Raw genomic sequence first — 57,671 nt, 5'->3', positions numbered from 1 at the left:
CTGGTTGATCACCCTGTTCGCGATCGCCGGTATCCGGCAGCTCTGGCAGTTGCGCGCGGTGGTCTACGCCACGGGTTTCTTCATGCTGATCGGGCTCGCGGAGCCGCTCGACATGATTCCCCGGCTCGACAGCTCGGCCTTCATCCCGGTCGCCGTGATCGCGACCGCCCTCGCGGGCGTGACGTTCGTGCTCGTGGCCACCGAGTTGGCCGTGCGCAGGCCCGTGGTGGCCGGGGTGCGGCTGCAACCGCGGTCGTTAGCGAGCTGAGCCCGCTCTTCCCGCCCGGCTCTCGACCCGCGATCAGCGCCGGGTCGACACCATCACGGTGAACTTGGCGTTGCGGTCAACCTGATTCGTGGGCCCCCACCGCTCGGTGCAGGGCGGCGCGGTACGACAGGTGCGAGTTGAACACCGTCCAGAGCTCACCGCCCGGCGCGAGCACGCGACCGGCCGCCGCGAACAGCTTGAGGGCGATGCCGGCGTGCACGGTCGAGCCCACGTGGAAGGGCGGATTCAGCAGCACCAGATCGGCGCACCCGTCGTCGAAGCCGCTGAGGGCGTCATCCTGCACCACCTCCACCGGTGTGGGGCGCACAGCCGGATCCGAGCCGTCGAGGCGGTTGGCCGCCATGGTGGCCCTGGCGGACTCCACGGCCGCGGCCGACTGGTCGGAGGCGATCACCCGCAGCGCGGGTCGCTGGCGGGCGAGCATCGCGGCGAGCACACCGGTGCCGCAGCCGAGGTCGATGGCCGTGCGGGCATCCGGCTTCATCTCAGGCAGGTGCGGAAGCAGGAAGCGGGTGCCGATGTCGAGCTTCGTGCCGGCGAAGGCATTGCCCGAGGCGCAGACCCAGAGGTCGAGGTCGGGATGGTGCTCCCGGCGATGCAGTGCGGGCCCGACGCCGTCGCGACGGCCCGACACCACGAGCACGCGCGACTTCTGCCGGGCGAGCGTGGGAACGACCTGGGCGAAGGATGCCCCGAACACCTCGTTCATGGCGGGAGTCATGTGCTTCACCCGCCCGCCGGCGTAGACCACCACGTCCGGGTCGGCCCAGGCCGCGATCGCTCGGGAGATGTCGTCGAGGGCGGCGAGGGTGCGGGGCAGCTGGAGGAGCACCACGGTGGCACCCTCGAGCAGTTCGCGGTCGAGCGGCAGGATGCGGAAACGGCCGCTCAGGTCTTCGCCGGTCACGCGTTTCGCATTGGCGGCGAGGGCGAGTTCGCTGGCGCGGGCATCCTGGTGCACGCGGATGCCATGGATGCCGAGTACCGCGGCCGCTCCGAGCGTGAGGGCACCGTAGTTGTCACCGATCACCACGACACGGCCGGGGTCACCGACCGTCTCCTCGAGTGCCTCCGACGCCTCATCGAGGATGAGCCGGTCGCTGGCGTCGACCGCGAAGAGGTTGTCGGCCTCGACGTCGGGATGCCGTCGCAGCGCGTCGAAGGAGAACTCTGTCACTCCTCAACCGTACGGGTTCATCGCGGCCACGCCCTCACCCGCGACGGGCACGGCGGTCATCAGATGCGGATCGGGGGAATCTCGGCGCTCGGGGCTTCGAGTGCCGGGGCAGTGGGGGACGGAATGTCGGCGGATGACCCGGCTGAAGCGGCCGCGCTGTGCCACACCTGCTCGGCGGCACCCTCCGAGTGCACGATGCGCTCCGCCTGTCTCGCGTTCAGGACGCGCGCCAGTGCGGGAGTCACGAGGGCGCCCACGAGCACCGGGATGAGGATGGTGACGACCACCGCGACCACGATCGACGGCTGGTACAACAGGCCGCTCCAGGTCACGATCACACCGAAGAGCACGGCCGCCACGGCGGCGGCCGTCGCGATCGCTCCCGTGACGATCGCCGCGCCGGTCGTGATGGCGAGCGACGCCCAGGTCACCGCACCGGCACGGCCCACGCGGTACGTCCGCGCGAGGAAATACGGCACCACCCAGGCAGCGATAAGAGTGCCGAGCGCGATGATTCCGAGGGAGATCATCGTCGCATCGCTGTAGTTTCCGTCGGCGAGGTAGCTCACGCCGATCGCCAGAGGAAACACACCGAGAACGACGCCCTCACCCACTCCGGCGAGACGGGCGCCACGCCGTGCGCGCGGGAGGAGCCGGAACCGCGGAGCCGGCGAACCGGCCCTTTGTCCGGCCGCTTCCTGAGGATTCGTCATCGCCCTAGGATGGGGCGTCTCCCGAGGAATGTCAATCTCTTCCGGGGCCCTGCCAGATGACGAGCTCGGTGCGGCGCTGGGTGCGGGTGCCGTGCTTCAGCGAGATGACCTCACCCTCCACGCCCGCGGCGAAGACGCGGCGGCCGGGACGGTTGAGCAGCTCGTCGGCCAGCGCGCCTTCGAGCTCGCGAACGCGGGCGCTCAGCTCCGACACCTGGTTCTCGAGCTGCAGGATGCGCGCGATGCCCTCGAGGGAGACACCCTCCGACGAGAGACGGGCCACCTCGCGCAACTGCACGACGTCGCGCATCGAGTAGCGGCGCGACTTGCCCGCGGTGCGGGTGGGGCTGACCAGCCCCAGGCGGTCGTACTGCCGGAGAGTCTGCGGGTGCATGCCCGCCAGTTCGGCCGCAACGGCGATCGCGAAGAGCGGGGAGTTCTCGTCGACGTCAGCCATCCGGATGCTCTCCTCTCCTGGGTCGACTTGCCTGTTGATGTGGGGTGAGGATGCGACTTGCCACAACGAGTGGCAAGTCGCACCCGTGTTCGCTATTCGCGGGCTTTCGCCAGCAGTTCGGTGCGGGGGTTCTCGGGGGGTTCCACCGCGTGGAAGGCCTCGAGCGCTTCACGCTGCTCGGCCGTCAGGTGCGACGGAACCGCCACCTGAACGACGGCGAGCAGATCGCCCTTGCCCTTCGACGACTCGACCCCGCGGCCCTTGACGCGCAGCACACGGCCAGAAGGCGTGCCCGCAGCGACCTTGAGCTTCACCGGAGCGCCGCCGAGCGTCGGCACCTCGATCGTGGCGCCGAGAGTGGCCTCCACGAAGGTGACCGGCACGTTCACGCGCAGGTTCAGGCCATCGCGCTCGAACACTGGATGCTTGCGCACCGACACCGTGAGGACGATGTCTCCGGCCTCGCCACCATCGGGCGACGGCTCGCCCTTGCCGCGCAGCTTGATCTTCTGCTGGTCGGCCACGCCGGCGGGGATCTTCACGGTGATCGGCTTGCCATCCGCCGTCTGGAGCTTGATGGTGTCGCCCTTCACCGCAGTGATGAAGTCGATGGTGGTGCGCGCCGTGACGTCGCGGCCCCTCGTGGGGCCGTACGCGCCGCCGAAGCCGGCACGACCCCCACGGCTGCCGCCGAACATCCCTCCCAGGATGTCGTCGAAGCCGCCGGGCGCCTGCTGGTAGCTGTAGCTCTGGCCACGGGCTCCGCCGCCGCCTCCGCCGAACATGCCGCCGAAGACGTCTTCGAAACCGCCGTTGCCGCCCTGACCACCCGAGGTGAAGCGCGCACCCGAACCCATGGCCCGGATCTGGTCGTACTCCTTGCGCTGCTCCGCATCGGAGAGCACCGAGTAGGCCTCGCTGATTTCCTTGAAGGTGGCCTCGGCCTTCGCGTCGCCCTGGTTCGAATCAGGATGATACTTGCGCGCCAGCTTGCGGTACGCCTTCTTCAGCTCCGCCTCAGAGATGTCTTTCGACACGCCGAGCACCTTGTAGAAGTCTTTGTCGAACCAGTCCTGGCTAGCCATTGGGCACCGCCACGACCACCTTGGCGGCGCGCAGCAGCGTGGAACCCAGGTAGTAGCCCGACTCGACCACATCGGCGATCGTGGGCGCGGTGACCTCGTCGGTCGGCTGCTGGAAGATCGCCTCGTGGATCTGCGGGTCGAACTCCTCGCCCTTCTCGGCGAAGGGCTTGAGCCCCACACGCTCCACGCCGGAGCGCAGCTTCGTCGCGATGGCCGTGAACGGGCCACCCTCCTCGAGGTCGCCGTGCTTCGCGGCCCGGTCGAGGTCGTCGAGCACCGGCAGCAGCACCTTCACGACGTCGCCGACCGCACGCTCGCGGTCGATCTCGCGGTTCGCCTCGGTGCGCTTGCGGTAGTTCGCGTACTCCGCGGTCACCCGCTGCAGATCGGCGAGCCGCTCGGCCGCCAGTTCGTCGGCGGATGACTGACCCGAGAGGAACGACAGGTCTGCATCGCTCAGCGAGGTCTCGACATCCGGTCCCTCAGCCTGGATGAAGGCCGAGTCGGGCGTCTCTTCTTCAGAGGCGCCCGACTCGTCATCAGGCTGACGACCGTTGGTGTTGTCGTCAGTCATGGATTACTTGTCCTTCGGCTCGTCTTCGTCTTCGACGACCTCGGCGTCGACCACGTCGTCGTCGGGGTTCGACGGCGTCGACTCGGTCGCCTCTTCGGCCGGGGCCGCGGCGTCTGCCTGAGCAGAAGCATAGATGGCCTGGCCCAGCTTCTGCTGGCTCTCGTTGAGCTTGTCGAACGCCGTCTTCACCGCGGCGTCGTCTTCACCCGCGAGAGCGGACTTGAGAGCGTCGACGTCGGCCTGCACCTCGGTCTTCACGTCGTCGGGCAGCTTGTCGGCGTTGTCCTTGATGAGCTTGTCGGTCGAGTACGCGAGCGTCTCGGCCTGGTTGCGCACCTCGGCCGCCTCGCGGCGCGACTTGTCTTCGGCCGCGTGCTCCTCGGCCTCACGCACCATGCGCTCGATGTCCTCCTTCGCGAGGGACGAACCACCCGTGATGGTCATCGACTGCTCCTTGCCGGTGCCCTTGTCCTTCGCGGACACGTGCACGATGCCGTTGGCGTCGATGTCGAAGGTGACCTCGACCTGCGGGATGCCACGGGGCGCCGGGGCGATGCCCGTCAGCTCGAAGGTACCGAGGTTCTTGTTGTCGCGGGTGAACTCGCGCTCGCCCTGGAACACCTGGATGGCCACCGACGGCTGGTTGTCGTCGGCGGTGGTGAAGGTCTCGCTGCGCTTCGTGGGGATGGCCGTGTTGCGCTCGATGAGCTTGGTCATGATGCCGCCCTTGGTCTCGATTCCGAGAGACAGAGGGGTGACGTCGATGAGCAGCACGTCTTTGCGCTCGCCACGGAGAACGCCGGCCTGAAGGGCGGCGCCGACGGCGACGACCTCATCCGGGTTCACGCCCTTGTTGGGCTCCTTGCCGCCGGTGAGCTTCTTCACGAGCTCCACCACGGCGGGCATGCGGGTCGAGCCGCCGACGAGCACCACGTGGGCGATGTCGTTGACCGACACGCCGGCCTCGGCGATCACGTCTTTGAAGGGCTTCTCGGTGCGGGCGAGCAGGTCGCTCGTGAGCTCCTCGAACTTGGCGCGGCTGAGCGTGACGTCGAGGTTGGCGGGGCCGTTCTCGGTGAGCGAGAGGTACGGCAGCGTGATGCTGGCCGACATGCCCGACGAGAGCTCCTTCTTGGCCTGCTCCGCGGCTTCCTTCAGACGCTGCTTGGCGATCTTGTCGTTCGCCACGTCGACACCGGTGGTGTCTTTGAACTGCTTGATCAGGTACTCGACGACCCGCTGGTCCCAGTCGTCTCCACCGAGGCGGTTGTCTCCGGAGGTGGCGCGCACCTGGATGGTCGAGAAGTCGTCGTCTTTGCCCACCTCGAGGAGGGAGACGTCGAACGTGCCGCCGCCGAGGTCGAAGACCAGGATCAGCTCGTCCTCCTTGCCCTTGTCGAGGCCGTAGGCGAGCGCGGCCGCGGTGGGCTCGTTGATGATGCGCAGCACGTTGAGGCCCGCGATCTCGCCGGCCTCCTTGGTGGCCTGGCGCTCGGAGTCGTTGAAGTAGGCGGGAACGGTGATGACCGCATCCGTGACCGTGTCTCCGAGGTAGGACTCGGCGTCGCGCTTCAGCTTCGCGAGGATGCGGGCCGAGATCTCCTGCGGGGTGTACTTCTTGCCGTCGATGTCGGCGGTCCAGGTGGTGCCGATGTGGCGCTTGACGCTGGAGATGGTGCGGTCGACGTTGGTGACGGCCTGCCGCTTGGCGGTCTCGCCGACGAGAACCTCGCCGTCCTTCGTGAATGCGACCACGGACGGTGTGGTGCGGAATCCCTCCGCGTTCGCGATGACGGTGGGCTCTCCACCTTCGAGAACGGCGACCACCGAGTTGGTGGTTCCGAGGTCGATGCCTACTGCACGAGCCATGTGGCTGTCTCCTTCTGATTGGTTCTGCTGAGCTGTTCGAAGCTTGTCAAGACTTGAGCCTTGTGACTGCAAGTTTTCCACTCGGCCTCGGCCGCGTCAAGTTCGTTCGTGAAAACTTGAGTCTGTATGGCTCAACTCTCAGCAGCCGCTCAGCATTCCCGCTCAGGTGCGCGTCACCACATCGGTCTGTCCGCGGGCAGGAACATGCACGAGTCGAACGCGACACTCCGCGGATCGGATGCTCGCGTCGTCGGGGTCCAGGGAGGATCCCGCAGCTGCGCCGATCGAGCATCCATAGTTCCTCCGATGCTTCTGGCGGAATGATCGATCCCCATGACATGCCCTATCTCGTGACCGACGGACGCCGGTGTGAAGTACTCGAGGCCCAGAGCGCTCACCTCGATCTCGCCGGACACCCATCGATTCGCCACACCCAACACGTGTTGCTCCTGGTCGATGTCGGCGCGAGCGATCCAGTTGCTCTCCCCGTCGCTCGGCGTGAAGGTGAAGCGGATCGTGGCCGGCGCGGAATCGGATGGCTGTCGAGGAACGATGTCTGAGGGATACGTCAGCGCGGAATCCTGCGAGATGACGGCGTAGTGGTACTGGTCGATCGCGTTGAGGATTGCCGCCTGTGCCGCCGCAAGCATGTCGGCCGAGATCTCGTAGGTGATCTGCGACGTGCCGGGAGGGCCGTTCCCGACCGGCGGCAGCCAGTCCACGCCAGTCATCAGACCGGCATGCGACGAGAGAACGGAACGGGCGCGACAGCTCTCCTTCGCCGTGAGCGCCTCGCGATCGAGCTGCGCCTGCACTTTCGTGGTGGCAAGAGCGAGACGCTCCTTGACTCGGTCGTCGCCGGTCAACTCGATGCCCTTCGCGATCCGGGCCTTGAATTCGTCGACGATGGCATACGGGTCGTAGTTCTTCAGTTCGAAGAACGACCGTGCGTCGATGTTGAGATTGAGGCTCAACGGGTCTTCGACGGTCTCGAAATACGAGCTGCGCGCGGCGGAGGTGTCGTACTGCAGCACCATGTAGGTGGTCCACTCACCGCCCATGCAGTACTGCTTCTCCACCCGACCCGGCGTATCCGTCTCAAGCACGCGAGGCTGCAGGCCTCGCCCGGATTCGCACGCATCCGCGAACACCGGGGTAGTCCCCGTGAGCACGCACGACGCGCTGAGCAGCACAGCGAAGGTCGCCGCGCACGCACGCACGCCGGCGCCCCTGGCCATGCGCATCATTCCCTCGAATCCGTCGGTCAGGTGTGCGCTTCGTCTTCTTCTCTTCCGCATCGCGGCACTCACTGTGGGCGGATCGCCGGAGTGAACATACATGCATCAAACGCTTCGCCACGCACATCCAGTGGGCCCGATTCCGGAGACCAGACCGGCCTCGGGGTCGAACCACCGAACACGACAGTGTCCATGGTGCCGAAGTCACCTCCGGGAAGATGCTCGAGGCCCATGACGTGGCCGATCTCGTGACCGATAAGCCAGGGTGTGATCACGTTCATCCATTGACTGTTGATGTCGATTCGGCCCGTTCCCCATCGATGATCCGCATCAGCGTAGGTCACCGGGCGAGTCTCGGCGAGGGTCAACCTATCACCGACTCTCGGAATGGCGCGAGAGCTGAAGGTGATCGTCGCCGGTCGCGGGTCTGTTGGGTCGCGGGGCACGATGTCTTCGGGGTAGGCCAAGGCAGAGTCCTGGGACGTTACAGCGAAATGGTATTGATCGATGGCGTTCAGAATCGCGACCTTGGCGCGGTCGCTGAGCGTCGAGTCCATCTCATACGTGATGCGCGACACACCGTCAGTGGTAACGCCCCGCGGAGTCCGCCAGAACCCCCTCGCGAGAGCACCCTTGCTGTAGAGCAAGGGACGAGCCGTGCACGATCTCACCCTGTCGATGTCCTGACGCATGAGCAGCGCTTGGACCTTCGCGCTCGCCAGGTCCAACCGTGCGGCCGCCCGTTCGTCGGTGGTCAGTTCGATACCCTTCGCGAGCCTCTCTCTGAACGCCGTGACGATCGCGTAAGGGTCATAGTTCTTCAGTTCGAAGAACGACCGTGCGTCGATGTTGAGGTTCAGGCTCAACGGATCTTCGACGGTCTCGAAATACGAGCTGCTCGCGGCGGAGGTGTCGTACTGCAGCACCATGTAGGTGGTCCACTCACCGCCCATGCAGTACTGCTTCTCCACCCGACCCGGCGTATCCGTCTCAAGCACGCGAGGCTGCAGGCCTCGCCCCGAACTGCATGCCTCCGCGAGCGCAGGGCCGCTCGGCAGCAGAGTCGATACGAGCAGAGTGAGGGCGACGAATCCGACGAGAGCGCTCGCCTGCCTGCTTTTGCCGCCGACAGTCCGGCGGCGCCGCTCAGCCCACATGGATCGTCACCGTAGCCACGTTCGTGCGCGACCCGGCATCCGGGCCGGCGCCGCCCACGACATAGCGGAACGAAGTCGTGCCGTGGAATCCGAATTCAGGGACGAAGCGGAAAGCGCCCGTGGCGTCATCCATCGCGAGTGTTCCGTGGAGCGGAGGAGCACCCTCCTGGATGCGCCAAGTCGAGCGGTCGGTCGGGAAGACATCGTTCGCGAGCACTCCGCGCTCGGCGGGGACGTCGAGCGTCGCGCCGACCGCAGTCGTGTAGGAGTCATCCGTCGCGGTCGGCGGGGCCGCGACGACCACCGTGATCGAGCTCGGATCGCTGACCCGGAGATAGTGGTCCACGGTAGCGACGGCGATGCTGTCGTCGCCGCGGTAGGCGGCATCCGGGGTGTACGTGAGAGTTCCCCCCGCTCCAACAGTCACAGTTCCGTGAGCCGCGGTGGCCCGAAGGACGAGCCCGGGAGCGAGGCACTGCACGTCGCGCAAAGTCGTCTTCACTCCTGCGATGACCGGTGTCGCCGCGGCAGGCTGCGTGCATGCCGGTGGCGTCGGCCGCACAGCGACTGAAGCACTCGTGGTGGTGGCCAGCCCATTCACGGACGCCGTGATCGACGCGGAGTTCGCGTTCAGATGCGTGTTCGTGTTGTTCATCGACAGGGAGAAGGTCACAACATCTCCAGTGGCCACCGCGGGATTCGTGTAGGTCACGAGGCCCGCGGCTTCGTCTTTCGCCCGTGTCCAGCCGGATGGGACCACGGCTTCCGCTGCCAGTGCGAACTGCGTGAGATCGAGGACCAGCTCGGCCGAGCCTGCCGATTGCGCCGTCACGGAGATCGCGTAGGAGACGCCGGTCTGACCAGGCGTCACCGATGCCACACCGAAACCACTGGTCGCGGTGGTGCGCGCCGGTGCGCCGAGGGCGGGAAGTGCCGTGATACGTGTCTCGTAGTCGACGGTCTCGCGAGGCCTCGTCTCGAGCACACGTTGCAGTCCTGCCGGAACGTGGAGGTGCGCGTTGAACGCGTCCGCGTCGGCGGTGAATGCACGCACCGGCTCGGTGTGGCCGTCTGGCTCGCCTCCGTCGACGTACAGCGGGAGCCATGCAGTGGCCGTGCCATACGGATTGCCCGGTGCCGGCGGCGTGCGGTCGATGACGGTGATGCCGGTGATGCCCCGAAGATCTCCAGCCAGCGACGCGAAGGCCACCTGGCTGCCATCCGCGGTGGTCGGAGTGCGGCCATCGGCGATCGAGTCGCCACCTGGCGTGGTCGATTCGTGCAGGAAGGCTTCCACGCTGTGATTGCCCGGATCTTGATCAGTTCGTTTCGCCGAGATCGGCACGACGTCGCGTGGGCGGGAATCCGGAGTCAGGCGCACCTGGTAGACATCCAGCGCGCTGTTCGCGTCGATGAAGTTCTGGCAGCCGACGCAGTCGCCGTGGATCTCCACGAGCGGCGACATCGACGTCAGCACGGCGCTGAGACCGTCCGCGGCAAGACTGATGCGAGTGGTCGACACCCACGGCTCGAACCAGTGGCGGGTTCGCACGACCGATGGGGAAAATCCGTGCGAGTCGGGCTGTTCCGGCTGCGCTTCGTCGATCATGGCCAGGGAGACGCGGCGCGTCGCGCCGGCTCCGAAGTCGCGTACGTAGGCATCCGTCATCTGATTGGCGGTCTTGGGGAGTTCGTCGGGCCCGAGCAGATTCGTGGCACCGGAGATGAAGCCGACCTTCTGCCCATCGGCCGAGATGGTCGGGAGGTAGGAATTGCCATCGACGGCGGGCACGGTGCCATCGGCTACAGGGGCCGCAGGGCTCACCACCTCGACCGTGTCGGCTTCGGCATCCCAGCGATAGATTCCGCTCCAGGAGCCCGGCTCGTCATCCGGCGACGCCGTCGGGGTGGCGGTCGAGGCTGAATCAGGCAGAGGATCGGGTTCGGCCGGTGCTGCAGTGAAGGCGACGAAGCGGCCGTCGCCGGAGAGCACCGGCTCGCCCGCGACCATCGCGGTGGCCGTGGCACCGTCGACCATCGGAATGCCCGCGGATACATTGCGGATGTCGCCCGACTCCCGGTCGAACAGCTCGATCGTCGGTTCGTCGGTCGTGGCTGCGCCCACGTTGTTCACGCCCCGCTGGGTCGAGGTGAAGACCACCCGGCTTCCGTCGGCCGAGACCATCGCATCTTTGTTGACCGCGAAGGGCTCCTCGTCGGACGACGCAGGGGCGGGTGTCGGCGAGGGCGTCGGCGTCGGCGACGGCGACGCAGTCGGTGTGGGTGTCGGCATCACTGGGGCCGGAGAAACAGGTGTGGCAGACGGGGTCGGTATCGGTGATGGTGTAGGCGTCGGTGTCGGTGATGGCGTGGACGAAGGCGAGGGCGTCGGGGTGACGGGCGGTGGCACGGCCCCGCGCGGCGTCGAGACTCGAATGACCTCTCCCGTCGACATGTCCGCCAGTGCGATTTGCAACGAGCCGCGCTGCTCGGGATCGTCGGCGAAGACGCCGACGTCGGTGGTCTGAAAAGCGATCCAGTTGCCGTCATCGGAGATGGAGGCGTTGTACGACGCGCCTATGGGGGCGTCTGGTCGCTGCCGACGCGAAACGAGCACGACGCTGCCGTCAGCCGTATCGCGGCGGTACACGTGCCGCTGATCGCCTGTGGCGTCGTAGGTGAGCAACTCGTCGGACTCGAAGACCGTGTAGTGCCCGTCTCCCGAGAAGGATTGGCCCATTCCCACCGCGGTGAGAGCAGGGCCAGGGGCTTCGAACACAGGTCGGAGAACGGCGAAGGCAGGAGCCGCGGGTGACGGCGACTGAGGTGTCGGAACGGCGGACGCAGCCGACAGGCCGCTGCCGGCCACCGCTCCGACACAGAGGATCGCAGTGAGCGCGATGGAATACTTCATGGATAACGGGTCCTTCGAGACAGCAGGGTAGTTACTGAATAATTCTCAGTAATATACGTACTGCTGATTCAGGACTCAAGCGGCGAGCGCAAAACCCCCTGACTTCACAGAAAGCCGGGGGGGGAGGCGGCGCGGAATAACGCCGGCGCCCTCCCTGACGTTTCGCGCCCGTCATGACGGGCGCGAAACGTCAGGGAGGGCGCGTCGCGGGTGGGACGGAGTCAGGCGGCCGGGCCCGCGATCAGGGTGACCGTGGCCGAGGTGGTGGCGCCCGCAGCGGTGGTCCAGGCCAGGGTGACGGTCTCGCCCGGTTCCATGGTGGCGAGCAGAGCCGAGAGCGCCGCGCCGGATGCCACGGCCGTGCCGTTCACGGAGGTGATGGTGTCGCCCGCCGCGAGGCCCGCATCCGCTGCCGGGGTTCCGGCGATCACGCCGGCGATCAGGGCACCGGAGCTCGAGGTTCCCGCGGATGTGCCGGAGGAACGCGATCCGTACCCGTACCCGTACGCAGAACCCGAAGCGCCCGCCGAGCCCGCGGTACCCGTGATGCTCTGCGCCACCGACACCCCGAGGAAGCCCGGGTAGCCGATCTCGATGGTCTCGGTGTCGACGCCCTGCTCGATCTGCGCCACGATGTCGAGCGCCGTGTTGATGGGGATGGCGAACCCGGTGACCTGCGCCGAGCCCGACGAGGCAGCGGTGTCGATGCCGACGACATCGCCCGAGGCGTCCTTCAACGGCCCGCCCGAGTCGCCCGAGACGATGTCGGCGTTCACCTGGATGAGGCCCTCGAGCGTCTCGCCCGACACGCCGTACTCACTCTGGGTGGTGATGGTCTGGTCGAGCGCGGTCACGGTTCCGGATGCGGCCACGAGGTCGCCGGTGCCCTCCGCGTTGCCGACCGCGGTCACGGCCTGGCCGGTGGTGACCGAGTCGCTGTCGCCGAGGGAGGCGGTGGTGAGGCCGCTCGCATCCTGCAGCTGCAGCACCGCGATGTCGTGCGTGGCGTCGGTACCCACGACGGTGGCGGTGTAGGTGGCGCCCGTGAGCTCATCCGTGACCTCGATGGCGGTGGAGCCCTCCACCACGTGGTTGTTGGTGAGGATGAGGCCATCAGAGGTGAGGATGATGCCCGTGCCGGCCGACTGCGCACTCTGGTAGGTGAGGTCGGAGACGATCGTGACCACGCCCGCGGTCTGCTCCGCGGTCGCCGCGACGGCTTCTGACGCCGTTCCGGTTCCGCCGGTCGCAGTGGAGGAGCCGCCGCTCGACCCCCCGCGCCCGTAGAGGTTGCCGTAGCCGTAGCTCGAGCTGCCCGATCCGGAGCCATACGGCAGAACGCCACCGTCGACCACGGCCGTCGCCGAGCCCGAGGCATCGGCGGCGGCCGTCGCCGAACCCGTCTCCTGGTTCGCGTACGCCGCAGTACCGATGACGAGGGCCGTGGCGATGCCGAACGCACCGAGAGCGCCGACCAGTCCGAGTCGTCGTCGTCGGGCCGACCGGCGGCCGCCTGCGGGTGGAGTCGTGGGTGTCGCCCGGAACACGACCGGGCCCTCCGGTGTGTGGGCGATCACGAGGCCGCTGCGGGCTGCCTCGTCGACGGTGTTCTGGGGTTCGCGGCTCTCCGGGCTGTTCGTCATGACCACATCTCAGCCGCCGCGCCAGAGGGTGCGCTGTGCCCGGGCTATGACTCGGCTATGACCTGCAACCCGCTGTTCACCGTCGGCCACTACTGTGGCTGCATGACCGACGGCGTGATACCCCACGACACTGCTCTTCCGGCCGTCGGCCCCAAGGGCCGGCACGTTCTGGCCTGGGGCTTGTGGGACTGGGGTTCCGCCTCCTTCAACGCCGTGATCACCACTTTCGTGTTCACCGTCTACCTCACGAGCGACTCGTTCGGGGGCGAGACGACGGTGTCAGCGCAACTCGGAATCGCCATGACCATCGCCGGGGTGCTCGTGGCGCTGCTCGCGCCGATCACGGGCCAGCGCTCCGATCGCGGCGGCCGGCGCAAGCTCTGGCTGGCGGTCAACACCTACATCGTCGTGGCGCTGTCGGCGCTGATGTTCTTCGTCGCACCGGATGCCTCCTACCTCTGGCTCGGGTTGTTCCTCCTCGCGGCGGGCACCGTGTTCTTCGAGTTCGCGAGCGTGAACTACAACGCCATGATCTGGCAGGTGTCGACCCCGAAGACCATCGGCAAGGTCTCGGGATTCGGCTGGGGCATGGGATACGTGGGCGGTATCGTGCTTCTGCTCATCGTGTACTTCGGCTTCATCAATCCCATCGGCGGAACCGCCCTGTTCGGCGTGCCGTCGACCGATGGCCTGCCCGTGCGGGTGACCGTGCTCGCGTCGGCCATCTGGTTCGGCATCTTCGCGCTGCCCGTGCTGCTGTCGGTGCCGGAGTACCGCTCGGCGAAGGAGAGCGGGGTCCCGAAGGCGAAGCGGGTCGGGTTCCTCGAGTCGTACCGCATCCTCTTCCGCGACATCCGCAGCCTCTACCGCGAGAGCCGGCAGACCCTCTACTTCCTCATTGCGAGCGCCGTGTTCCGCGACGGGCTCACCGGCGTCTTCACGTTCGGCGGCGTGCTCGCCGCCGGATCGTTCGGCTTCTCGTCGGGTGAGGTGATCATCTTCGCCATCGCCGCCAACGTCGTGGCCGGGGCATCCACGATCCTGGTGGGCCTGCTCGACGACCGCTTCGGGGCGAAGCCCGTGATCGTCACCTCGCTCGTCGGGCTCGTGATCTGCGGCACCGTGATCTTCGTGCTGCACGACAGCGGCCAGACCGTGTTCTGGGTGTTCGCCCTCGCCCTGGCCGCCTTCGTCGGCCCGGCGCAGGCGGCCAGCCGTTCGTTCCTGGCGCGGCGCATCCCTGCGGGTCGGGACGGCGAGATCTTCGGCCTCTACGCCACGACCGGCAAGGCGGCCACCTTCCTCTCCCCGCTCATGTTCACCCTCTTCATCTCGATCGGGGTCGCCGTGCTCGGGCCGGGCGCGAACGCCCAGTACTGGGGAATCCTGGGCATCGTGCTGGTGCTGCTCGTGGGTCTGCTCCTGATGATCCCGGTGAAGTCGACGATCGACACCGCCGAGCGCGAGCCCCAGCCGGCCGGCCGCTGACGCGCGGCGATCAGGCTGCGAGGGTGCCCAGCCAGAGGCCGAGAGTGGCCAGGGCGACGGATGCGACGAGCATCCCGAACCCGTTGGTGAGTGCCGCGCGGTAGCGCCCGGTCTGGAGCAGTCGCACCGTCTCGAAGCTGGCCGTGCTGAAGGTGGTGTAGCCGCCGAGGAACCCGGTGCCCAGCACGAGCAACCACTCGGTCGACACGACGTGCGACAGCGCGAACCCGGTGAGGAGCCCGAGCAGGAACGACCCGCTCACGTTGATCAGCATCACGCCCACCGGGAACGACGAGCGGATGCGCGCACGCACCACGCCGTCGACGAAGAAGCGGGTCGCGGCACCGAGACCACCGGCCCCGGCCGCAGCCAGGAAGAGCAGTGGCGTCATCGTGCACTCCCGGGTGAGCCGTGTTCGGGGCGGGCACCGGGGCGGCGTGCGGAGTGGGCACCGAGCGCGATGCCGGCCCAGCTCGCGAGGGCACCGAGCAGAACGGTGGCGACGCCGTAGACGAGGGCGATGAGGAGTCCGCCGTCGGTCAGCAGCTCGGCGCTGTCGGCCGAGAGTGCACTGTAGGTCGTGAAGCCGCCGAGCACGCCCGTGCCGACGAGGAGCCGGGTGATGCGGCGAGCGCCGACATCCGGTCCGCGGAGGGCCAGGCGCTCGAGCAGGAGCCCCAGCACGAAGGCACCGACGATGTTGATGCCGAAGATGGCGAGGGGGAACGAGCCGTCGGTCGTGGCCACGAACCGGTCCACGATCTGGGTCACCCCGATCCGTGCGGCGGTTCCCACCATGCCTCCGGCCGCCACGAGGGCCAGGAAGCCGAGCCGCAGGTGCAACGGGCGAGCCCGAGCCGACGCGGAGCCGGGCGCGGAATAGTCGGAGTCGCTGTCGAGCGGGAGCTCGGCTTTGTGATCGCCCGCGTCCATGCCACCCTTTCGGTCGAATCCGCGGCCCGCCGGTCGGCGGGTTCGTGAAGCCTCGTTCAGCCTAATCAGCCCCGCGGCCCCGCGCGGACACGACGGTGGGCGCCGAATCGCATAAGAAAACGGCCCCTCATCGACACTATGGCGCTGAAGGTGCTGTTTCTTATGCGATTCGGTGCCCGCGGAGCGCGGTCAGTCGCCCTCGCGCTCCGATTCCGGCGCGCGAGGCTCGGCCGGCGGCGCCTCAGGGGTGGCCGCCGGCCGGCGACGCGCCACCAGGAGCGCTGCCACCAGCACGACCGCGAGCACGCCCGCAGCCGAGACGATGCCCACCCAGACGAGCGGAGTGACACCGCCGCCCGAGGAGCCCGAGGCGGCACCGGTGTCCGCCGCGGCGGTCCCGGTGTCCGCCGCGGCGGTCCCGGTCGACGCGGGCGTGGCCGTCGCCGTCGGTGCTGCCGTCACGGTGGCGGTGCCGGTGGGCGCGAGGGTCGCATCCGGGGTCGGCACGGCGAGCGGGCCTTCGTAGTCGAAGGTGTACTGACCCGAGACCGGGTGCCCGTCTGACGAGACGGTCTGCCAGAGCACCTGGTGCACCCCCACAGCCGTCGGCGCCACCGGCACCGACAGGGTGGCATCGACGATCGCGACCGGGCCCGTGGCGATGTTCGCCCCGCTGGGATCCCGCACCTCGATCGCGATGGCGGCGGCCCCGTCGGCCAGCGGTGCCGAGTTGAAGGTGAGCGACACCGTGTCGAGCGCGTCGGTCACCACGGCGTCGGCCGCCGGGTTCGTCGACTCGAGGAAGTCGTGGGCGGATGCACGATCCGGCGCCCCCACGAGACCCGCGACACCACCGAGTCCGCCGAGCACTCCGCCCGCCACCGCGGCGAGCACGGCGGCGCCGATCAGCGCCCCGCGACGACGCGAACCGACGCGACTCACTTCGATTCCTCCATGGAGCCCGGCGCCTCGCCGGCCGGAGACGACCGGCGTCGGGTGGATGTCACGACGGCCACGATCAGTGCGGCCGCTCCGAGCACGAAGCCGCCGATGCCGAGGCCCAGGGCGAGCGAACTCGTCGCGGCCGCATCGGCAGCGACCGAGGCCGCCGGCGCCGAAGCCGACTCCGATCCGGAACCCGCACCCGCTGCATCCGTCGGCGTCACCGATGCGGAGCCCGCATCCTCATCCGCCGGCGGGGCCTCGTTGATGTAGAGAGTGGGCGCCGGATGCTCCGGCTCCTCCCCCGAGGCAGGCGTCGGCTCGTTCCAGTCCACCACCGAGCCGTCGGAGTAGATCTGGTGCACTGGCAGCACGATGCTGCCGACATCCGGGATCGGGCCCGCCGAGATCGGGAACAGCTGGTACTGCCCGTCGGCGATGCCGCTCCCGGCGTCGGCCGTCCAGGTGACACTCACCGCCGCCTCCGTGATGGTGGCGTCACCGACCGTCACGGGAGCGGGCAGCGCCGCCGTCGTGACGACGGCCGTCCAACCCGGAACCGGCTGGTAGGCCACGTAGGTGAGCGGGGTGTCGGTGGGCAGGTCGACCACGACAGACGTGGTCGAGGCGGTCGCCGACTCGTTCGGCACCTTGAAGGTCAGGGTGCTGTAGCCGCCGGGCGCGGCCTGCCCCGGGTCGACGTGCACGTGCGCCGACGCGGAGAGCGGTGCGGCGAGCACGAGAGCGAAGGCTGCGAGGGTGACTGCGGTGGCTGCGGCGCCGGTTCTTCCGGCGCGCGCGAAGGTGTTCTTCTGCATGGATGGTCCTCAGGTTGATGATCGATGGGTCGAAGCTGCGCAGAGCGGCGCCGGCCCGACCGGAGATCAGACCGAGGAGAACGCCGCCTGCGGAACAGGAGGACCGCGGTGTCGCAGTCGCGCGAACACGATCCCGCACTCCGCCAATCGATCGACCGCGTGCACACGGGCGGACTCGAGGGCGAGGCGCACCGCGGCGCGGAGTCGTGCCCGCACCTCCCGTGCGGCGACCGGCACGACCAGCGCGACGGCAGCGGCGAAACGGATCCGCGCCGCACGAAGGCCACCCTGAAGAGGAGTGCGTGCGAGCGTGAGCAGGTGCCGCAGCATCCGCTCGCCGCGGTGCAGCAGAGCGATGGTGGCGACGGCGGCCACGGCGTGCGCAACCCACATCCATCCCGAGTCGTGCAGGTGCGACGAGGTGGGAACGGAGACAGCGGATGCGGCGAGCGCCTGGGCTCCTCCCCCGGTCCCCCCGTGGTGCCCGGCGTGTTCGAGGGAGGCAAACGAGCCGGCGGCCATCGATCCCCCGTTCCCCACTTCGAACAGCAGATGGAACGCGAACTGACTCACCACCACCGACACGGCGAGCAACGGCAGAGACAGGGAGCGACGGGTGAGCAGAACGCACACGACCGCCGAGAAGGCCAGGGCGAGGGCGAGGCCGGCCCCTCCTGGAGCGCCTCCCCCAGCCGCGGCGTGCGAGAAGCCGGCCACGAAGGTGGCGATGCCGGCCGCGGCGAGACCGCGCGCGACGCGCATCCCTCTGCCGTTCATCCCGGTCCCTCCGACGGGCGACTCACCGTCGCCGCGTCCAGCCTAGAGGCCGGGCGCACGCCTGAAGAAAACCTGCACGAGCGCTTCGCACTGTTGCACACCGGTTGTCAACCCCCACGCACCCCATTTTGGGGGACACGCATTAGATAGCTAGTCTGTCGAACGACCGGGATGTCGAATAAGTCGGAGTAGCAACGGAGATGAACATGTCAGCCTCAGCAGCAACGACAACCGCCCCCCAGATCGACGATGCCGAGCCCCTGGCGCGGCTCAGTGACATCCGTGGGGCATCGGAAGACCCCGTGAAGGACTACCTCCGGCAGATCGGCCGCACGGCACTGCTGACCGCCGAGGACGAGGTCGACCTCGGCCGCCGCATCGAGGTAGGAGTGCTGGCCGACGAGAAGCTCGCCGAGAACGGCGACCTCGAGCCCTCGCTCCGCCGTGAGCTGCAGTGGCTGGCTCGCGACGGCAAAGCGGCGAAGCGGATGCTCATCCAGGCCAACCTGCGCCTGGTGGTCTCGATCGCCAAGCGCTACCTCGAACGCGGCCTCCCGTTCCTCGACCTGATCCAGGAGGGCAACATCGGTCTCGTGCGCGCGGTCGAGAAGTTCGACTACCAGGCCGGGTTCAAGTTCTCGACCTACGGCTCGTGGTGGATCAAGCAGTCGATCAACCGGGCGCTGGCCGACAGCGGCCGCATCATCCGCATCCCCGTGCACACCTCGGAGAAGATCTCATCGATCACGCGCATGCAGCGCCGGCTCATGATCGAGCTCGGCCGCGAGCCCTCCATCGACGAGGTGGCCTCGGCCGTCGACCTGCCGCCCAAGAAGGTGCAGGAACTCATCCGTCACGGGCGCGACACGGTGTCGATCCACACGCCCGTCGGAGACGACGATGCCGAACTGGGTGACCTCATCGAGGACACCACACAGGCTCAGCCCTTCGATGCGGCAGCCGCATCGCTGCAGCATCACGACCTCGAGGTGGCACTGGCCACGCTCCCCCCGCGCGAGTCGCGGGTGGTGTGCATGCGCTTCGGGCTCGATGGAGCAGACCCCATGTCGTTCGACCAGATCGGCGAGGTGCTCGGGGTGTCGCGTGAGCGTGCACGGCAGATCCAGCGCCGGGCTCTCGGCATGCTGCGCGACGAGTCGCTGCACGACTATCTCATCGCCTGATCCGCTCCTTTTCACGGCGTTCACAGCGGGAGCCGCCCTTCGGGGTGGCTCCCGCTTTTTGAAGGCGGGCAGTCAAGCGACATGTGCGACCTGTCTGATCTTTACTCACTTTCTGATATCGTTGTCGTATGTCGTTACACAGGCCACCCCCCGCCTTTGCGCAGGTCCAGGCGGACGGTCAGCGACGGTCCCGGCTTCGTATGCTCACCTCGATTGCGGTCTTGGGGGGAGCCGCGCTCCTGGGACCAATAGCGGCTCTCATCGCCGCCCTATCCGGGGGCCCAGGGGTCGCACCTCTGTTGATCGGCATTGCAACTCTCAGTCTGGCGTTGGTGTTCGTAGCACCCTATCTGCGCCCCAATCCGGCATTGCGAATTGTGCAGCGGGCCGCCATGGTGTGTGGATGGTTGGCGCTGCTGGCTATTGCAGGCCTCTACGTGTGGCCGCGGTGACCTGTCCTGGAGATGCGGGGTGACGAGTCACAACGAGAGCGCACTGCTGCTCAGCCTTGCGTCCGCATGGGACTTGAATTGGCCCGGCATCGAGCCGATCGGTCACCAGCTTCGACACGCATTTCCCGACCGATGGTCTCGATTCCACAGTCTCCCTTTGGCGAAGCGCTACGCCGACAATTCTCATGAGTGGTCGGAGCTTTTGGCGCGTCATCGCGCACTCCTCTTGTGTCTCACGAACAGCACCACCCGCACGCCCCTCACCCTGATCGCCTGCGACTGGGATCCACCCGACTTGGGCGCAGGCGAGGCTCCAAGCATCATCCCCAATGCGTCCTTCTGGCGCCGGGCTCGCGTCCTCTCGGACGCCGCAACGGGCGAAGACAGTGGCGCCGACTCCTTCTGGGTTGCTTGGTATCCATCTGTCGAATCGCTCACCCCTTTGCTGGCGCATTGCGCAGAAGAAGAGGCGGACGTCGTCATAGTCGACGAGACGCTCAGCTGGATCTACCACCCCTATCCCGGTGGTGTCGACGTCATCGCCGCAACCGGTGCCATTCGGGACGACCTGCGTGGGAGATTTGCTCACTGGCGACCCCTCGGATGACGCGGGAGCCGCCCTTCGGGGTGGCTCCCGCTTTTTGTGCGCCTGCATGGAAACTACTTAGCCGACTACCTAGGCACTACTGAGATCACTGCGGTATTCGGCCCACGAACGGGGGTGGAGGGTTGACCGATACAGGTGTTGAAGAGTGGGGTGGAGACAATCTGACGCGAAGTGCGTCCGGTCGTGCCGTGGACGGATCGAGCAATCGGGCCGTGAGCGCTCGAGACAGGCGAGGAGGTGATGGTGATGGAGGAGTCGATTCAGGACGGCGTCCCGGCGGCCGCGGTGTCGCCGCATCCTTCTTCACGCCTGATCCGGATCGGTCTGGGCGTGGTGGGGGTCACGGCCGGCTGGTTGCTCGCGTCGGCCTTCCTCGGCGGGGCTGCGGCGCACGCGGATGATTCCACGCCACCCCTCGGGGGTCTGCTCGGCGGTGTGGGACAGGTCGTCGGGGGTGTCGGCGACTCGCTTGGGTCAGTCACCGGCGGGGCGTCGGATGTGGTCTCGGGGGTCTCAGAACAGGTCGTGACCCCGGCGGTCGAGCAGGTCGTGGCTCCCGTGGTCGACGTTCTTCCGGAACCGGTGTCCGAGCCGGTCGCCGAGGTCGTGGACGTGGTGCCCGACGTCGTCGACACGGTCTCGGATGTCGTCGCATCCGATCCGGTCAGCTCCGTCGTGACCCCTGTGGCCGACGCGGCCGACGGTGTGGTCGCGGCACTTCCGGTCGTGCCCGGCATCGTCGGCGGCGCTCCTGTGGGAACCCTCACCGACCCCCTCGGCCACGCGGTCGACACGACGCTCGGCGGGGTCGTCGACGGCGTCGTCTCCCCCGTCGTCGGGGCGGTCACAGGTCCGGTCGTTCAGGCCGGCGGAGGCGCCGGAGAACCCGGATTCCCGGGGATCGAGCTTCCTGGCGGGGTCGTCCCCGGCGGGTCGTCCGGTGGCCTCGTGGCCGCCCTCGCAACCGCATCCGGCGGCACTGTGCCGACCGTGACCGCGGATGTTCCGCCCTCAGTTCCCGCCGCATCCGGCGGGCGGTTCGCGGGCGACTCCTCGGCGACCGGCGGCGGTTCTGCCGGCATCTCCACGGCTGCATCCGGGTTCTCGCCCGGCACTCCGGCCGGGGCGCCTTTTGCGCCCGGTGGCCCGTTCGGGCCTGCCGGCGGTGGAACGCCGGCATCCGGCTCCACCGGTGCTGCCGGAGGAGCGTCGGGTTCGGGCGGCGGGGTCTCTGCCGCCTCGGATGTGGGGGGTTCGGTGTTCTTCGCCGCCGCCGCGCTGACCGGCTCTGCTTCTTCTGTCGACGACGATCTGCCGTCGTCCCCGGTCTTCGAGACCGACACCTCTCCTGACTGAGTGAGGCCCTCGCCGCGCGTGTGTTCGCGGCAGACGGGCTCTTCCTCGCCGTGCGATCTGCACCGCGTGGTTACTTACTCATTCGTTTGGAGAGTTGTACATCATGAACAAATTCGTTTCGCGAGGGCTGTGGACAGTCCTCATCACCGGGGGCCTGTGCGCGCTCGGTGCCGGTGTCGCCCAGGCGGCAGACACCTCCGGTGGTGACAGCGTCGGAGGCGGGAACCAGGCCATCGTGCAGGTGAACCTCCCGATCGACCTGTCGGGCAACGCGGTCGCCGGTCTCGGCGACGCCAGCACCGCTGGTTCGACCACCGAGACCGCGCCTGCCCCGGCCCCGGAGCCTGCTCCGGCACCGGTCGAGGTGTCGACCTCGGGTGTCGATTCCGTGCTCGGAGGCACCCAGGCGATCGTCGACGTGAGCGTGCCGGTCACCGTGTCCGGCAACGCGATCAGTGTCGTGGGCGATTCCGAGTCCACCGACTCGGCCGCCGGCACCGAGCCCGCCCCCGCTGACCCCGCCCCTGCGGCAGACGCGCCGGCGGCTCCGGTCACCAGTGGCGAGGACAGCATCCTCGGCGGCACCCAGGCGCCGATCGACGTGTCCGTTCCCGTGACGGTCGGTGGCAACGCCATCTCGGTCATCGGCGACAGCGTCTCGGATGGCTCCACCACCGAGACGACGACCGGCTCCGGCACCGCGCCGACGACGGGCACCGCGCCCACCACCACCGGCGACGACAGCGTCGCGGGCGGCAACCAGGTGCTCCCTGAGGTCACCGCCCCGATCACCGTCGGAGGCAACGGCATCTCCGTGATCGGCGACGCCACATCCACCGACTCCGACGTCACCACCACCACCGGCAACGGCACCGGCACCACCGGAACCGGGGCGACCACCACCGGAGACGACAGCGTCGCCGGCGGAAACCAGGTCGCCCTCCCCGTGACGGCCCCCGTCACCGTCGGAGGCAACGGCATCTCCGTGATCGGCGACGCCACATCCACCGACTCCGACGTCACCACCACCACCGGCAACGGCACCGGCACCGGCGGAACCGGGGCGACCACCACCGGAGGCGACAGCATCGCCGGCGGCAACCAGCTCATCCCCGGTGTGGTTCTTCCTGTCACCGTGGGTGGCAACGCGATCAGCGGGGTCGGCGACGCCGACACCACCGGCTCCACCATCGTCACCGAGACCGGTGGCAGCGCAGGTGGCCCCGCCACGAACGGCGGCGGATCGATCGGTGGCGGCAACCAGATCATCCCGATCCTGGACCTGCCTGTCACGGTCGGAGGAAACGCGGTCTGCCTGATCGGCGACTGCACCACCACAACCTCCACCGTCACCCCGGTCGATCCGACGGACCCGACCGATCCCACGGATCCCACGGACCCGACCGACCCCACGGACCCGACCGACCCGGGAACGCCGACCGACCCCGGCACCCCGACCACGCCGAGCACCCCGGTGACCCCGGGCACCTCGACACCGGCCGGCTTCACCACCGCCAGCATTACCGGCACTAGCACCGGCACGGGAACCGGTAACGGCAGTCTCGCCCTCACCGGGCAGGGAAACCCCCTCCCCCTGATCGCCGGCATCGCCCTGATGCTCCTCTTCGGAATCGGACTCATCGCCCGCAGCCGCCGAACCACGGCACTTCCCACCAAGGAGTAGCGGCGGCGCACGCACCGGCAGTCCACCGCTGAGCGGGGCAGCCCCACCCGGGGTCGCCCCGCTTCAGCATGCCCGAAACCTTCCGGGGCCGCGGAGCGATAGCCTTGCGCACACCCCCGCGACAGAAGGACCCGGATGCCCACCCACCTCAGTCGACTCCAGAACGACCGCACGCAGCACCTCAGCCTGGCCGAAGCGATGGCCCACGGCCGCGAGCTCCGCGCCGGTGTGCCTCGCGAGGCGCACCGCGAGTTCTCCGCCATGGCCGCGGACGCGACATCCGGAACCGCCCCTGAGCGCGACCCACTCGGCATCCTCGACACCCAAGACGCCACCCGCCTCCCCGAGCTCGTGCCCCTGCGCCGCGAGCGCATGCTCGCCAGCCCATTCGCCTTCTATCGCGGCACCGCCGGCATCATGGCCGCCGACCTCGCGCGCGGAGTCGACACCGGCATCTCCGTGGTGGCCTGCGGCGATGCGCACATCTCCAACTTCGGCCTGTTCGCCTCGCCCCAGCGCTCGCTGGTTTTCGACCTCAACGACTTCGACGAGTCGGCTCCCGCGCCCTGGGAGTGGGACCTCAAGCGGCTCGTGGCCAGCGTGGTGATCGGTGCCCGCGATGCCGGGGCAGATGAGAAGGCGGTGCGGCGAGCCGCTCTCGCCAGTGCGGCCGCCTACCGCGTCGGCCTCCGCGACATGATGAAGCTCGATGCGCTCGAGCGGTACTACTCCCGCATCGACACCGATCGGGCCCGTACCGACCTCGACTCCAGCGCCCAGAAGGTGCTCGACCGGGCCACCCGCCAGGCCCGAAAGCGCACGTCGCGCGCCTATGTCGAGAAGATCACCACCCGGGCCGACGACGGCACCCTGCTCATCGTCGAAGACCCTCCCGTGCTCACCCACCTCGCCACCTCGATCGAGTCCGAGATCGAGGAGCTGTTCGAGCAGTACCGGTCGACGGTACCCGCTGACATCGCGCTGCTCCTCTCGCAGTTCACCCTCACGGATGTCGCGCGTCGCGTCGTGGGAGTCGGCAGTGTCGGCACACGGTGCTTCATCCTCATCCTCGAGGGCCCCTCGGGCGAGCCCCTCGTGCTGCAGGTGAAGGAGGCGCAGACCTCTGTGCTGCAGAGCTTCGGGGCCGCGAGCTCACCGTTCCGCTACGAGTCGGAGGGCCACCGGGTCGTGGCCAGCCAGCGCACCCTGCAGGCCGTCTCCGACTCCTTCCTCGGCCATCTGCAGTTCGGCGGTCATGACTTCTATGTACGCCAGTTCCGCGACATGAAGGGGTCCATCGACCCGTCGACGCTGCGCGAGAAAGACTTCCGCAGCTATGTCGTCGCCTGTGGCACCGTGCTGGCCCGCGCCCACGCGCAGAGCCTCGATGCCCCGGTGATCGCCGGCTATCTCGGCACCTCACGCGCGGTCGACCGCGCAGTGGTGGAGTGGTCGATCGACTACGCCGACGTCTCCCTCAGCGACTACGAGGCCTACAGAGACGCCTCGAGGTCGGTCTCGGCGTAGTCGCGCCGCCGACTTGCTCGTCGTTATGGGCTCCCGCGTCGAGTTGCCACACCTTGTGGCAACTCAGAGGGAGGCCGCAGGCACCAGCATCCAGTACCCGGGTGTGAGCAGCCAGGTCCAAATGAGCAGCAGGGTCACCAGGAATCCGCTCACGAAGTTGAGCAGCAGGAAACGGCGCCAGCCTGCGTTGGCGCGCTCCGCATCCTCATCCCGAACCGACCAGAACGGCAGGATGCTCGCGGCATACGGCAGCGTCAGCAGCGCCGCCAGAGGCCCCGGCCACGGGGTGAGGAGCAGCAGCACCCCCGCCAGCAGATAGGCGCCGAACGCGAAGCGCACCGTGGCCGCTCCCCCGATCACCGTGGCGATCGAGCCGATGCCGCCCTCGCGATCGGCCACGATGTCCTGCACCGCACCGAACGCGTGGCTCGCCACGCCCCAGAGGAAGAAGGCGCCGAGCAGGGCGAAGAGGCCCGGCGTGAACACCGCGCCGGCGAGCACCAGGCCGTAGACCGCCGGGCTCACGAAGTGGGTGCTCGAGGTCAGCGAATCCACGAACGGACGCTCCTTGAACCGCAGGCCCGGCGCGCTGTACGCGATCACCGCGAACACGCTCACGGCCAGCACGAGCCAGGAGAGCGGCGAGCCCACCAGCACGAGGAAGACCAGGAACGGCACATTCGTGATCACGACGGCCCAGAGGGTGATGCGGTGCAGCGAGCGGTCGAGCACGGCGCCCTCGACGCCGCCCTTGCGCGGGTTGCGCAGATCCGATTCGTAGTCGAACACGTCGTTGATGCCGTACATGGCGAGGTTGTAGGGGATCAGGAAGTAGAGCGTGCCGAGCACGAACACGAGGTCGATCTCGCGCGTGGTCATGAGGTAGCCCGCCGCGAACGGGAAGGCGGTGTTGACCCAGGAGAGCGGGCGCGAGGAGAGCAGGAGCGTGCGGATCACGATCGACCTCCCGTCGACGGCCGGGCGCCGCGGCCGCCCCGGGCTCCCAGCAGCACCCAGAGCGAGGGCAGCAGGAACACGGCTGCGAGCGCGTAGGCGAAGTCCTCCAGCGGGGCGATACCGACGAAGGCCCCCGAGATCTTGCCCTCGTCGTAGCCCACGAGGCCGATGGCGATCATCACGTTGTCGAAGATCGCGGTGAGGATGAGCACGATTCCCAGAGTCATGCCGATGGCGCCGGCCACCCACGCATCCGCTCGCCCGTTCGCCCTGCCGACCTGCCGGCCTGCTCGGGCCCGACGCCGAGCGACAACCAGAGCCGTCACGCCCACGATGACGACCACCGCGAGGAACGCCCCATTCAACCCCCAGTAGGTCACGACGCGCCTCCGGCCCGCCACTGCAGCAGTCGCTGCGCCCCCCGGAACACGTTCATCGTGAGGTAGCAGAGCAGGGTGAGGAAGAAGATCTCCTCCAGCGGCAGCTCGGGCCCCACGAGGATGCCGGTCATGAACGAGGTCTCACCCCGGAAGAAGATGCCCAAGCCGATGCCCGCGACATCCCACACCAGAAAGAACAGCACCCCGCACACGAGAACGATCGCGGCGCGCCGAGGTGCATCGAAGAAGAACAGCCGGAAGCGGCGGTCGAGCACCACCATCCCGCCGAGCGAGACCAGCAGTGCGGCGAGGTACAGGATGCCCATGCGGCCCGGTTCAGCGAGAGCCGTCGGCGTCGCCCACCGCGCGCGGCCGGGGCGCGAGCGGCTCGGGCAGCGCGGTCGTGGTGGTGTCGCCGTGCAGCCGCTTGATCACGAGCTCGGCGCTGATGAGGCACATCGGCAAGCCGATGCCCGGAGTGGTCGACCCGCCCGCGAAGTAGAGTCCGTCGACCTTCGTGCTGCGATTGCGGGCGCGGAACATGGCGCTCTGCCGCAGAGTGTGCGCGGGGCCGAGGGCGGTGCCCATCCACGAGTTGAGGTCGGCGGCGAAGTCGGCCGGTCCCACCGTGCGCCGCACGACGATGCGCGAAGCGAGATCCGGGATGCCGGCCCAGTCGGCGATCTGGGCGATGACCGTGTCGGCGAGCTGCTCGATGCGCTCGTCGCCCGCGCCGTCGATCCCGCCGGCGCCGATCGAGGGATCGGCAGGGATCGGCACCAGCACGAAGAGGTTCTCGTGACCCGCGGGTGCCACGCCGTCGTCGGTCGCGCTCGGCCGGCAGACGTAGATCGAGGCGGGATCGGGAACAGACGGGTTCGACCCGAAGATCGCCTCGAAGTTCGTCTTCCAGTCCTTCGTGAAGAACAGCGTATGGTGCTCGAGCTCGGGCAGTTCACCGCGCACGCCGAGCATGATCAGCAGCGCGCTAGGGCCCGCGACCTTCTTCTGCCAGTAGCGCTCGGGGTAGGTCTGCAACTCCGGCAGCAGCAGGCTCGTCTCGCTGTGCCACAGGTCGGCGGTGGAGACCACGAGGTCGGCATCGAGCGAGTGGGCGTGGCCACCCGCATCCGTGTAGTGCACGCCGCCCACCTGGGGCTTCGTGGCCGGCGCCTCCACGATCGGCTCCGGGGGCACCGCCGCAGTCGACGCCTCTCCGGCCAGAACGCGCCTGAGCTCGTCGCGGTCGATCACATTCGTGTCGAACTCGGTGGTCTCGTAGTCGTACACGTCCTCGGGCTCGGGGACCACGACGGATGCCCCCTCCACCTCCGTCACGATCCGCACGACCTCGGCGGAGGTGACGATCTCGACGCCCTCCGCGAGCGCCAGGCGCTCGATTGCCTCGATCACCGCGGCCATCCCGCCCATGGGGTAGAGCACACCCTCATCCAGGTCGAGATGGCTCATGAGGTGATACATGCTCGGAGCGGAATATGGCGACGTACCGAGGAAGACGGCCGGGTAGCCGAGCACCTGCACGAGCCGCGGATCCTTGACGGTGCGCGCCGCGAACCCGGCCAGCGGTTCGGTCAGGAGACGCGTGAGGCGCGGCAGACGCTTCAGCACCGGGCCCGCCAGGAGGGGCGTGACCTTCTCGAAGGTCGAGTACAGGAAGTACTCCTTGGCGAGCTCGTAGGTCTCCGCCGCGGAGTCGAGGTAGCCCGCCATCCGGACCCCGGATCCGGGCTCGATCGATTCGAAGAGTTCGAGGTTGTCGTCGCGGTTCGACGCCAGGTCGATCGGCTCGAACTCGCCCTCGCTGTACACGCGATAGCCGGGCTCGAGCTTCACCAGATCGAGCTGCTCGGCCGCGCTCGTGCCGAGCAGGCGGAAGAAGTGGTCGAACACCTCGGGCATGAGGTACCACGAGGGCCCGGTGTCGAAGCGGAAGCCGTCACTCTCCCACACGCCGGCCCGGCCGCCGACGCGCTCGTTCTTCTCGAGCACGGTCACCGTGTAGCCGTCGCGTGCTAGCAGGGCGGCGCTCGCGAGTCCGCTGATCCCGGCTCCGATGACGATCGCCCTCTTGCCTTGATCCGTCACGCGGTTCCGTCTCCCTCGTTATCATCGCGGGCGCCGAACGCCCCGAACGCCCCGGCGGTTGCAGTGGCGTTCGCCCGGGGCTGCCTCGCACGAGGCAACCGGCCGACCGCGGCCCCTGCAGCTATTCTGGCCTTCACCGGGTTCGGAACGCGGATGCGCGCCGTGGCGAGCACCGACGCCGGGGTGGCTCTCAGCCGCTCCGTGAGCTCTTCGAACAGGCCCTGGGCGAGGGCGACGGCCCGGCGGCAGGTGCGCGGGAGGCCGGGGAGGCTCGCGCGCGCGATGCGCAGATCGTCGTCGATGTCATCGAGGATGCGCCGCTTCTCCGCCTCGGTGAAGGTCGACACGTCGATGCCCGGGAAGTAGCTGCGGCCGAGCGTACCGAAGTCGGCCGCGAGGTCACGCAGGAAGTTGATCTTCTGGAAGGCCGCACCGAGGTGGCGCGCACCCCGGGTGAGGCCGGCACGCTCGGTGTCGCCCACCGGCTCGCCCTCGAGGAAGGCGGCGAGGCACATGAGGCCCACGACTTCGGCCGATCCGTAGACGTAGTCGTCGAACGACTCCTGAGTGTGCTCGGTCTCGAGGATGTCGGAACGCATGGAACGGAAGAACGGAGCGGTGAGCTCTTCACCGATGCCCACGCGCCGCGCGGTGTAGCCGAACGCGTGCACCACGAGGTTGGTGCTGTAGCCGCACTGCATCGCGGTGACGGTCTCGCGTTCGAGGGCGTCGATGCGCTCTGTGATCTCGCCATCGCTGAGCGATGCGGATGCGGCGACGCCGTCGACCACCTCATCGGCCAGGCGCACGAGGGCATAGATGTTCTCGACATGCTGACGGATCGGCTGGGCCAGCAGGCGTGAGGCCAGCCCGAACGAGGTGGAGTAGCGGCGGATGACCACCGAGGCGGTCTCGAGCGCCACCTGGTCGTAGAGGCTGGGCGGCGTGGGGGTCCGTACGGTGGTACTCATCGCACCCGGCCGAGCACCGACGCCACGATGGGGCGGAACTCCTCCCGCACCGAGTCCGGCAGGGAGTCGTTCACGAGCGCCTCCCAGGCGCGGTTCGCGAAATCGCGGGCGAGAGCTTCGGCGAAGCGTCGCGAGCCCGCCGACTCGAGCACCGAGCGGATGCGGGCGGCATCCGCCTCGGTGAGGTCGGGCGAGCCGAACAAGCCGCTCACCTCGGCCCACTCGGGCTGCGCGGTGGCGTGGGCCAGCAGCACGGTTCGCTTGCCTTCGCGCAGGTCGCCGAGCGTGGTCTTTCCGGTGTCGCTCTCGTCGCCGAACACTCCGAGCAGGTCGTCGACGATCTGGTAGGCGATGCCGATGTCACGGCCGAAGGTCGCGAGGGCGTCCACGGCGGCCGGTTCGGCGCCCGCGAGCACGGAGCCCGCCACCAGAGGGCCTTCGAACGAGTACCCCGCGGTCTTCAGCCGCTCCATCTCCACGATCTCGTCGACGGTGGGCGGGTCGGAGCGGATCGAGAAGTCGACGTCGTACAGCTCGCCGGCGGCGGACACGAACATGGCCTCGTCGAGGATGTCGTGCAGCCGGGTGCGCAGCAGGCCGTCGACACCGGAGCGGTCGATGAGACGGTAGGAGTTGAAGAGGGCGAGGTCGCCGGCGATGATGGCCACCGACATCCCCCGGTGCTCGGCAACGGGGAGCGGGATGCCCGCGGTGGTGGCGATGTCGCGATAGCGACCCGACACGTTCGGGCCGCCGCGCCGCACGAAGTCGCGGTCGATCACGTCGTCGTGCACGATCAGCGCCGTGTGCAGCAGCTCGAAGGCGGCGCCGATGTGGGCGGCCGCGTCGTGATCGGTGCCGCCGAGGGACTCGTACGCGGCCATGACCATGCGCGGGCGGAAGCGCTTGCCCCCGGATGCGTTTCGCTCGAGCGTCTCCCAGAGCCGCTCGTATGGTGCTCCGAGCGCTTTGGCCCGATAGTGGGAGTCACTGAAGAACGCCGCCAGCACTCGCTCGACGTGCTTCTGCCGGCGCTCCGACACCGCGACCAGATCGTGCGTGTCCACGCGTCAAACTTACATGGTCTCGTCGAAATGTACGTTTAACGAGTAATAAAGGACAATAGGTAAATGACCGGCACGATCGAACAGGTGATCCTGCTCTCCGACGAGGGAGCTCCGATCGGTGTGGCCGACAAGAAGTCCGTGCACACCGACGACACGCCCCTGCACCTCGCGTTCTCGTGCCACGTGTTCGACGAGGCGGGCCGCGTGCTCGTGACGCGGCGGGCCCTCGGCAAACTCACCTGGCCCGGCGTCTGGACCAACTCCTTCTGCGGCCACCCCGCACCCGGGGAGGAGATGACGGATGCCGTACGCCGGCGCGCGCGCGACGAACTCGGTCTCGAGCTCGAGTCGTTGGAGCTCGTGCTGCCCGACTTCCGCTATCTGGCGATCGACGCATCCGGGATCGTGGAGAACGAGATCTGTCCGGTGTTCACGGCGCGGGCCGCCGGGCCGTTGTCGGCGAACCCGGATGAGGTGGCGGAGTGGCGCTGGGCGGAGACCCCCGAGCTGCAGCTCGCGGTCTCCCTCACGCCATGGGCGTTCAGCCCGTGGCTGGCCCTCCAACTCCCCCAACTCCCCCTCTGACCCCCGCTGCGGTTCTGCCATTCCGGCTGTGGGGTGCGCGGGCCGGATGGGCTCTGGCATGCTGATGGCATGGACGCCCACGAGATCCGCAACTCCTACCTCGCCTTCCTCGAGAAGAACGGCCACACGGTCATCGACCGGGCGCCTCTCGTGCCCCGCGGCGACACGAGCACCCTGTTCAACGGCAGCGGCATGCAGTCGCTGCTCCCCTATCTGCTGGGAGACGAGCATCCGGCCGGCAAGCGCCTCACCGACAGCCAGCCGTGCGTGCGCGCGCAGGACATCGACGACGTGGGCGACAACCGGCACACCACCTTCTTCGAGATGCTCGGCAACTGGTCGCTGGGCGATTACTTCAAGGAGACGCAGATCCGGCAGTTCTTCACCTTCCTGGTGGATGTCGTCGGACTCGACCCCTCGAAGATCTACGTCACCTGCTTCATCGGTGACGCCGCCAACGGCATCCCGCGCGACGACGAGGCCGCCTCGATCTGGGCCACCGTGTTCGGTGAGCGCGGCATCTCAAACGGCATCGCCGAGATCGGCTCGCAGGCGGATGGCGACGCGCGCGGCGTGAAGCCCGGCGAGCGCATCTTCTTCTACGACGGCGGGGAGAACTGGTGGTCGCGCGGCGGTTCGCTCGAGGGCACGCCGATCGGCGATCCGTGCGGTCCCGACAGCGAGGTCTTCTACGACTTCGGTCCCGACAAGCAGGACGCCTCATACGGCCTCGCGCACCCGGCCAGCGACGGCGGCCAGTTCATGGAGATCGGCAACCAGGTGTTCATGCAGTACCGCCGCCTCGACGACGGCTCGTTCGAGGAGCTCGCTCGGCGCAACGTCGACTTCGGCGGCGGCCTCGAGCGCATCGCCGCGGCCTCGGTCGGGTCGGATGACGTGTTCCGCATCTCTCTCCTGTGGCCCATCATCGAGACCCTGCAGACGCTCAGCGGTCGCACCTACGAAGACGAGACGGCGTCGATGCGCATCATCGCCGACCACCTCCGCGGGGCGACCTTCCTGGCCGTCGACGGCGTCCGGCCCTCGAACAAGGAGCAGGGCTACGTGATGCGGCGCCTGTTGCGCCGCGCCATCCGTCTCGCCCTGTCACTCGGCATCTCGGAGAACTTCTTCGCCGGCGTCGTGCCGGTGATCGCCGACCTCTACGCCTCGGACTACCCCGAGGTCGCGGCCTCGCGCGACGAGGTCATCGCGGTGCTCGTGAAGGAGGAGAACTCCTTCCGCCGCACGCTCGAGGGCGGGCTCGCGGCGCTGGCGCTCTACGAGGGCCAGACGCTCACGGGCGTCGACGTGTTCCGCTTGTCGGACACCCACGGCTTCCCCAAGGAGCTCTCGGTGGAGGAGGCGTACCGGCTCGGCATCGACGTGGCGCCCGACTGGGAGGCGTCCTTCGCCGAGGCGCTCGAGGAGCAGCGCGCCCGCTCGCGCGGAGCGACCCGGCTCGGCGCGGCCGGCCTGCCGGGCGGCGCCCCGGCCTGACCCACCCTCATCGCGAGTCGCCAAAATCCGGTCTATCGGGCCCGATTTGGGCCGGATTTCGGCGACTCGCGAGGAGGTCAGTCGCCGCGGCTGCCGTCGGTGCGCTCCGAGACGTCGGAGCGGTGGAAGTTCAGGTGCGAGCGCGAGGCGGTGGGCCCGCGCTGGCCCTGGTAGCGCGAGCTGTACTCGCTCGACCCGTACGGGCGTTCCGTGGGGCTCGACAGCTGGAAGAAGCACATCTGGCCGATCTTCATGCCCGGCCAGAGCTTGATCGGCAGCGTCGCCACGTTCGACAGCTCGAGGGTAACGTGACCCGAGAAGCCGGGGTCGATGAAGCCGGCCGTGGAGTGCGTGAGCAGGCCGAGCCGGCCGAGCGAGCTCTTGCCCTCGAGCCGGGCGGCGATGTCGTCGGGCAGGCCGACCTTCTCGTAGGTGGAGCCGAGCACGAACTCGCCAGGGTGCAGGATGAACGGCTCATCCGGCTTGGTCTCGATCAGCCGCGTGAGTTCGGGCTGGTCTTCGGCAGGATCGATGAACGGGTACTTGTGGTTGTCGAACAACCGGAAGTAGCGGTCGAGCCGCACATCGATCGACGACGGCTGCAGCATCGCGGGCTCGTAGGGCTCGAGGCTGACGCGGTTCTCACGGATCTGGGTGCGGATGTCGCGGTCGGAGAGGAGCACGCAGTCAGTGTAGTGGGGGAGGGGGCGACGGTCGCGATAGTATGGGCCGGTCGCATTCTCCGGTTGCGTCACGCGGATGTAGTTCAATGGCAGAACTTCAGCTTCCCAAGCTGATAGCGCGGGTTCGATTCCCGTCATCCGCTCCACGATGTCGCACAGAAGAGGCAGGATGAGGGAATGACCTCTTCTTCTGCCGCCCGCACCGTCGGGCGGGTTCTGCTCGGCGCCGCCCTCGTGTTCGCCGGCACCAGCCACCTCACGTTCGCACGCAAAGACTTCCGTGCGCAGGTGCCGGAGTGGGTGCCGCTCGATGTCGACACCGTCGTCGTGCTCTCCGGCGTGGCCGAGATCGCACTGGGCACGGCACTCGTCGCCCTGCCCAAGAAGAAGGAGGCCGTCGGATCTGTGGCCGCCGCCTTCTTCACCGCGATCTTCCCCGGCAACATCTCGCAGTGGCTGCACCGTCGCGACGCGTTCGGTCTCGACAGCGATGGCAAGCGCGCCGTGCGGCTCCTCTTCCAGCCCCTCCTCGTGGCGTGGGCCATCTGGTCGACGCGCGCGAAGTAGATTGGATCTGTGACTCTCCGCGTTCTACTCGACGTCGACACCGGTGTCGATGACGCCATGGCCATCCAATTCGCGGTGGCGCATCCGGATGTCGACCTCATCGGCATCACATGCGTCGCCGGGAATACATCGCTCGGGAACGTGGTCGACAACACCCTCCGGGTGCTCGACCTCGCGGGCGCACCGCCCATCCCGGTGGCCGCGGGAGCCCTGCGCCCCTTGATCGAGCCGGTCCGCGCCTCGCACGTGCACGGCGGCAACGGCCTGGGAGATATTCCGCTGCCAGAATCCACCCGCACGGTGGATGAGCGCCACGCCGTCGACTTCGCCCGCGACCTGCTGCTCGCGTCATCCGAACCCGTCACGATCGTGGCGCTCGCGCCCCAGACCAACCTCGCCCTCCTCCTGCGCCTGCACCCCGAGGTCATCCCGCAGATCGAACGGATCCTGTTCATGGGCGGCTCGGCATCGGGCGGCAACGCCACGGCCGTGGCCGAGTTCAACGTGTGGCACGACCCCGAGGCCGCCTCCATCGTGATCGGTTCGGGCGTGCCGACGTTCATGTACGGGCTCGATGTGTTCAACCAGGTGACGATCGACGAGGCGGATGCCGACGCGCTGCTCACCGGGCCATCCGCCTCGGGCCGCCTGACGGGCGCGCTTCTGCGGCACCAGATGGCCGATGATGCCGACGGCGAGCCCGATCCGAGCGGCTATGCGGGCCACATCGGCGACGCGGGCGCCCTCTGTGCGCTGGTGGATCCGGATGCGCTCCACATCGAGCGCCACCCGGTTCGCGTCGCGCTCGCGGGCGAGAGCCGCGGCCAGACCATCGTCGACCGCCGCCAGCGCGTCGGCGAGGACACGGTGCACGCCGCGGGATCGGCCGCGCCGGCCACGCGGCCGACCGTGATCGACGTGGCACTCGACGTCGATCGCGAGCGCTACGCCCGTCTCTTCCTCGCCACGATCGCGACCCTGCCGTGAGCAGGCCGCTGGTCGGCATGACCCCGGTGAGCCCCGACGAGTACGCGGCCGAGACCGAGGGCGGCCGCCTACCGGCCCCGGCCGCGGTGCGCGAGAACGTGTGGATTCTGCCCCAGCCCATCACCTCGACCCATGCGCCGCATTTCACCCTGAGCTACCTCGTTCGCGACAGCGACGGCGGCATCACGGTGATCGACCCGGGAGTCGCCGACGCCCGGAACGTCGACCGGCTGGTCGCGCAGCTCGCCGCTATCGGGTCAAGCAGCACCGACGTGCGCGCGGTCGTTGTCACCCACCTGCACCACGACCACCTGGGCCTCGCCGAGCGACTCCGCGCCGAGTTCGGTGCCCGTCTGGCGATCGGCCGGGCGGAGCAGGAGGCCATCATGCGTCTCTCCGAAAAGGCTCCACGCCAGGTCGAGTTGATGGATGCACGCACGTTGAGCTGGGGCGTGCCCGCGGAGTTCCTCGATGAGCTCCACGACTACGCGGTGGGATTCACACAGCGAAACGGCAGCGTGGACGCCCCGTTCCGGGCCGACCTGCTGCTCGACGACGGTGAGCTGCTCGATCTGCCGGGCCGGAGCATCCGCGTTCTTAACACCCCCGGCCACACCCCGGGCCACATCAATCTGCGCGACGAAGACGAGCGACTGCTCTTCACCGGCGACCATCTCCTCCCCTCGATGTTCCCGGGCATCGGTCTCGGTGGCGCGCAGGTCAACCCGATCGGCGGCTACCTGCACTCGCTCGACGTGATCGCCGGCTTCGACGACCACGAGGTGCTGCCCGGCCACGGCTACCGCTTCACAGGGCTCACGAGCCGACTCGAGGCGACCCGCGCCCACCACCTGAAGCGCTCGCGCGAGGTGCGCGGCATCCTGGCCGAGCAGCCCGATGCCACCGTCTGGCAGGTCGCGTCCCTCATCAGCTGGACGGTGGGCTGGCCCAACCTGCACGGCCTCTACCTGGCGTCGGCGCTGGCCCAGACGGCGATGCACATCGAACTCGTCAGCACCGAAGGCTGAGGCGGGTCCCCCATGGCTGAGTTCGTCGACATCCCCTCGCCGGGGTGGCCCCTCGAGTTCGGGGAACACGGCGACGGACGCCCGGCCGTGGTGATCGTGCACGACGACTACGGCCGCCTGCCTTACCTCGAGGCCTACGCCACCGCGCTCGCGAAGCAGGGCTTCGAGGTGATCGTCCCCGACCTCTTCGACGGCGTGGCCACTGTCGACGCCGATGGCGCACGCACGCTCGGCGAGCGCACCGATGCGGGCTTCGCGCTCGCCACGCTCGAAGACTCCGTGGCCCTCGGCCGGGGTCATGGTGCGTCGCGGGTGGGGATCATCGGGCTCGGCTACGGCGGTCGGCTCGCCCTCCGCCTGGCCCAGAGCGGAGCGCTGGACGCCGTGGTGGCGTACGCCGCGGTGCTGGGCGACGACGAGGCGGGCATCATCCCGTGCCCGGTGCTGATCCACCGCGCCGAAGACCCCGGATGGGCGCGCGGCGTCGACGTCGACGACTTCATCAGCCGCCTCAAGGAACACGGCACCCCCGTCACGCAGCACCGCTACACGGGAACAGCCGAGGGCTTCGCGAACGCCACCGTGCTGCCACTGCTCGACAAGAACGCGGCGGCGCTGGCCTTCGCGCGCTCGACGTACTTCCTCCAGGCTCAGCTGCTCGACTGAGCGGATGCTGACGGATGCGCGGCCGCACAGGTGGCCGGCACGCGGAGTGCGCAGCTGGACGACGCCCGGGCGCCTCGGCTAGCGTTACCGCCCGTGACCACATTCGCACCCGACATCGTCGCCGCCATCCTGCACCACATGAATGACGACCACCGCGACGACAACCTGCTCATCGCCCGCGCCTTCGTCGATCCGGCGGCCGAGGCCAGCACGATGGTGGGCCTCGACGGCGACGGGGGTACGTGGGACGTGACGCTCGCTGGGGGCGAGGTGAGTCGCGCATCCGTCGCCTGGCCGAGTGGGCCCATCAGCGAGCGCCCCGAGGTGCGGCGCGAGATCGTGGCCCTCTACGACGCGGCCTGCGCCGTTCTGGGGCTCGACCCCAGGCCGCACGCATAAGCGCTTCCCAGCGAAACACCGTGGTGGGGCAGGGCTCCGATCCGCTAGGTTAGGTAACACTTACTTCGTCGACCGACCTGGCTGGAATGAACGCATGGCTGCAGTGATCCCCTTCTCGCAAGCTCTCCGTGAGCGCACCTGGACCGGCCACAGCGACAGCGAGGGCGCCGGCTTCATGACCGATCTGATGAGCGGCAAGGGCACGAAAGACGACTACATCGCCCTCGTGGCCCAGCACTACTTCATCTACGAGGCGATCGAGGCCGCAGCCGACCGCATGAAGAACGATCCGGTGGCTGCCGCGTTCATCTCGCCCAAGCTCACCCGGTTGCCCGCCATCGAAGAAGATCTGCGCTTCCTGATCGGCGACGACTGGAGGAGCCAGATCACCCCGCTGCCCACCACCCAGCGCTACGTCACGCGCATCAACGAGGTGGCGGCCACCTGGAACGGCGGCTTCATCGCCCACCACTACACGCGCTACCTCGGTGACCTGTCGGGCGGCCAGATCATCCGCACCCTCATGCAGCGTCAGTTCGGGTTCGAGACGAACGGCGTGGGGTTCTACCTGTTCGGCGACATCGCCAAGCCCAAGGAGTTCAAGGAGACCTACCGCACCCAGCTCGACGCGGTGGACTGGGACGACGCCGAGCGCGACCGCGTGATCGACGAGGTGCTGGTGGCCTACCGCTTCAACACCGAGCTCTTCCTCGACCTCGCCGACGCCAAGGCCGCGACGACCCAGGTCGCCTGACCCTCCTCGCGAGTCGCCAAAATCCTGCCTATTTCGCCCTAATTGGGCCGGATTTTGGCGAGTCGCGAGGAGGATCAGGCCGGTTCGGGGGTGGGCGGCAGGAGCACTGTGCTGCGGGAGCGGGCTCGGGTCACCGCGATGAGCGTCAGGGCCAGGCCGATCAGGGCGAACACGATCAGCACGAGGGCTTCCTGGGCCGCGAGCGCGACCGATCCGCCGCCGATCAGCGCTTGCATGCCCGTGATGGCATGCGACAGCGGGAGTACCGTGGCGAGCCCGGTGTAGAGCGGAGAGCTGAGCCCGTTCGGCACGATCACCGCGGCAGCGGCCACCTGCACCACGACCAGCGCGAGCGAGATCAATCGCCCGGCCTGGCCGAACAGCGCGACGAGCCCCTGATGCAGCATCACGAAGGCCAGCGACATCACCAGTGAGAACAGGATGCCGCCCAGCACGTGTGCTGGCTGGGCGCCTACGAAGAACAGCACGATGGCCACGATCGCCGCCTGCACCAGCCCGAGGATCGCGGCGGGAACGAGCGACCCGAGCACCACCCGGAACGTCGATGCGGTGGAGAACAGTTCCCGGCGCCCGAACGGGGCGAGCAGGAGGTAGATCGCGAAGGCACCGACCCACAGGGCCAACGGTACGGCGACGGCCGCGACCGCCGCCGCAGCGGAGGGCAGGGCGTCGATGTCGCTCTGATCGGTGACGATCGGTGTCGCGACGACCGTCGAGAGCGCCTTCGACTGGTCATCGGTGTAGCTCGGCACCTTGTCGGCCGCCTGCTGCAACCCGGATGCGAGCGCACCCGTGTTCGTGGCCAGCTCCGTCGACCCGGTCGCGATGCCGGCCGCCCCCGTGGAGAGCTCCCCGAGCCCCGACGCCAGGCCACTGCTGCCGGTGGCGATCTTCTCGGTGCCGTCGGCCACCTCGGAGAGGGTGGTCGTCAGAAGCGGAAGATCCTTGGCGAACGCTGCATTGCCCTGGCTCACGAGCGCGGCGCCCGGTGCGAGCAGCGTGTCGACGCCGGCGTAGTCGACGCCGAGCGCCACCGTCACGAGACCCTGGCCCACGGCGATCCCGCCCGCCTCCTCGACGGCCGCACCCAGTGTCGCGTAGTCCGGGTCGGAGGGGTCCATGCGATCGTAGATCCCCTGCAGTGTCGCCGTGAGTGCCGTCTGGCGATCGGTGAGACCCTGGCTCTCGGTGGCGCGATCCTTGAACTGACCGCGGGTGATGTCGACCCCCTCACTCACCGCGGTCGACCCGTCGGAGAGCAACTTCGCGTAGGTGGGCAGGTCGGTGGTGGCGTCGGAGATCGCGCGCATGCCGACCGCGAGGCCCTGCACGGCACTGTCGAGATCCGTGGCCCCGGATGCGGCTCCCGCGAGGCCCGTGGCGAGCTGACCCTGGTACCCGGCGAGCGTGTTCGCGCCGGCGGCGAGCTGACCTGCGCCATCCGCCGCCGTGCCGAGGTTGGTGTGCAGCGTGGTGAACGCGGCGAGTGTGTTGGTCACGAAGTTCTGCGTCGCGGTCTCGGACAGTGCGGCCTGCAGGTTGGTCGAGAGCGCACTGGCGAGCAGTTCGGTGACGTAGCTGTTGGCGCCATTCGTCTGCACCTGCAGCTGAGCCTGCACAGGAGTGCTGGTGGCCGTGGAGACGTAGGCGGCCGAGAAGTCCTTCGGGATGGTCACGACGGCGGAGAACTGGCCCGCGGTGAGTCCATCGGAGGCCGTGTCGGCATCGGTGACGGTCCAGGTGAAGCCCTGGCCGGATCCGGGTTTCACGAGTTCGCTCACGAGCAGCTTGCCGGCCGCCACGGGCGTGCCGGTCTGGTTCGGGGTGCTCGGATCGGCGGGCACGATCGTGCCGTCGTCCTGCAGATACACGATCTCGTCGAGGTTCACCACGGCCGCCGGCAGCACGGGGGCCGCGGCGGAGGCAGAGCCGTCTCCGGATGCTCCTCCCGCGGCGGTCGTGCCGTCGTTCGCCCGCAAGGCCGTCACGGCGACCCCGGCGATGAGCAGCGGGGTGAGCACGGCGAGCACGATGGCCACCCGCCGCGCGACCGTCGAGAGGCCGCCGCTGTCTCCGCGGCGAACGAGGGAGCGGATGCGGGTCATGCGGTCACTTCCTCTCGGGGGTTAGGGCGGTCGGGGTCGTCACTGGGGGAGTCGGGGGCGTCCGGGTGGTCCGGGCCGTCGGGCGCTGCCGCCTGGCCGGGTGGCGACGGGGGAGTGGGCGGCACCGGTTCCACCGCGGCGAGCGCGATCACCCGCACCGGCCGCGGGCCGGCTTCGAGCCGCGCTCCGTGATGGGCGACGACGAGCGTGGTCTCGAGCGGCAGTGCCGCATCGATCACGGCGAGCGCGTGCTGTAGATGGGCGGTCGGGATGCCCGTGCCGTCGACGGCGATCAGCCGCACGCGGGCACGCGCCCGCGATCCGTGCCCGTCGACTACACCGGCGGAGGCGGTGGCAGTGGCCAGCTGGCGGATCCACTCGGCCGCCAGCTCGGTTCCCCAGAGCTCACCGAGTTCCTCCCCGACTTCACGCTGCAGGCGCTCCTGAACGCTCAGGGCTCCCGGGGGGAGCGCTCCGAACGGAAGACGATCGGGCAGCAGGTCGGCCTCGACCGGCTTGGCCACGAGGACACTGTGCCGCCGCAATGCTGCCGCATGAACCGGCAGTGGCTGGTCGAGCACGCGCAGATGACCCTCGAGCAGGCGCTGGCGGCCGGTGATCGCTGCCGCCACGGCCTCGGGATGCGTGCCAGCCGCCCCGGTGACGAGCACGAGCGCACCCGTCTCCGCCCGCACCGAGAACGGTGCCACGAGCCCGTCGGCCGCGGCCGACTCCACGATGGCGTTCTCCGCGGCCACGCCGTAGGGGGGCGCATCCGCGACCGGCTCTCCCGCCGCATCCGGTGACCCGTCGAGCGGTCGCCAGGCCACGGCGGCGAGCATCTCCCGCACGCCCTCGCCCTCGAGATCGACATTCGGCAGCACCCGATCGAGAGCCTTCGGCATGGCCCAACCGACCCGCCCGAGGAGCATCATGAGGGCCGGGATGAACGTCATGCGCACCAGGAAGGCATCGATGAACACGCCCGCCGCGAGCCCGAGCGCGATCGGTTGCAACACCGCGTTGCCGCCCGGCACGAACGAGGCGAACACGGCGAACATGATGCAGGCCGCCGCCGTCACCACGCGCGCGGCCCCGATGAAGCCGTGCCGCACCGCGTAGTGCGGATCTCCCGTCTTCACGTACTCCTCGCGGATGCGCGAGACGAGGAACACCTGGTAGTCCATCGCGAGCCCGAAGAGCACCGCCATCAAGAGGATGGGGAAGAAGCTGATCACCGGCCCCACTTTGGCCACTCCCATCACGTCGGCGAGCCATCCCCACTCGAACACGGCGGTGACGATGCCGATGGAAGCGCCCACGGAGAGCAGGTAGCCGATGGTGGCCGAGATCGGCACGGCGAGGGAGCGGAACACGATGGTGAGCAGGATGATGCAGAGCCCGACCACCACGACGCCGTAGGGCACCAGCGCATCCTGGAGCCGCTGCGACACGTCGATCCCCAGAGCGGTCTGGCCGGTGACCTGGTAGGTGAACCCATTGGCGGCCTCGAACGCCGGCGCTGCATCGCGGATGGTGTGCACCAGATCCTCGGTCTGCGTGCTGTCGGGCCCGCTCGAGGGGATGATCGAGACGATCGCCATGTCGAGTGTCGCGTTCGGGACGGCGGTGCTCACGCTCGACACGTCATCGAGACCGTTGAACTGGTCGTGCAGGGCGGTGAGGGCCGGCTGCAGATCGGTGATCGACGAGATGTCGGCAGTGACCAGCAGCGGGCCGTTGAATCCGGCGCCGAAGCCGTCGGTGAGCTGTTCGTAGCCCTCACGCGACGCCGAGCCGGGCGGGTTGTAACCCGCATCCGGCAGCGTGAGCCGCATCGAGGTCGCGGGCAGCGCCACGATCACGAGACCGATCACCACCACCGCCACCGTGATCACGGGCTTCGCGGTGACGAGGGCCACCCAGCGCGCGCCCATCGTGCGACGGGTCGACGTGGGGTCGACCGAGGCCAGCTCGCGGCGGGCGGCGCGCGAGGTGGGCTTAGGAATGAGCGTGCGGCCGAAAAGGCCGAGCACGGCGGGTACGAGTGTCAGCGCCACGAGCACGGCGACGACCACCGAGACCGCCGCGCCGATCCCCATGACGGTGAGGAACGGGATCTGCACCACCGAGAGACCGAGCAGCGCGATGATGACGGTGAGGCCGGCGAACACCACGGCACTGCCCGCGGTGGCCACAGCCGTGGCCGCCGACTCCTTCGGCTCCACGCCGTGGATCAGTTGCGTGCGATGCCGCGCCACGATGAAGAGCGCGTAGTCGATGCCCACCGCGAGGCCGAGCATGGTGGCGAGCAGGGGCGCCGTCGAGGAGATGGTGGCGAAGCCGGAGGCGATCGTGATGAGAGTGGAGGTGACCGCCACCCCGATCAGCGAGGTGACGAGAGGCATACCGGCCGCGAGCAGGGAGCCGAACGTGATCAGCAGCACGAAGAACGCCACCACGAGGCCGATCAGCTCGGTGTAGTTCACGGCCGACTCGGGCGGATCGGTGACTCCGGAGAAGTAGATGCTCAAGCCATCGGTGGCCGCCGCATCGCCGGCCTGCACGATCGCTTCGTTGTCGGCCTCGCTCAGCGCGGTGGTGGCCACGTCGTACTGCACCGTGGCATAGGCCATCGTGCGGTCGGTGTTGATCTGCGCCGTGGCATCCGTGGCGAAGGGGCTGGTGACGCCCGACACGTGCTCGAGCGGGGTGACCGCCGCAACCGCATCCGCGATCTGGGGCTGGAAGTCGTCGACCGTCTTCCCGTCGGGTGCCACGAAGATCACCTTCGCTGTTCCGCCGCTGGCCGCGGGGAAGCGCTGGTCGAGCATGTCGAGTGCCTGCTGCGACTCCGTGCCCGGAATCACGAACGACGACACGAGGGTACCGCCGAGCAACTGGGCACCCGTGATCGCAAGCCCCAGCAGGATGATCCACCCCACGATCACCGCGATGCTGCGTCGCGCGGCGAACCGGCCGATTCTGTACAGCAAGGTCGCCATGATTCCCTCTCCAGTCTGAAGGGTATCGGTCGCCGCGAGCGCGCAACCGGCTCAGGGCAGTGATGTGCCCCCTACTGGGGGGACTATCGGGGTGACCGGTCGCGCCGGGCCATGAACGCCTGCACCGCGGGATCGACGATGATGTCGCTCGGCCGTAACGGCCGCGTGAGGTAGAGCCCCTCGAGCGTGGTGAGCCGGCTCAGCGCCACGTAGGTCTGGCCCGGGCTGAAGACCCGGGCGCCCAGGTCGACCACGGCCTGGTCGTAGGTCTGCCCCTGTGACTTGTGGATGGTGACCGCCCAGGCGAGCCGCAGCGGGAACTGGGTGAACTCGCCGATCACTTCCTTGGTGAGCTGCTTCGACTCGGGCGCGTACGAGTAGCGGTGTTTCTCCCAGGCGACCGGGTCGACCTCGTGCACCTCCCCATCGACATCGACCCAGACGGTGGAGTCGATCTTCGTCACCGTGCCGACCGTGCCGTTCACCCAGCGCTGATCGCCGTCGTTGCGCAGGAACATCACCTGCGCGCCCACCTTCAGTTCGAGGTTCTCGTCGGCGGGATAGGCGCGGCCGCCGAAATCACCGCTGATCTCGGCCTTCGCGCTCAGTACGCGGCCGGGAAGGCGCGCGAGCGCGGCCTGGTTGATGCGGTTCACCGAGTCGTTGCGGGTGGCGAGCGTGATGGCGCCCTCGGTGGGGGCGGGCCGCGCCCCCGCGCCGTTCAGCCGGTCGGCGATCTCCTTCGTCACCATGCCGAAGCGCACCGCGTTCAGCATGAACTTGAACTCGTCGTCGTGCTGGCGGTGCACCTCGGTGAGCTCCACGATCTCGAGGGATGCCTCCTCCCACACCTTCGCGTCGAAGAACCACATCGAGCGGTAGTGATCGGCGAAGTAGGCGCGCTCGTCGCCGTCGCCCGGCACCGGGGCCAGCTGGTAGGGGTCGCCGAAGAGCACCACCTGCACGCCGCCGAATGCCTCGAGGGGGCGCTGTCTCGCCTGCCGCAACGAGCGGTCGATGGCATCCATCAGATCGGCGTTCACCATCGAGACCTCGTCGATCACGAGGGTGTCGATGGTGTTGAGCAGCTTGCGCACCTCGGCGTTCTGCGGGATCTCGTGGTCGGCGATCACCCCGATGCCGAGCCGGAACAGGGAGTGGATGGTCTGCCCGCCCACGTTCAGTGCAGCCACCCCGGTCGGGGCCGAGATCACGATCTGCTTCTCGGTGTTCCACGAGAGGTGGTTGAGCAGCGTCGACTTGCCGGTGCCCGCGCGACCCGTGACGAACACGTGCTTCTTCGTGCCCTCGATGAGCTCGAACACCCGCCGCTGCTCGGCGGAGAGTTCAGGACGGGGCACCACCCCAATGTACCCGGCGTCACAGGGCCGGATGCGGTCACCCGCCTAAACTGTGGACATGACGAGGGCGGATGGGGAGAGGCGCATCGCGCTGCACCGTTCGATCGTGATCTGGACCGGGCTCTTCGTGCTCACCGTGGCCGCCCTGTTCTCCGCCATCGGCATCCTGAACCGCGAAGTGTTCAGCGCCCCTTCCTTCGTGCGCATCTACCTCGACGCCCTCAACCGGCACGACCTTCCCGGCGTGCTCGCCACCCCGGGCGTCGACCTCGGAACCACGGATGCGCCGGGCACCGGCAGCGCCTCCCTCGTCTCGACGCAGGCCCTCAGCAGCTTCGACCACATCTCCCTGGTGAGCGACACCGAGATCGCACCGGGCCGGCACCGCATCGTGTACGGCTACGAGATGCTCGGGCTCGACGGCCACACCACCACCGGCCAGACCGAGTTCGACGTGATGCAGACGGGCACGAGCTGGCTCGTGTTCCCCGAGTGGGAGTTCGTGCGGTCACCCGTGGCGTCGGCCACCGTGACGGTCTCGCACGCGTCGACCTTCACCGCGGGCACCTCGCAGATCTCCACCCCCGATCCCACGGCATTCCACGCCACCGGCGAGTACGTGGTGCTCGTGCCGAGTCTCACCGTGCTCTCGCACCAGTCGGCGCTCCTCGGCGCACACTCCGTGCCGCTCGAGGCCACCAAGGTGAATGGGTCCTCCTCCGCCATCGTCGACGTGCAGCCCACCACGGCATTCCTCGACGAGGTGCAGTCGACGGTCGACTCGTTCCTCGACGAGTGCGCGAAACAGACCGTGCTCTACCCGCCCGGATGCCCGTTCGGGCTCGATGTGAACGACCGCATCGTCTCCGACCCGGCCTGGTCGATCGAGGAGTATCCGGCCCTCACCATCCTCGCCGGGCAGGACGACTGGATCGTGCCGAACGCCTCGGGCAGCGCCCACATCACGGTCGACATCCGCTCGCTCTTCGACGGCACGGTGTCGACCCGGGACGAGTCGATCCCCTATTCGGTGACGTTCTCGCTCACGATCGGTGCCGACGGCGGCGTGGTGTTCTCGCCCCGGGCCTGAGCCCGCACCACGATCCGGTGCACGAACGCGAGTTTGCGCGCCACCGGGGCCACGATGCCGAAGGGGTAGAGGTCTTTCAGGCCCATCGACCGATTCACCCGGTTGAACATGAGCGAGAGCCAGCGCCAGTCGCTGAGGATCTCGTCGAAGCCCTCGTCCCGATAGCTGCGGCTCGGCACGACGTCGTCGTGATCGAACCCGGGGATGAGCTCGGCATGCAGCACCACCCCTGAGGTGGCTGCGGTGGCGAGGGTGCCGGTGATGTGCAGATAGTGGGCGAACGACTCCGCGAAGTCCTCCCACGGGTGCATGGTGGCGTAGTCGGAGATGTACTCGGCGATCCAGCCCTCGGGCGCGCCCGTGCGATAGTGCCGGTCGAGCGCCTCCGAGTAGCTGGCGCGCTCATCGCCGAAGAGGGTGCGGCACTCGGCCCACAGCTCGTCGGTGTCGAGCAGGATGCTCTGGTAGTAGTGACCGATCTCGTGGCGGAAGTGGCCGAGCATCGTTCGGTAGGGCTCGCCGAGGCGCACACGCAGGTTCTCGCGGTAGGCATCCAGTGATTCGGCGAGGTCGATGGTGATCACACCGTGAGCGTGCCCGATGATCACGCGCTCTCCCGTGAGGCTCGACACGAGGTCGAACGCGAGACCGCCCGGTTTCTCGTAGTACGGCTCGATCGGCAGCCCGAGGTCGATCAGCTGCATGAGCAGGCGGCGCTTGTCGACGGCCACGTTCGCGAGCTTCTCGAGCGAGATCGTGTCGTCGTTGGGCGGTCGCCTCCGGGTGAGACGGCAGCTGAGGCAGTAGCCGCTGCCCGAGTCGTCGGGAACGAGCCAGTTGCAGCGCCAGGCCCGATTGGTGCAGCGCCGCCATCCGGTCTCGGAGTCGTCGAGCGGAGCCACCGCGAAGGTTCCGGATGCGGGCACGAAGCCCACATCGACCCCGCAGTTGGGGCATTCCAGCGATTCGAAGAACACGACCGAACCGCAGACGGGGCACAGTGACGAGATCATCGTTGGCTGTCCTTCTGCTTGTCGCGATCGGCGAGCCGTTCGAGCATGGCGTTGTACTCGCCGAGCTCGGCCTCGTTGGTGCGGTCGGCCTTGCGGTCGAGTCGCGTCGTCTCCTTCTTGTCGCTGCGCGACCACTGGATGGCCACGATGAGCGCGAGGGTGAACGTGGGGATCTCCCCGATCGACCAGGCGATGCCACCGCCGTTCTGCTGATCGACGATCGCGCTCGGCCCCCAGTCACGCCCGGTGGCTCCGAACCAGTCGGCCAGCAGCAGGCCGTTGCCCTGCATGAGCGCGAGACCGAAGAACGCGTGGAACGCCATCGTGCCGAGAAGGAGCAGCAGGCGGAAGGGATACGGCAGCTTGTAGGGCACCGGGTCGATGCCGATGAGGGCCTGCACGAACAGGTAGCCCACGATGAGGAAGTGCACGATCATCCACTCGTGCCCGATGTGGTCTTCGGTGGCCCAGCGGAAGAGCGGCGTGTAGTAGAAGGCCACGAGGCTCGTGGCGAAGAGCACGCCGGCCACCACGGGGTTGGCGATCACGGTGGCGGCCTTCGAGTGCACGGCGAGCAGGATCCACTCGCGCATGCCTCGCGAGCCGTCGTCGCGCTTCTTGATGGCGCGCAGCGCGAGCGTGATGGGGCCGGCGGGCACGAGCAACAGCGGCACCATCATGCTGAGGGTCATGTGCCCGAACATGTGCACGCTGAAGAGGAACTTCTCGTAGACGTTGAGCCCGCCGTTGGTGACGTAGAAGAGAAGAAGGATGCCCGCGATCCAGAGCACCGTGCGATACCAGGGCCACGCGTCGCCGCGCCGGCGAAGCCGCACGACACCGGCGATGTAGAAGAAGATCGCGAAGGCGCACACGAGCACCCAGATCAGGTCGAAGTTCCACTGGGTGAGGAAGTTCTGAACGGTGAGCTCGGGCGGCAGGGCCTCGCCGGTGAGGATCTGCGCCGCGGTCTGCTCGGCGGGCGGCGTCTCGGGAATCGGCGTCGCCGTGCGGGCGAGAGCCGCGGCGAAGCCTGAGGCGATACCCATGAACGCGAGCTCGGCCACGATCAGCCACCAGAAGTGCCGACGGCGCTCGGTGCTGCCGAGGCGACGGATGACCCACCGGCGGTGCACGGCGCCGAACACACCCAGGGCCACGAGCGCCCCGACCTTCACGAGCACGAGGATGCCGTAGGGCGTGAGCAGACGGTCGAGCGAGCCGATCCGCAGCTCTGCGCTGACGTAGCCGGATGCCGCCACGACCACGAAGCACACGATGGCCACGCTCGAGTAGCGGCTCACCACATCGACGAGTTTCGGGGTGTCGAGGCGCCGGCTGAGCAGCGCGATCACGAGGAGCCCGCCGAGCCAGGCCGCAGCGAACACGATGTGCAGGCCGAGAGCGGTGATGGCGGCGTCGTGGCCGTCCACTCCGGCGGCGTGGCCCTGCTGGGCCATGGGGATGAGGGCGGCCACCGCGAGCAGGCCCACGAAGAAGAGGGCGGTGAGGTTGCGCACCGCGAAGCACAGCACCGTGAGTACGGCCCCGATGAGCGTGGTCTGCAGCCAGGCCTGGCCGAGCGCGATCTGGGTGAGGAACTGGCCGAGGCCCTGGCTGAACGCGTCGTCGAAACTGAGGGCACGCGCGGTCACGCTCAAGTAGCTGAAGAACCCGGTGAGGCCCGCGGCCACGGTGAAGAGCGCGGCCGAGCCGGCCGCCACGTCGAGCGCCCGGTCGTGGGCGGGAGACTCCGGCGGGATGGCGAAGAGCACGAGACCGAGCGCCCCGATCATGCCGGCCGCCGAGAGGTTCACGAGCATCGTCGAGATCGGCAGCCCGAAGCGCACGACGGCGCCCGGGTCTTCGAGCAGCTGCGGCGACGCACCGCCGCCGATGGCGAGCGCGAGCAGGAGGGCGACGAACGCCGCCACCACGAGGGCGGCGGGGCCCGCGATCCGCACGACTCTCAGCACCTGACTACTTTACGTGCCGTGACCTGGGCGATTCCCCGCGGGGTGGTTCCCGGGAACCAAAAAGGGCGCCGACCGTGGTCGACGCCCTTTTCGAAGGGGGTGTTACTTGGCAGCAGCCTTCAGCTTCGAGCCGGCCGAGATCTTGACCGAGTGACCGGCCGGGATCTCGATGGTGGCGCCCGTCTGCGGGTTGCGACCGGTGCGAGCGGCACGCGAGGTGCGCTCGACGGCGAGCCAGCCCGGGATCGTGACCTTGGTGTCGGACGCGACCGAGTCGGCCAGCGTCGAGAAGAGAGCGTCAAGAACCTCGTTGACGGAAGCCTGCGTCTGGCCGGAAGCGGCGGCGACGGCTGCGACGAGCTCGGTCTTGTTCAGTGACTTGTCAGCCATTTAAGGTGTCCTCCTCGGACCTTTTCGCTGCGGATGCAGCTGTTTACATGGAACGGTCCCGGCCACCAGGGCCAGTTCGGTTGGTCGGTTCGACCGTGGGTAATTTACCAGCTGGACTTCGTAATGCCCGGCAATTCGCCCCGGTGAGCCATGTCACGGAAGCGAACACGCGAGATTCCGAACTTCGTGAGCACACCGCGGGGGCGGCCGTCGACGGCGTCGCGGCTGCGAACGCGGATCGGCGAGGCGTTGCGGGGCAGCTTCTGCAGGCCGAGGCGAGCGGCTTCGCGCTCTTCGTCGGTCGACGTCGGGCTCACGAGAGCCTTCTTCAGCTCGAGGCGCTTCGCGGCGTACCGCTCCACGATGACCTTGCGCTGTTCGTTACGGGCAATCTTGCTCTTCTTAGCCATGTGTTTACCGCTCCTCTCGGAAGTCGACGTGCTTGCGGATGACCGGGTCGTACTTCTTCAGCACGAGGCGGTCGGGGTCGTTGCGACGGTTCTTCTTGGTCACGTAGGTGTAACCGGTGCCCGCCGTCGAGCGGAGCTTGATGATGGGACGGACGTCCTGCTGCTTTGCCATTAGATCTTCACCCCACGTGCGAGCAGGTCCTTGACGACCGACTCGATTCCACGGGCGTCGATGACCTTGATGCCCTTAGCCGAAAGCGTCAGCGTCACCGTGCGGCGAAGCGACGGGACGTAGTACTTCTTCTTCTGCACGTTCGGGTCGAAGCGGCGATTGGTGCGCCGGTGCGAGTGCGAGATGTTGTGACCGAAGCCGGGAACGGCTCCAGTCACCTGGCACACTGCTGCCATTGTTTCCTCCATTTGGTTACCGTGAGACGAGTGCCTCACCCAAGATGACTTGTCGACATCCCTGTCGCTGATTCCGGAGAACCCGTACGGGGACGCAATGGGCGGAGGATTCCACCCAACCTGCATATCCTAGGCCAGCGCCGCCCCGCTAGGCAAGTCGGGCCTCGGCCAACGCCTGCTCCGCGTGGTGGCACGACACGTCGCGCAGCTCGAAGCCGCGAAGCGCGGGAGCGTCGGTGCGGCACTCGTCGGTGGCGAGCCAGCAACGCGGGTTGAAGCGGCATCCGGCCGGTGGATCGACGGGCGAGGGCGGCTCCCCACCCAGCACGCGGCGGCGAGACAGCTTGCCCCGGTCGGCCAGGCTGTGCGACGGCGTGGCCGAGAGCAGCGCCTGGGTGTACGGATGCGCGGGGCGGGTGTACACCGTCTCCGTGTCGCCGATCTCGGCGACGCGGCCGAGGTACATCACGGCCACGCGATCGGCGATGTGCCGCACCACGGACAGGTCATGGGCGATGAACACGATCGCGACGCCCAGCCGCTTCTGCAACCCGGCGAGCAGGTTGATCACCTGGGCCTGCACCGAGACGTCCAGAGCGGAGACGGCCTCGTCGCACACCAGCACGTCGGGGTCGAGGGCGAGTGCCCGGGCGATGCCGATGCGCTGCCGCTGCCCGCCGGAGAACTGGTGCGGGTACCGCGACATCATCTCGGGAGCCAGACCGACGAGGCCGAGCAGCTCCGCCACCCGGGCGCGCCGGACGGCCGCCGGCGCGGATCGGGTCGCCGCCATCGGCTCGGCGATGATGTCGCCGACGGTCATCCGGGGGTCGAGCGAGGTGTAGGGATCCTGGAAGATCATCTGCACTCCGGTGCGCAGCAGTCTCCGGTCGCTCCGGGTCGACCTCGTCACGTCGGTGCCGTGGTAGATCAGGGAGCCGCCGTCGGGCTTCTCGAGGCCCACGAGCATGCGGGCGAGCGTCGACTTGCCGCAGCCGGATTCGCCGACGATGCCGAGCACCTCGCCGGCGTGCAGCCGGAGGCTCACGCCGTCGACGGCCGACACGTGCGTGGGGCGCAGCCGCGATCCGCCGGTGAAGGTGCGGCGCAGATCGGTGGCCTCCAGCACGACCCGAGGTCCGTCGACGCGCGAGAGCACCGCGGAGGTCGGGGCGGATTCAGTGGACGAGGTCATGGAGCAACTCCTCCGAGCGGTGGCAGGCGGATGCGCGGCCGAGTGCGACGTCGACGAGCGGCGGCCGCTCGGTGCGGCAGACCTCGATCGCGAGGTGGCAGCGCGGGTTGAACGAGCATCCGGGCGGTGTCTGAGCGGGACTCGGGGGAGAGCCGGGGATGGTGAGCAGCTCCTGGCCCTTCACCGCCGCATCCGGGATCGATCGCAGCAGGGCCTGGGTGTACGGATGCGCGGGGAGGCCGAGCACGGTGTCGGCCGCGCCGCTCTCCACGATGCGGCCGGCGTACATGACGGCCAGTCGGTCGGCCACCTCCATCACCACGCCGAGGTCGTGCGTGATGAGCAGCACACCCATGCCGAGCTGGTCGCGGAGGCGGCCCAGCAGATCGAGGATCTGAGCCTGCACGGTGACGTCGAGCGCCGTGGTGGGCTCGTCGGCGATGAGCATCTCGGGCTCCAGGGCGATGGCCATGGCGATCAGGATGCGCTGCCGCATACCCCCGGAGAACTGGTGCGGGTAGTCGTCGACCCGGTTCTTCGGCGCGGGGATACCCACCAGCCCGAGCAGCTCGATCGCACTCGCTCGCGCCTGCTTGCGCGTGGCGCCACGGTGCACCCGGAAGAGCTCGCCGATCTGGTTGCCGATGGTCATCACGGGGTTGAGGGCGGACAGGGCGTCCTGCAGCACGAGGCTCATCCGCTCTCCCCGCATGAGGCGGCGCTTCTCGTCGCCGAGGGTCAGGATGTCGGTGCCGGCCACCACGAGCTCGGCCGCCTCGACCCGCGTGTACTCGTCGGTGAGGCCCATGATCGCCCGCGCCGTGACCGACTTGCCCGATCCCGATTCCCCGAGGAGCGCCACGAACTCGCCTCGCGCCACGTCGAGATCGACGTTCCGCACGGCGTGCACCGCGCGGCCGCCGCCCGTGAAGGTCACGTTCAGGTCGCGGACACGGAGGGCCACCTGCCCCTCCGCGGCGCTCCCACCGGTCGATCCTGTCGTCATCGTCTCTCTTCCCACCTCTCCATCTTCACCCGGCACCGTTACCGAAATGTTTCAGGCGTGCTAAATCTATGCCGAATTTCACCATCGACATTGACAAACCTGCCGGATATTGAAGAGATTGTGTTCTACGGCGCCGAACGTCCGCAACTTTCAGGCGAATTCGGACGCCGCGTCACATCGCACACACGTAAAGGAGATCACGCGTGCTTGATCCCGCCGAGGCCTACAAGGGCTACACCGCCTACGACTACCTGGAAGCAGGAAAGGACTACAAGGAATTCACCTACGCGAAGCAGATCGGCCGTGTCCCGGCCTATGAGGGTCTGGGACTCAGCGCCGCCGAGGAGGAGCGCACCCGCACCCTGCTCGCCGAGGAGACCGTCATCTCGCTGCACGATCACGTGCAGGTCTTCCCCGAAGACATGGGGCAGCTGCGCGAGCACATCCGCCAGGGCCGCGAACCAACGGGCTACGAGGGCCTGTCGCGCTCGGGCATCACCGCGGTGTTCGACAACGGGATGGACGGCACCTGCTGCATCTCGAGCGATGCCGGCTGGAAGTACCAGGACGTGCTGTTCGACCTCGGCGTACGGATGGCCGACCTCGCCCACCAGGATTACGTGATCAAGGCCGAGACCGTGAAGGACATCGAGCGCGCCCAGGCCGAGGGCAAGGTCGCTCACGTGTTCGCCCTCGAAGCCGCCACGATGATCGAGAACGAGGTCGACCGGCTCGACGTGCTCTACGGCTTCGGCGTACGCCAGATGGGCATCGCCTACTCGGAGCAGAACACCCTGGGCTCCGGCCTCAAGGAGCGCGGCGACGGCGGCCTGACCTACTTCGGCGAGCGCGCCGTCGAGCGCATGAACAAGCTCGGCATCGCCATCGACATCTCGCACTCGGGCGACCGCACCTGCGTCGACGTGATCAAGGCGTCGACGATGCCCGTGTTCATCACCCACGCCGGCGCCCGTGGTCTGTGGCCCACCAACCGGATGAAGACCGACGAGACGATCATCGAGTGCGCGAAGCGCGGCGGCGTGATCGGCATCGAGGCGGCTCCGCACACGACACTGTCGCCCGCGCATCCGAAGCACTCGCTCGACTCGGTGATGGACCACTTCCAGTACTGCGTCGACCTGGTAGGGCTCGAGCACGTGAGCTTCGGACCTGACACGCTGTTCGGTGACCACGTGGGACTGCACCACGCCTTCTCGTCGAACCTCTCGATCAGCCAGGCGCACGGCCACGTGGACTACGAGGAGGTCGAGTACGTCGACGGCCTGGAGAACCCGGCCGAGGAGTTCTACAACATCATCGGCTGGCTCGTGAAGCACAACTACTCCGACGACGAAATCCGCGCCGTCGTCGGGGGCAACACCATGCGCGTCCTGAAGGAGGTCTGGGTCTAAATGCGACAACGAATTCTGGTCACCGCGGCGCTCGCAGCGAGCGTCGCCCTCACCCTGAGTGCGTGCGCGCCCTCAGCGCCCCCCGCGTCGACGAGCACCGCATCCGCGGGTTCCGACACGCTCACCATCGCGACGACGACGGATGTGGTGAACTACAACCCGCTGATCGGCAACAGCCGGAGCGACTACTGGATCACCAACCTGATGTACCCGCACCTGCTGTCGATCGCCGACGACGGCAAGAAGGAGCCGGCGCTGGCCACCGACTGGGGCTACGTCGACGCCACCACCGGGTTCTACGAGATCCGCGACGACCTCACCTGGAGCGACGGCGAGCCCGTCACCGCCGAAGACGTGGCGTGGACCATGAACGCGGTGAAGAAGGACGCGCCATCCGGCACCTTCTACGGCCAGCTGGGGAATTTCGAGTCGGCCACCGCCGTCTCCGACACCCGCGTCGAGGTGAAGCTCACGCAGGCCGACTCGTCGATCATCGAGGAGATCGGGTTCTGGGGCAACGTGGTTCCGAAGCACGTGTTCGAGAAGGCCGCCTCCGTGGCCGACTTCCCGAACGACGGATCCGACGGCGGCTGGGTCGGCGCCGGTCCCTTCACCCTCACCAAGGTGCAGGTGGGCCAGAGCTACGAGCTCGACCGTGTGGAGGACTACCCGATGGTCGAGGGCGGCACGCCCATCCCGGCCAAGGTCGTCTACCGGGTCTTCCCCGACGTGAACACCGAGATCCTGGCGCTGCAGAGCGGCGAGGTCGACGTGATCGCGAACGCGCTGCCCCCGGCGCAGGTCGACCAGCTGAAGAACTCCTCCGGCATCGAGGTCGAGGAGGTCGTGGGCCTCGGCTACGCGCACATGACCTACAACATGCAGAACCCCGATCTGGCGAAGCTCGAGGTGCGGCAGGCGCTCGCGCACGCCGTCGACTACGACGCGATCCGCACCGTGGTGCTGCAGGGCCAGGCCGTGTCGACCGGGTCGAGCCCGCTGATGCCGGTGCTGAGCGACTACTACGACGACTCGCTCACCGAGTACGAGTTCGACACCGACAAGGCACGGTCGCTCATGGAGGAGGCCGGCTACACAGCCGACTCGAGCGGCAACTTCCCCGTCTCGTTCCGGCTGATCTACTCGCTGCAGGACAGCGTGACCAGCCAGTGGGCGCAGCTCGTGAAGGACAGCGCGGCGAAGGCCGGGATCACCATCGAGCTGCAGGGCACGGAGCGCAACACCTACCTCGCCCAGACGAACGCCGGTGACTTCGACATCTACGCCGGCAACTTCGCCATCATGGACGACCCGGTGACGAACTTCACGCTCGCCTACCTGCCGGGTGGTGCGATCAACTACACCTACGTCGACGATCCGGCCCTCAACGAGCTGATCGCCCAGGGTGCCGTCACGAGCGACACCGACGAGAAGATCCAGATCATGCGGGACGCGGCGAAGATCGTGCACGACAACGTGTACGACAACATCATGTACACGCAGAATCTCTACTTCGCGCACAGCGACAAGTGGGATGGATTCATCACCAAGCCGAGCGAGCTGCTGTCGATCGTGAACCCCGAGTCACTCGCCAGCGCCCACAAGGCCGAGTAGGAAAGGGCCGCCCGCGTGCCTCGTTCATCCTTCATCCTCCGACGCCTCGGCAGGAGCGTCTTCACGATCTGGTTCGCCGTGACCGTGACGTTCCTCCTGCTGCGGCTGCTCCCCGGAGACCCGGCGCTGGCCGTCGCCAGCCCGAACATGACGGATGAGGCCCGGGCGGCCCTTCTCACCCAGTACGGGCTCGACAAGCCCCTGATCGTGCAGTACGGGCTCTACCTCGCCCAGCTCATCCAGGGCAACTTCGGTGTGTCGTTCACGCAGTCGGTGCCGGTGATGGACGTGCTGCTGCAGCGACTGCCCTGGACCCTGCTGCTCACCGTCACCGCTCTCGTGCTCACGACGGCGATCGGCATCCCGCTCGGCGTGCTCGCCGCGTCGAAGAAGGGACGCTTCCTCGACAAGATCGTGCAGGTGATCGGCGTCACCGGCCAGTCGATCTTCGTGCCGAGCATCGGCGTGCTGCTGCTGTTCGTCTTCGGGCTCACCCTGCGCTGGCTGCCCATCGGCGGCGCCTACGACACGGATGCCTACGGGCTCGACTGGTACGGCAGCGTCGCGTCGCACCTCGTGCTCCCCGCGGTGTCGCTGATGCTCATCCAGCTCGGCTCCTACGTACTCACCATGCGGTCGACCCTCATCGAAGCCCTGGGCGAGGACTACGTCACGCTCGCGAAGGCGAACGGACTGCCCTACCGCCGCATCCTGTGGAAGCACGCGCTGCGCAATGCGCTGCTGCCCACGACGACCCTGATCGGCCTCCAACTCGGCTTCCTGGTCGGCGGTGCCGTGCTCACCGAGACCGTGTTCGCCTACCCCGGCATCGGCCGGGGCATCTACGAGGCGGTCACGCAACTCGACTTCCCGGTGCTGCAGGGGGCCTTCCTCCTGCTCGCCATCACGGTGGTGGTGGCGAACATGCTCACCGACATCGTCTACGGATTCCTCGACCCCCGGGTGAAGACCTCATGACCTCTCTCGAATTCGACCCCGCCGCCACCGTCGGGATGACCACACCGGCCGAGCCGGTCGCCACCGAGAACGAGCGGGCGGGCCTCGCCACCTGGCGCGCCTTCCGCACGGAACCGCTCGGCCTGATCTCGCTCGGCATCCTGGCCCTCCTGGTCGTGGTGGCGATCGCGGCCCCGCTGCTCGCACCGTACCCGGCCAGCTACGGCACGGATGTGCTCAAGCCGCCGAGCCTCGACTACCTGTTCGGCACCGACTCGCTGGGCCGCGACGTGCTGGGCGAGGTGATCTGGGGAACCCAGCAGAGTCTGCTGGTCGCGGTGTCCGCCTCGGTCATCGCGATCGCCTTCGGCACACTCGTCGCCGTGCTCGGCGCATATTTCCGCAAGCTCGACGGCTTCATCAGCGTGATCGTCGACCTCACCCTCTCGTTGCCCGTGCTGCCCCTCATGATCCTGATCGCCGCCCTGATCGGTCCGAGCACCGGCACGATCATCGGCGTGGTCGCGGCCTTCTCCTGGCCCGAGGTCACCCGGCTCGTGCGCTCTCAGGCGCTCACCGTGGTGAATCTGCCCTACGTCGATGCGGCTCGGCTGATGACCACGTCACCGTTGTGGATCATCTCGAAGCACATCGTGCCGGCCGTCACGCCGGTGATCGTGGTCTCGGTGGTGGTCACCGCGTCGCGTGCCGTGCTCTCCGCCGCCGGCCTCGCGTTCCTCGGTCTCGGCGATCCCACCACCTGGTCGTGGGGCCGCATCCTCTACGAGGCGCAGCAGTCGGGTGCCATGTCGAGCGCGTGGTGGCTGACCCTCTTCCCGTCGATAGCCATCCTCCTCCTCGTGCTGTCGGCCACCCTGCTGTCGATCGCCTACAACGACGCGCGCAACCCGCGCAACCGAGCCCGGTAGGAGCATCCGTGACCTCGACCACCGCCACCACCGAGGGGCGCTTCCGCCAGCCGCTGGCTCCGGCCTTCTTCGATCGCGTGCAGGAGCGCGTGCGCGACCTCCTGGTGCGCGAGGGTTTCGATGCCGTGCTCACCGACGACACCGAGGATGTCGCCTACCTCACGGGTTTCTTCCACCACCCCTCCGAACGCCCGGTGGCCGTGTGGCTCGGCTCCGACGGCCGGTGCGTGCTCATGACGCCGGAGCTCGAGCGCGAGAACGCCGTGCGCCAGTCGGCACGGGCCGAGATCGTGTCGTACGCGGAGTTCCCGGGCATCCGCCCTCCTTTCGCCGCGCTGGCCGGTGCCGTCGGCAGCGGGCGCGGTCTCCGCGTGGGGTTCAGCACGCAGATGACGAACGAACGGCAGACCGCGGCGACGAGCCAGCTGGCGGATGCCGATTTCCGCGCCACGACGCTGGTCACCCGTGCGCGCTACCGCAAGTTCGACGAGGAGATCGCGCTGCATCGCGAGGCCGCCCGCATCACTGACGTGATGCTCGAGGCCGGTGTCGCGCTGCTGACCGGAGCCATCGCGAGCGGCGGCGAGCTGCCGAGCGAGTCGGAGCTCGCCGCCCACGTGACCGGTACCGGCGTGAAGACGATGTATGCCGAGCACGACGACGTGATCGTGGTCTCGCCCCTGGCCGGTGGCCTCGTCTACGCCGGGGCGAACTCGGCTTTTCCGCACGGGCTGCCCTCCGGCTACCGCCTCCGCGACGGCGACACGTTCATGCTCTCCCTCGGCTGCGCCGTGGGCGGCCGCTTCGTGGAGGGCGAGCGCACCTTCGTACTCGGCACGCCGACCACCGAGCAGCGGCTCTACCACGAGACCATCCGGCGCGCGCAGGAGGTCGGTGGGCAGGCCATCCGTCCCGGTGCCGAGTGCCGGTCGGCCAATGCCACCTGCCTCGCCGTGATCGAGGACGCCGGTCTGGGCCGGTTCATCCGCCACCGTCAGGGTCACGGAATCGGCCTCGGGATGCACGAGCCGCCGTGGCTCGAGGCCGGCGACGACACCGTGCTCGAGCCGGGCATGGTGGTGTCGAACGAACCGGGCATCTACATCCCGGGCCACGCCGGGTACCGCATCAGCGACAGCATGCTCGTGACCGAGACGGGATCGGAGCCGCTCACGGCCTTCCCCCGCTCCCTCACCGACTGCACCATCGCGCTCTAGAGCTCCACCGCACCATCGATCCACAGAT

General features: G+C 68.3%; 54 protein-coding genes and 1 tRNA gene (1 of these 55 only partly in view). 22 read left to right on the top strand and 33 right to left on the bottom strand.

Translation table 11 applies throughout. The features are described 5' to 3' along the window. Positions 1-268, top strand: the 3' portion of a protein-coding gene (gene mptB, locus EPO52_RS09880) for a polyprenol phosphomannose-dependent alpha 1,6 mannosyltransferase MptB (RefSeq protein ID WP_290805419.1). Its footprint begins 1,229 nt before the window's first position; the window shows 268 of its 1,497 coding nt (coding positions 1,230-1,497); its start codon lies off the left edge, out of view; the stop codon is at positions 266-268. 76 nt (positions 269-344) lie between these two features. On the opposite strand, the gene EPO52_RS09875 is transcribed toward mptB, so the two are convergent. The 10 genes from EPO52_RS09875 to EPO52_RS09830 all read right to left on the bottom strand — a co-directional run bounded on the left by EPO52_RS09875 (position 345) and on the right by EPO52_RS09830 (position 13,116). Further along, positions 345-1,466, bottom strand: coding sequence for a methyltransferase (locus EPO52_RS09875; protein WP_363339907.1), 1,122 nt, complete (start codon positions 1,464-1,466; stop codon positions 345-347). A gap of 59 nt (positions 1,467-1,525) precedes the next feature. Beyond that, positions 1,526-2,179 carry a hypothetical protein gene (locus EPO52_RS09870; protein ID WP_290805416.1) on the bottom strand — a complete coding sequence of 218 codons (654 nt, stop codon included), beginning with the start codon at positions 2,177-2,179 and terminating at the stop codon, positions 1,526-1,528. 31 nt (positions 2,180-2,210) lie between these two features. Beyond that, entirely contained in the window at positions 2,211-2,636 is a 426-nt protein-coding gene (locus EPO52_RS09865; protein WP_290805413.1) for a MerR family transcriptional regulator, read from the bottom strand. Between the two features lie 92 nt (positions 2,637-2,728). Next, positions 2,729-3,721: a DnaJ C-terminal domain-containing protein gene (locus EPO52_RS09860; RefSeq protein WP_290805410.1), complete on the bottom strand. Its 993-nt coding sequence runs from the start codon at positions 3,719-3,721 to the stop codon at positions 2,729-2,731. Next, positions 3,714-4,295: a nucleotide exchange factor GrpE gene (locus EPO52_RS09855; protein WP_290805408.1), complete on the bottom strand. Its 582-nt coding sequence runs from the start codon at positions 4,293-4,295 to the stop codon at positions 3,714-3,716. The genes EPO52_RS09860 and EPO52_RS09855 overlap by 8 nt, the downstream gene beginning before the upstream one ends. A 3-nt stretch (positions 4,296-4,298) precedes the next feature. After that, a complete protein-coding gene (dnaK, locus tag EPO52_RS09850; RefSeq protein WP_290805405.1) occupies positions 4,299-6,164 on the bottom strand; it encodes a molecular chaperone DnaK in 1,866 nt (621 codons plus the stop codon). A 173-nt stretch (positions 6,165-6,337) separates the two neighbouring features. Then, positions 6,338-7,402: a hypothetical protein gene (locus EPO52_RS09845; protein ID WP_290805402.1), complete on the bottom strand. Its 1,065-nt coding sequence runs from the start codon at positions 7,400-7,402 to the stop codon at positions 6,338-6,340. A gap of 68 nt (positions 7,403-7,470) precedes the next feature. Further along, complete coding sequence (locus EPO52_RS09840) at positions 7,471-8,373, bottom strand: hypothetical protein (protein WP_290805399.1); 903 nt, start codon at positions 8,371-8,373, stop codon at positions 7,471-7,473. 175 nt (positions 8,374-8,548) lie between these two features. After that, the gene (locus EPO52_RS09835) at positions 8,549-11,473 is read right to left on the bottom strand and encodes an Ig-like domain-containing protein (RefSeq protein ID WP_290805396.1); all 2,925 of its coding nucleotides are present in this window, start codon (positions 11,471-11,473) and stop codon (positions 8,549-8,551) included. A 221-nt stretch (positions 11,474-11,694) separates the two neighbouring features. Continuing rightward, on the bottom strand, positions 11,695-13,116 hold the full coding sequence (locus EPO52_RS09830) for a trypsin-like peptidase domain-containing protein (protein WP_290805393.1): 1,422 nt from the start codon (positions 13,114-13,116) through the stop codon (positions 11,695-11,697). 102 nt (positions 13,117-13,218) lie between these two features. On the opposite strand from EPO52_RS09830, the gene EPO52_RS09825 reads away from it, so the two are divergent. Next, positions 13,219-14,604 (top strand): MFS transporter, encoded by a 1,386-nt coding sequence (locus EPO52_RS09825; protein ID WP_290805390.1) that lies wholly within the window; start codon positions 13,219-13,221, stop codon positions 14,602-14,604. Between the two features lie 10 nt (positions 14,605-14,614). On the opposite strand, the gene crcB is transcribed toward EPO52_RS09825, so the two are convergent. The 5 genes from crcB to EPO52_RS09800 form a co-directional block, all read right to left on the bottom strand. Beyond that, positions 14,615-14,995 carry a fluoride efflux transporter CrcB gene (crcB, locus tag EPO52_RS09820; RefSeq protein ID WP_290805387.1) on the bottom strand — a complete coding sequence of 127 codons (381 nt, stop codon included), beginning with the start codon at positions 14,993-14,995 and terminating at the stop codon, positions 14,615-14,617. After that, positions 14,992-15,537, bottom strand: a complete 546-nt coding sequence (locus tag EPO52_RS09815; RefSeq protein WP_290805385.1) for a CrcB family protein — start codon at positions 15,535-15,537, stop codon at positions 14,992-14,994. The genes crcB and EPO52_RS09815 overlap by 4 nt, the downstream gene beginning before the upstream one ends. 189 nt (positions 15,538-15,726) lie before the next feature. After that, a complete protein-coding gene (locus EPO52_RS09810; RefSeq protein ID WP_290805383.1) occupies positions 15,727-16,479 on the bottom strand; it encodes a copper resistance CopC family protein in 753 nt (250 codons plus the stop codon). Continuing rightward, positions 16,476-17,297, bottom strand: a complete 822-nt coding sequence (locus EPO52_RS09805) for a YcnI family protein (RefSeq protein ID WP_290805381.1) — start codon at positions 17,295-17,297, stop codon at positions 16,476-16,478. Before EPO52_RS09805 ends, EPO52_RS09810 begins: the two co-directional genes overlap by 4 nt. A gap of 66 nt (positions 17,298-17,363) precedes the next feature. Next, entirely contained in the window at positions 17,364-18,074 is a 711-nt protein-coding gene (locus EPO52_RS09800; protein WP_290805379.1) for a hypothetical protein, read from the bottom strand. A gap of 206 nt (positions 18,075-18,280) precedes the next feature. Between EPO52_RS09800 and EPO52_RS09795 the strand changes: the two genes are divergently transcribed. The 5 genes from EPO52_RS09795 to EPO52_RS09775 all read left to right on the top strand — a co-directional run bounded on the left by EPO52_RS09795 (position 18,281) and on the right by EPO52_RS09775 (position 24,884). Further along, positions 18,281-19,258 (top strand): sigma-70 family RNA polymerase sigma factor, encoded by a 978-nt coding sequence (locus tag EPO52_RS09795; RefSeq protein WP_290805377.1) that lies wholly within the window; start codon positions 18,281-18,283, stop codon positions 19,256-19,258. 609 nt (positions 19,259-19,867) lie between these two features. After that, the gene (locus tag EPO52_RS09790; RefSeq protein ID WP_290805374.1) at positions 19,868-20,317 is read left to right on the top strand and encodes a hypothetical protein; all 450 of its coding nucleotides are present in this window, start codon (positions 19,868-19,870) and stop codon (positions 20,315-20,317) included. Between the two features lie 246 nt (positions 20,318-20,563). Further along, complete coding sequence (locus EPO52_RS09785; protein WP_290805371.1) at positions 20,564-21,673, top strand: hypothetical protein; 1,110 nt, start codon at positions 20,564-20,566, stop codon at positions 21,671-21,673. Between the two features lie 103 nt (positions 21,674-21,776). Next, positions 21,777-23,357, top strand: a complete 1,581-nt coding sequence (locus tag EPO52_RS09780; RefSeq protein WP_290805369.1) for a chaplin family protein — start codon at positions 21,777-21,779, stop codon at positions 23,355-23,357. Positions 23,358-23,492: 135 nt separating this feature from the next. After that, positions 23,493-24,884 carry a DUF2252 domain-containing protein gene (locus EPO52_RS09775; protein WP_290805366.1) on the top strand — a complete coding sequence of 464 codons (1,392 nt, stop codon included), beginning with the start codon at positions 23,493-23,495 and terminating at the stop codon, positions 24,882-24,884. Positions 24,885-24,947: 63 nt separating this feature from the next. On the opposite strand, the gene EPO52_RS09770 is transcribed toward EPO52_RS09775, so the two are convergent. From EPO52_RS09770 to EPO52_RS09745, 6 genes are read right to left on the bottom strand one after another with little or no spacing between them, the layout of a single operon-like run. Then, positions 24,948-25,841, bottom strand: a complete 894-nt coding sequence (locus tag EPO52_RS09770; protein WP_290805363.1) for a prenyltransferase — start codon at positions 25,839-25,841, stop codon at positions 24,948-24,950. Beyond that, a complete protein-coding gene (locus tag EPO52_RS09765; protein ID WP_290805360.1) occupies positions 25,838-26,221 on the bottom strand; it encodes a lycopene cyclase domain-containing protein in 384 nt (127 codons plus the stop codon). Before EPO52_RS09765 ends, EPO52_RS09770 begins: the two co-directional genes overlap by 4 nt. Next, complete coding sequence (locus EPO52_RS09760) at positions 26,218-26,547, bottom strand: lycopene cyclase domain-containing protein (RefSeq protein ID WP_290805358.1); 330 nt, start codon at positions 26,545-26,547, stop codon at positions 26,218-26,220. The genes EPO52_RS09765 and EPO52_RS09760 overlap by 4 nt, the downstream gene beginning before the upstream one ends. Before the next feature lie 10 nt (positions 26,548-26,557). Continuing rightward, entirely contained in the window at positions 26,558-28,327 is a 1,770-nt protein-coding gene (crtI, locus tag EPO52_RS09755) for a phytoene desaturase family protein (protein WP_290805355.1), read from the bottom strand. After that, a complete protein-coding gene (locus tag EPO52_RS09750) occupies positions 28,324-29,298 on the bottom strand; it encodes a squalene/phytoene synthase family protein (protein ID WP_290805352.1) in 975 nt (324 codons plus the stop codon). Before EPO52_RS09750 ends, crtI begins: the two co-directional genes overlap by 4 nt. Beyond that, positions 29,295-30,365, bottom strand: a complete 1,071-nt coding sequence (locus EPO52_RS09745; protein WP_290805349.1) for a polyprenyl synthetase family protein — start codon at positions 30,363-30,365, stop codon at positions 29,295-29,297. The genes EPO52_RS09750 and EPO52_RS09745 overlap by 4 nt, the downstream gene beginning before the upstream one ends. Positions 30,366-30,428: 63 nt before the next feature. On the opposite strand from EPO52_RS09745, the gene idi reads away from it, so the two are divergent. Both idi and EPO52_RS09735 read left to right on the top strand, forming a co-directional pair. Then, entirely contained in the window at positions 30,429-30,950 is a 522-nt protein-coding gene (gene idi, locus EPO52_RS09740) for an isopentenyl-diphosphate Delta-isomerase (RefSeq protein ID WP_290805346.1), read from the top strand. A gap of 69 nt (positions 30,951-31,019) precedes the next feature. Then, positions 31,020-32,450 (top strand): alanine--tRNA ligase-related protein, encoded by a 1,431-nt coding sequence (locus tag EPO52_RS09735; protein ID WP_290805343.1) that lies wholly within the window; start codon positions 31,020-31,022, stop codon positions 32,448-32,450. 77 nt (positions 32,451-32,527) lie between these two features. On the opposite strand, the gene dcd is transcribed toward EPO52_RS09735, so the two are convergent. Continuing rightward, a complete protein-coding gene (gene dcd / locus EPO52_RS09730) occupies positions 32,528-33,133 on the bottom strand; it encodes a dCTP deaminase (protein ID WP_290805340.1) in 606 nt (201 codons plus the stop codon). A gap of 72 nt (positions 33,134-33,205) precedes the next feature. On the opposite strand from dcd, the gene EPO52_RS09725 reads away from it, so the two are divergent. The 7 genes from EPO52_RS09725 to EPO52_RS09695 all read left to right on the top strand — a co-directional run bounded on the left by EPO52_RS09725 (position 33,206) and on the right by EPO52_RS09695 (position 37,534). Continuing rightward, a tRNA-Gly gene (locus tag EPO52_RS09725) sits at positions 33,206-33,279 on the top strand. A 31-nt stretch (positions 33,280-33,310) separates the two neighbouring features. Then, positions 33,311-33,700: a hypothetical protein gene (locus EPO52_RS09720; RefSeq protein ID WP_290805337.1), complete on the top strand. Its 390-nt coding sequence runs from the start codon at positions 33,311-33,313 to the stop codon at positions 33,698-33,700. Between the two features lie 9 nt (positions 33,701-33,709). Further along, positions 33,710-34,687, top strand: coding sequence for a nucleoside hydrolase (locus tag EPO52_RS09715; RefSeq protein WP_290805334.1), 978 nt, complete (start codon positions 33,710-33,712; stop codon positions 34,685-34,687). Then, entirely contained in the window at positions 34,684-35,715 is a 1,032-nt protein-coding gene (locus tag EPO52_RS09710) for an MBL fold metallo-hydrolase (protein ID WP_290805330.1), read from the top strand. Before EPO52_RS09715 ends, EPO52_RS09710 begins: the two co-directional genes overlap by 4 nt. A gap of 12 nt (positions 35,716-35,727) precedes the next feature. After that, positions 35,728-36,381: a dienelactone hydrolase family protein gene (locus tag EPO52_RS09705; RefSeq protein ID WP_290805328.1), complete on the top strand. Its 654-nt coding sequence runs from the start codon at positions 35,728-35,730 to the stop codon at positions 36,379-36,381. 93 nt (positions 36,382-36,474) lie between these two features. Next, positions 36,475-36,780 (top strand): DUF2470 domain-containing protein, encoded by a 306-nt coding sequence (locus EPO52_RS09700; protein WP_290805325.1) that lies wholly within the window; start codon positions 36,475-36,477, stop codon positions 36,778-36,780. A 94-nt stretch (positions 36,781-36,874) separates the two neighbouring features. After that, positions 36,875-37,534, top strand: coding sequence for a biliverdin-producing heme oxygenase (locus EPO52_RS09695; RefSeq protein ID WP_290805322.1), 660 nt, complete (start codon positions 36,875-36,877; stop codon positions 37,532-37,534). Between the two features lie 74 nt (positions 37,535-37,608). On the opposite strand, the gene EPO52_RS09690 is transcribed toward EPO52_RS09695, so the two are convergent. From EPO52_RS09690 to EPO52_RS09680, 3 genes are all read right to left on the bottom strand, one after another. Further along, positions 37,609-39,660, bottom strand: coding sequence for a YhgE/Pip family protein (locus EPO52_RS09690; protein ID WP_290805319.1), 2,052 nt, complete (start codon positions 39,658-39,660; stop codon positions 37,609-37,611). Further along, complete coding sequence (locus EPO52_RS09685) at positions 39,657-42,656, bottom strand: MMPL family transporter (RefSeq protein ID WP_290805316.1); 3,000 nt, start codon at positions 42,654-42,656, stop codon at positions 39,657-39,659. The genes EPO52_RS09690 and EPO52_RS09685 overlap by 4 nt, the downstream gene beginning before the upstream one ends. 92 nt (positions 42,657-42,748) lie before the next feature. Then, complete coding sequence (locus EPO52_RS09680) at positions 42,749-44,026, bottom strand: DEAD/DEAH box helicase (RefSeq protein WP_290805313.1); 1,278 nt, start codon at positions 44,024-44,026, stop codon at positions 42,749-42,751. Between the two features lie 58 nt (positions 44,027-44,084). Here EPO52_RS09680 and EPO52_RS09675 point away from each other — a divergent pair, with 58 nt between their 5' ends. Further along, a complete protein-coding gene (locus EPO52_RS09675) occupies positions 44,085-45,116 on the top strand; it encodes a hypothetical protein (protein WP_290805310.1) in 1,032 nt (343 codons plus the stop codon). Here the strand turns inward: EPO52_RS09675 and EPO52_RS09670 are convergent. The 8 genes from EPO52_RS09670 to EPO52_RS09635 form a co-directional block, all read right to left on the bottom strand. Beyond that, positions 45,050-46,129 carry a putative zinc-binding metallopeptidase gene (locus EPO52_RS09670; protein WP_290805307.1) on the bottom strand — a complete coding sequence of 360 codons (1,080 nt, stop codon included), beginning with the start codon at positions 46,127-46,129 and terminating at the stop codon, positions 45,050-45,052. The genes EPO52_RS09675 and EPO52_RS09670 overlap by 67 nt on opposite strands. Next, positions 46,126-48,105 carry a cytochrome c oxidase assembly protein gene (locus EPO52_RS09665; protein WP_290805305.1) on the bottom strand — a complete coding sequence of 660 codons (1,980 nt, stop codon included), beginning with the start codon at positions 48,103-48,105 and terminating at the stop codon, positions 46,126-46,128. Before EPO52_RS09665 ends, EPO52_RS09670 begins: the two co-directional genes overlap by 4 nt. 102 nt (positions 48,106-48,207) lie before the next feature. After that, entirely contained in the window at positions 48,208-48,495 is a 288-nt protein-coding gene (locus EPO52_RS09660; RefSeq protein ID WP_066039861.1) for an HU family DNA-binding protein, read from the bottom strand. Between the two features lie 104 nt (positions 48,496-48,599). Then, positions 48,600-48,905 (bottom strand): 30S ribosomal protein S14, encoded by a 306-nt coding sequence (rpsN, locus tag EPO52_RS09655; RefSeq protein ID WP_290805300.1) that lies wholly within the window; start codon positions 48,903-48,905, stop codon positions 48,600-48,602. A gap of 4 nt (positions 48,906-48,909) precedes the next feature. Then, the gene (gene rpmG / locus EPO52_RS09650) at positions 48,910-49,077 is read right to left on the bottom strand and encodes a 50S ribosomal protein L33 (protein ID WP_022897487.1); all 168 of its coding nucleotides are present in this window, start codon (positions 49,075-49,077) and stop codon (positions 48,910-48,912) included. Further along, a complete protein-coding gene (gene rpmB, locus EPO52_RS09645) occupies positions 49,077-49,313 on the bottom strand; it encodes a 50S ribosomal protein L28 (RefSeq protein WP_290805292.1) in 237 nt (78 codons plus the stop codon). Before rpmB ends, rpmG begins: the two co-directional genes overlap by 1 nt. A 148-nt stretch (positions 49,314-49,461) precedes the next feature. Continuing rightward, on the bottom strand, positions 49,462-50,508 hold the full coding sequence (locus tag EPO52_RS09640) for a dipeptide ABC transporter ATP-binding protein (RefSeq protein WP_290805290.1): 1,047 nt from the start codon (positions 50,506-50,508) through the stop codon (positions 49,462-49,464). Further along, positions 50,492-51,514, bottom strand: a complete 1,023-nt coding sequence (locus EPO52_RS09635) for an ABC transporter ATP-binding protein (protein ID WP_290805287.1) — start codon at positions 51,512-51,514, stop codon at positions 50,492-50,494. The genes EPO52_RS09640 and EPO52_RS09635 overlap by 17 nt, the downstream gene beginning before the upstream one ends. 203 nt (positions 51,515-51,717) lie before the next feature. Here EPO52_RS09635 and EPO52_RS09630 point away from each other — a divergent pair, with 203 nt between their 5' ends. From EPO52_RS09630 to EPO52_RS09610, 5 genes are read left to right on the top strand one after another with little or no spacing between them, the layout of a single operon-like run. Then, positions 51,718-52,926 carry a membrane dipeptidase gene (locus EPO52_RS09630; protein WP_290805285.1) on the top strand — a complete coding sequence of 403 codons (1,209 nt, stop codon included), beginning with the start codon at positions 51,718-51,720 and terminating at the stop codon, positions 52,924-52,926. After that, positions 52,927-54,540: an ABC transporter substrate-binding protein gene (locus tag EPO52_RS09625; protein ID WP_290805282.1), complete on the top strand. Its 1,614-nt coding sequence runs from the start codon at positions 52,927-52,929 to the stop codon at positions 54,538-54,540. A gap of 15 nt (positions 54,541-54,555) precedes the next feature. Beyond that, positions 54,556-55,518 carry an ABC transporter permease gene (locus tag EPO52_RS09620; protein ID WP_290805279.1) on the top strand — a complete coding sequence of 321 codons (963 nt, stop codon included), beginning with the start codon at positions 54,556-54,558 and terminating at the stop codon, positions 55,516-55,518. Then, positions 55,515-56,426 (top strand): ABC transporter permease, encoded by a 912-nt coding sequence (locus EPO52_RS09615; RefSeq protein WP_290805276.1) that lies wholly within the window; start codon positions 55,515-55,517, stop codon positions 56,424-56,426. Before EPO52_RS09620 ends, EPO52_RS09615 begins: the two co-directional genes overlap by 4 nt. Positions 56,427-56,434: 8 nt before the next feature. Then, a complete protein-coding gene (locus EPO52_RS09610; protein ID WP_290805273.1) occupies positions 56,435-57,643 on the top strand; it encodes a Xaa-Pro peptidase family protein in 1,209 nt (402 codons plus the stop codon). The last annotated feature ends 28 nt before the right edge of the window (positions 57,644-57,671 follow it).

Origin of the sequence: Herbiconiux sp., from assembly GCF_004297105.1 — a bacterium.
Taxonomy (GTDB): domain Bacteria; phylum Actinomycetota; class Actinomycetes; order Actinomycetales; family Microbacteriaceae; genus Herbiconiux.
This window is presented reverse-complemented; position numbering and strand designations above follow the sequence as displayed.

Bases quoted from the DNA above. Each gene is read 5' to 3' on its own strand.
- EPO52_RS09695 (WP_290805322.1), top strand. From the start codon at position 36,875: ATGGCTGCAGTGATCCCCTTCTCGCAAGCTCTCCGTGAGCGCACCTGG.
- EPO52_RS09860 (WP_290805410.1), bottom strand. From the start codon at position 3,721: ATGGCTAGCCAGGACTGGTTCGACAAAGACTTCTACAAGGTGCTCGGC.
- EPO52_RS09660 (WP_066039861.1), bottom strand. From the start codon at position 48,495: ATGGCTGACAAGTCACTGAACAAGACCGAGCTCGTCGCAGCCGTCGCC.
- EPO52_RS09870 (WP_290805416.1), bottom strand. From the start codon at position 2,179: ATGACGAATCCTCAGGAAGCGGCCGGACAAAGGGCCGGTTCGCCGGCT.
- EPO52_RS09800 (WP_290805379.1), bottom strand. From the start codon at position 18,074: ATGAACGGCAGAGGGATGCGCGTCGCGCGCGGTCTCGCCGCGGCCGGC.
- EPO52_RS09720 (WP_290805337.1), top strand. From the start codon at position 33,311: ATGACCTCTTCTTCTGCCGCCCGCACCGTCGGGCGGGTTCTGCTCGGC.
- rpsN (WP_290805300.1), bottom strand. From the start codon at position 48,905: ATGGCTAAGAAGAGCAAGATTGCCCGTAACGAACAGCGCAAGGTCATC.
- EPO52_RS09805 (WP_290805381.1), bottom strand. From the start codon at position 17,297: ATGCAGAAGAACACCTTCGCGCGCGCCGGAAGAACCGGCGCCGCAGCC.
- rpmG (WP_022897487.1), bottom strand. From the start codon at position 49,077: ATGGCAAAGCAGCAGGACGTCCGTCCCATCATCAAGCTCCGCTCGACG.
- EPO52_RS09690 (WP_290805319.1), bottom strand. From the start codon at position 39,660: ATGACCCGCATCCGCTCCCTCGTTCGCCGCGGAGACAGCGGCGGCCTC.
- EPO52_RS09750 (WP_290805352.1), bottom strand. From the start codon at position 29,298: ATGAGTACCACCGTACGGACCCCCACGCCGCCCAGCCTCTACGACCAG.
- EPO52_RS09785 (WP_290805371.1), top strand. From the start codon at position 20,564: ATGGAGGAGTCGATTCAGGACGGCGTCCCGGCGGCCGCGGTGTCGCCG.
- crcB (WP_290805387.1), bottom strand. From the start codon at position 14,995: ATGACGCCACTGCTCTTCCTGGCTGCGGCCGGGGCCGGTGGTCTCGGT.
- EPO52_RS09615 (WP_290805276.1), top strand. From the start codon at position 55,515: ATGACCTCTCTCGAATTCGACCCCGCCGCCACCGTCGGGATGACCACA.
- EPO52_RS09625 (WP_290805282.1), top strand. From the start codon at position 52,927: ATGCGACAACGAATTCTGGTCACCGCGGCGCTCGCAGCGAGCGTCGCC.
- EPO52_RS09855 (WP_290805408.1), bottom strand. From the start codon at position 4,295: ATGACTGACGACAACACCAACGGTCGTCAGCCTGATGACGAGTCGGGC.
- EPO52_RS09795 (WP_290805377.1), top strand. From the start codon at position 18,281: ATGTCAGCCTCAGCAGCAACGACAACCGCCCCCCAGATCGACGATGCC.
- rpmB (WP_290805292.1), bottom strand. From the start codon at position 49,313: ATGGCAGCAGTGTGCCAGGTGACTGGAGCCGTTCCCGGCTTCGGTCAC.
- EPO52_RS09705 (WP_290805328.1), top strand. From the start codon at position 35,728: ATGGCTGAGTTCGTCGACATCCCCTCGCCGGGGTGGCCCCTCGAGTTC.
- EPO52_RS09835 (WP_290805396.1), bottom strand. From the start codon at position 11,473: ATGAAGTATTCCATCGCGCTCACTGCGATCCTCTGTGTCGGAGCGGTG.
- EPO52_RS09780 (WP_290805369.1), top strand. From the start codon at position 21,777: ATGAACAAATTCGTTTCGCGAGGGCTGTGGACAGTCCTCATCACCGGG.
- EPO52_RS09830 (WP_290805393.1), bottom strand. From the start codon at position 13,116: ATGACGAACAGCCCGGAGAGCCGCGAACCCCAGAACACCGTCGACGAG.
- EPO52_RS09775 (WP_290805366.1), top strand. From the start codon at position 23,493: ATGCCCACCCACCTCAGTCGACTCCAGAACGACCGCACGCAGCACCTC.
- EPO52_RS09670 (WP_290805307.1), bottom strand. From the start codon at position 46,129: ATGATCTCGTCACTGTGCCCCGTCTGCGGTTCGGTCGTGTTCTTCGAA.
- EPO52_RS09675 (WP_290805310.1), top strand. From the start codon at position 44,085: ATGACGAGGGCGGATGGGGAGAGGCGCATCGCGCTGCACCGTTCGATC.
- EPO52_RS09640 (WP_290805290.1), bottom strand. From the start codon at position 50,508: ATGACCTCGTCCACTGAATCCGCCCCGACCTCCGCGGTGCTCTCGCGC.
- EPO52_RS09845 (WP_290805402.1), bottom strand. From the start codon at position 7,402: ATGGCCAGGGGCGCCGGCGTGCGTGCGTGCGCGGCGACCTTCGCTGTG.
- dnaK (WP_290805405.1), bottom strand. From the start codon at position 6,164: ATGGCTCGTGCAGTAGGCATCGACCTCGGAACCACCAACTCGGTGGTC.
- EPO52_RS09760 (WP_290805358.1), bottom strand. From the start codon at position 26,547: ATGGGCATCCTGTACCTCGCCGCACTGCTGGTCTCGCTCGGCGGGATG.
- EPO52_RS09635 (WP_290805287.1), bottom strand. From the start codon at position 51,514: ATGACGACAGGATCGACCGGTGGGAGCGCCGCGGAGGGGCAGGTGGCC.
- EPO52_RS09865 (WP_290805413.1), bottom strand. From the start codon at position 2,636: ATGGCTGACGTCGACGAGAACTCCCCGCTCTTCGCGATCGCCGTTGCG.
- EPO52_RS09815 (WP_290805385.1), bottom strand. From the start codon at position 15,537: ATGGACGCGGGCGATCACAAAGCCGAGCTCCCGCTCGACAGCGACTCC.
- idi (WP_290805346.1), top strand. From the start codon at position 30,429: ATGACCGGCACGATCGAACAGGTGATCCTGCTCTCCGACGAGGGAGCT.
- EPO52_RS09735 (WP_290805343.1), top strand. From the start codon at position 31,020: ATGGACGCCCACGAGATCCGCAACTCCTACCTCGCCTTCCTCGAGAAG.
- EPO52_RS09825 (WP_290805390.1), top strand. From the start codon at position 13,219: ATGACCGACGGCGTGATACCCCACGACACTGCTCTTCCGGCCGTCGGC.